This is a genomic window from Arthrobacter sedimenti (assembly GCF_042652025.1).
Classification (GTDB): domain Bacteria; phylum Actinomycetota; class Actinomycetes; order Actinomycetales; family Micrococcaceae; genus Arthrobacter; species Arthrobacter sedimenti.
Window position 1 is genome coordinate 1,057,785 of record NZ_JBHSDQ010000001.1, and the last position, 56,805, is coordinate 1,114,589.

General features: G+C 66.4%; 51 protein-coding genes (2 of these 51 running past the window's edge). 21 read left to right on the forward strand and 30 right to left on the reverse strand.

All coding sequences use genetic code 11. The features are described from left to right. Both ACFO0G_RS04985 and ACFO0G_RS04990 read right to left on the reverse strand, forming a co-directional pair. A protein-coding gene (locus tag ACFO0G_RS04985; RefSeq protein ID WP_376976622.1) for an NAD-dependent epimerase/dehydratase family protein crosses the window boundary here: on the reverse strand, nt 1-192 show its 5' end (the start). 768 nt of this gene lie to the left of the window's left edge; the window shows 192 of its 960 coding nt (coding positions 1-192); it begins with the start codon at nt 190-192; its stop codon lies beyond the left edge, outside the window. 9 nt (nt 193-201) lie between these two features. Further along, a complete protein-coding gene (locus ACFO0G_RS04990; RefSeq protein WP_286399038.1) occupies nt 202-1,653 on the reverse strand; it encodes a Gfo/Idh/MocA family protein in 1,452 nt (483 codons plus the stop codon). A gap of 349 nt (nt 1,654-2,002) precedes the next feature. Here ACFO0G_RS04990 and ACFO0G_RS04995 point away from each other — a divergent pair, with 349 nt between their 5' ends. Together ACFO0G_RS04995 and ACFO0G_RS05000 are read left to right on the forward strand one after the other, a co-directional pair. Then, nucleotides 2,003-3,037 (forward strand): LacI family DNA-binding transcriptional regulator, encoded by a 1,035-nt coding sequence (locus ACFO0G_RS04995; protein WP_286399041.1) that lies wholly within the window; start codon nt 2,003-2,005, stop codon nt 3,035-3,037. Between the two features lie 88 nt (nt 3,038-3,125). After that, entirely contained in the window at nt 3,126-4,463 is a 1,338-nt protein-coding gene (locus ACFO0G_RS05000) for an alpha-hydroxy acid oxidase (RefSeq protein WP_286399044.1), read from the forward strand. Nucleotides 4,464-4,466: 3 nt separating this feature from the next. On the opposite strand, the gene ACFO0G_RS05005 is transcribed toward ACFO0G_RS05000, so the two are convergent. Both ACFO0G_RS05005 and ACFO0G_RS05010 read right to left on the reverse strand, forming a co-directional pair. Next, nucleotides 4,467-5,078, reverse strand: a complete 612-nt coding sequence (locus ACFO0G_RS05005) for an ArsR/SmtB family transcription factor (RefSeq protein ID WP_286399045.1) — start codon at nt 5,076-5,078, stop codon at nt 4,467-4,469. A 67-nt stretch (nt 5,079-5,145) separates the two neighbouring features. Then, nucleotides 5,146-6,357 (reverse strand): acetoin utilization protein AcuC, encoded by a 1,212-nt coding sequence (locus ACFO0G_RS05010; protein ID WP_286399046.1) that lies wholly within the window; start codon nt 6,355-6,357, stop codon nt 5,146-5,148. A gap of 104 nt (nt 6,358-6,461) precedes the next feature. Here ACFO0G_RS05010 and ACFO0G_RS05015 point away from each other — a divergent pair, with 104 nt between their 5' ends. Together ACFO0G_RS05015 and ACFO0G_RS05020 are read left to right on the forward strand one after the other, a co-directional pair. Next, nucleotides 6,462-7,895 carry a TrkH family potassium uptake protein gene (locus ACFO0G_RS05015; protein ID WP_286399049.1) on the forward strand — a complete coding sequence of 478 codons (1,434 nt, stop codon included), beginning with the start codon at nt 6,462-6,464 and terminating at the stop codon, nt 7,893-7,895. Then, nucleotides 7,888-8,574, forward strand: coding sequence for a potassium channel family protein (locus ACFO0G_RS05020; RefSeq protein WP_056328631.1), 687 nt, complete (start codon nt 7,888-7,890; stop codon nt 8,572-8,574). Before ACFO0G_RS05015 ends, ACFO0G_RS05020 begins: the two co-directional genes overlap by 8 nt. On the opposite strand, the gene proC is transcribed toward ACFO0G_RS05020, so the two are convergent. The 5 genes from proC to ACFO0G_RS05045 form a co-directional block, all read right to left on the reverse strand. Beyond that, nucleotides 8,571-9,404, reverse strand: coding sequence for a pyrroline-5-carboxylate reductase (gene proC, locus ACFO0G_RS05025; RefSeq protein ID WP_286399052.1), 834 nt, complete (start codon nt 9,402-9,404; stop codon nt 8,571-8,573). The genes ACFO0G_RS05020 and proC overlap by 4 nt on opposite strands. A gap of 273 nt (nt 9,405-9,677) precedes the next feature. After that, nucleotides 9,678-10,667 carry a Ppx/GppA phosphatase family protein gene (locus ACFO0G_RS05030; RefSeq protein WP_286399053.1) on the reverse strand — a complete coding sequence of 330 codons (990 nt, stop codon included), beginning with the start codon at nt 10,665-10,667 and terminating at the stop codon, nt 9,678-9,680. A gap of 7 nt (nt 10,668-10,674) precedes the next feature. After that, nucleotides 10,675-11,094, reverse strand: a complete 420-nt coding sequence (locus ACFO0G_RS05035) for an SseB family protein (RefSeq protein ID WP_277796907.1) — start codon at nt 11,092-11,094, stop codon at nt 10,675-10,677. Nucleotides 11,095-11,146: 52 nt separating this feature from the next. Then, complete coding sequence (gene topA / locus ACFO0G_RS05040) at nt 11,147-13,873, reverse strand: type I DNA topoisomerase (protein WP_286399061.1); 2,727 nt, start codon at nt 13,871-13,873, stop codon at nt 11,147-11,149. 129 nt (nt 13,874-14,002) lie between these two features. Beyond that, nucleotides 14,003-15,658: a N5-glutamine methyltransferase family protein gene (locus ACFO0G_RS05045; RefSeq protein WP_286399063.1), complete on the reverse strand. Its 1,656-nt coding sequence runs from the start codon at nt 15,656-15,658 to the stop codon at nt 14,003-14,005. 43 nt (nt 15,659-15,701) lie between these two features. On the opposite strand from ACFO0G_RS05045, the gene ACFO0G_RS05050 reads away from it, so the two are divergent. Next, nucleotides 15,702-16,175 carry a hypothetical protein gene (locus ACFO0G_RS05050; RefSeq protein WP_286399065.1) on the forward strand — a complete coding sequence of 158 codons (474 nt, stop codon included), beginning with the start codon at nt 15,702-15,704 and terminating at the stop codon, nt 16,173-16,175. 50 nt (nt 16,176-16,225) lie between these two features. Next, nucleotides 16,226-16,786 (forward strand): hypothetical protein, encoded by a 561-nt coding sequence (locus ACFO0G_RS05055; RefSeq protein WP_286399068.1) that lies wholly within the window; start codon nt 16,226-16,228, stop codon nt 16,784-16,786. Between the two features lie 45 nt (nt 16,787-16,831). On the opposite strand, the gene trhO is transcribed toward ACFO0G_RS05055, so the two are convergent. After that, nucleotides 16,832-17,728, reverse strand: coding sequence for an oxygen-dependent tRNA uridine(34) hydroxylase TrhO (gene trhO / locus ACFO0G_RS05060; RefSeq protein WP_286404586.1), 897 nt, complete (start codon nt 17,726-17,728; stop codon nt 16,832-16,834). Nucleotides 17,729-17,862: 134 nt separating this feature from the next. Here trhO and ACFO0G_RS05065 point away from each other — a divergent pair, with 134 nt between their 5' ends. Beyond that, complete coding sequence (locus ACFO0G_RS05065; RefSeq protein WP_286399071.1) at nt 17,863-18,555, forward strand: GNAT family N-acetyltransferase; 693 nt, start codon at nt 17,863-17,865, stop codon at nt 18,553-18,555. Between the two features lie 71 nt (nt 18,556-18,626). Then, the gene (locus ACFO0G_RS05070) at nt 18,627-21,002 is read left to right on the forward strand and encodes a DEAD/DEAH box helicase (protein ID WP_286399073.1); all 2,376 of its coding nucleotides are present in this window, start codon (nt 18,627-18,629) and stop codon (nt 21,000-21,002) included. Nucleotides 21,003-21,022: 20 nt separating this feature from the next. Here the strand turns inward: ACFO0G_RS05070 and ACFO0G_RS05075 are convergent, their stop codons facing one another. From ACFO0G_RS05075 to ssd, 7 genes are all read right to left on the reverse strand, one after another. Then, entirely contained in the window at nt 21,023-21,580 is a 558-nt protein-coding gene (locus tag ACFO0G_RS05075; protein WP_350310795.1) for an Rv3654c family TadE-like protein, read from the reverse strand. After that, on the reverse strand, nt 21,577-21,936 hold the full coding sequence (locus tag ACFO0G_RS05080; RefSeq protein ID WP_376976623.1) for a TadE family type IV pilus minor pilin: 360 nt from the start codon (nt 21,934-21,936) through the stop codon (nt 21,577-21,579). The genes ACFO0G_RS05075 and ACFO0G_RS05080 overlap by 4 nt, the downstream gene beginning before the upstream one ends. Before the next feature lie 254 nt (nt 21,937-22,190). Next, nucleotides 22,191-22,745, reverse strand: coding sequence for a DUF4244 domain-containing protein (locus ACFO0G_RS05085; protein WP_376976624.1), 555 nt, complete (start codon nt 22,743-22,745; stop codon nt 22,191-22,193). Between the two features lie 229 nt (nt 22,746-22,974). Beyond that, nucleotides 22,975-23,577 (reverse strand): type II secretion system F family protein, encoded by a 603-nt coding sequence (locus ACFO0G_RS05090; RefSeq protein WP_286399075.1) that lies wholly within the window; start codon nt 23,575-23,577, stop codon nt 22,975-22,977. Continuing rightward, nucleotides 23,574-24,422: a type II secretion system F family protein gene (locus tag ACFO0G_RS05095; protein WP_376976625.1), complete on the reverse strand. Its 849-nt coding sequence runs from the start codon at nt 24,420-24,422 to the stop codon at nt 23,574-23,576. The genes ACFO0G_RS05090 and ACFO0G_RS05095 overlap by 4 nt, the downstream gene beginning before the upstream one ends. After that, a complete protein-coding gene (locus ACFO0G_RS05100; protein ID WP_376976626.1) occupies nt 24,371-25,675 on the reverse strand; it encodes a TadA family conjugal transfer-associated ATPase in 1,305 nt (434 codons plus the stop codon). Before ACFO0G_RS05100 ends, ACFO0G_RS05095 begins: the two co-directional genes overlap by 52 nt. Beyond that, on the reverse strand, nt 25,672-26,736 hold the full coding sequence (gene ssd, locus ACFO0G_RS05105; RefSeq protein ID WP_286399077.1) for a septum site-determining protein Ssd: 1,065 nt from the start codon (nt 26,734-26,736) through the stop codon (nt 25,672-25,674). Before ssd ends, ACFO0G_RS05100 begins: the two co-directional genes overlap by 4 nt. A gap of 346 nt (nt 26,737-27,082) precedes the next feature. Between ssd and ACFO0G_RS05110 the strand changes: the two genes are divergently transcribed. Both ACFO0G_RS05110 and ACFO0G_RS05115 read left to right on the forward strand, forming a co-directional pair. Further along, nucleotides 27,083-28,819, forward strand: coding sequence for a bifunctional 3'-5' exonuclease/DNA polymerase (locus ACFO0G_RS05110; RefSeq protein ID WP_376976627.1), 1,737 nt, complete (start codon nt 27,083-27,085; stop codon nt 28,817-28,819). A gap of 160 nt (nt 28,820-28,979) precedes the next feature. Continuing rightward, nucleotides 28,980-29,168 (forward strand): YegP family protein, encoded by a 189-nt coding sequence (locus tag ACFO0G_RS05115; RefSeq protein WP_286399079.1) that lies wholly within the window; start codon nt 28,980-28,982, stop codon nt 29,166-29,168. 3 nt (nt 29,169-29,171) lie between these two features. On the opposite strand, the gene ACFO0G_RS05120 is transcribed toward ACFO0G_RS05115, so the two are convergent. From ACFO0G_RS05120 to ACFO0G_RS05130, 3 genes are read right to left on the reverse strand one after another with little or no spacing between them, the layout of a single operon-like run. Beyond that, entirely contained in the window at nt 29,172-29,849 is a 678-nt protein-coding gene (locus tag ACFO0G_RS05120) for an NUDIX hydrolase (RefSeq protein ID WP_286399080.1), read from the reverse strand. Next, the gene (nth, locus tag ACFO0G_RS05125; RefSeq protein ID WP_286404596.1) at nt 29,846-30,640 is read right to left on the reverse strand and encodes an endonuclease III; all 795 of its coding nucleotides are present in this window, start codon (nt 30,638-30,640) and stop codon (nt 29,846-29,848) included. Before nth ends, ACFO0G_RS05120 begins: the two co-directional genes overlap by 4 nt. A gap of 44 nt (nt 30,641-30,684) precedes the next feature. After that, the gene (locus tag ACFO0G_RS05130; RefSeq protein WP_286399081.1) at nt 30,685-32,157 is read right to left on the reverse strand and encodes a hypothetical protein; all 1,473 of its coding nucleotides are present in this window, start codon (nt 32,155-32,157) and stop codon (nt 30,685-30,687) included. A gap of 408 nt (nt 32,158-32,565) precedes the next feature. Between ACFO0G_RS05130 and acs the strand changes: the two genes are divergently transcribed. The 5 genes from acs (at nt 32,566) to ACFO0G_RS05155 (ending at nt 38,913) form a co-directional block, all read left to right on the forward strand. Continuing rightward, nucleotides 32,566-34,587, forward strand: coding sequence for an acetate--CoA ligase (acs, locus tag ACFO0G_RS05135; RefSeq protein ID WP_286404599.1), 2,022 nt, complete (start codon nt 32,566-32,568; stop codon nt 34,585-34,587). A 209-nt stretch (nt 34,588-34,796) separates the two neighbouring features. Beyond that, nucleotides 34,797-36,107: an ABC transporter substrate-binding protein gene (locus ACFO0G_RS05140; RefSeq protein ID WP_286399082.1), complete on the forward strand. Its 1,311-nt coding sequence runs from the start codon at nt 34,797-34,799 to the stop codon at nt 36,105-36,107. An 82-nt stretch (nt 36,108-36,189) separates the two neighbouring features. Next, nucleotides 36,190-37,158, forward strand: a complete 969-nt coding sequence (locus tag ACFO0G_RS05145; protein ID WP_286399083.1) for a carbohydrate ABC transporter permease — start codon at nt 36,190-36,192, stop codon at nt 37,156-37,158. Continuing rightward, complete coding sequence (locus tag ACFO0G_RS05150) at nt 37,155-38,069, forward strand: carbohydrate ABC transporter permease (RefSeq protein ID WP_286399084.1); 915 nt, start codon at nt 37,155-37,157, stop codon at nt 38,067-38,069. The genes ACFO0G_RS05145 and ACFO0G_RS05150 overlap by 4 nt, the downstream gene beginning before the upstream one ends. A gap of 55 nt (nt 38,070-38,124) precedes the next feature. After that, nucleotides 38,125-38,913, forward strand: coding sequence for a DeoR/GlpR family DNA-binding transcription regulator (locus tag ACFO0G_RS05155; RefSeq protein WP_286399086.1), 789 nt, complete (start codon nt 38,125-38,127; stop codon nt 38,911-38,913). 27 nt (nt 38,914-38,940) lie between these two features. On the opposite strand, the gene ACFO0G_RS05160 is transcribed toward ACFO0G_RS05155, so the two are convergent. Next, complete coding sequence (locus ACFO0G_RS05160) at nt 38,941-39,969, reverse strand: LacI family DNA-binding transcriptional regulator (RefSeq protein ID WP_376976628.1); 1,029 nt, start codon at nt 39,967-39,969, stop codon at nt 38,941-38,943. A 5-nt stretch (nt 39,970-39,974) separates the two neighbouring features. Then, complete coding sequence (locus ACFO0G_RS05165) at nt 39,975-41,177, reverse strand: Gfo/Idh/MocA family protein (RefSeq protein WP_376976629.1); 1,203 nt, start codon at nt 41,175-41,177, stop codon at nt 39,975-39,977. 182 nt (nt 41,178-41,359) lie between these two features. Between ACFO0G_RS05165 and ACFO0G_RS05170 the strand changes: the two genes are divergently transcribed. The 5 genes from ACFO0G_RS05170 to aroQ all read left to right on the forward strand — a co-directional run bounded on the left by ACFO0G_RS05170 (nt 41,360) and on the right by aroQ (nt 47,617). Then, a complete protein-coding gene (locus ACFO0G_RS05170; protein ID WP_376976630.1) occupies nt 41,360-42,292 on the forward strand; it encodes a carbohydrate ABC transporter permease in 933 nt (310 codons plus the stop codon). A gap of 10 nt (nt 42,293-42,302) precedes the next feature. After that, nucleotides 42,303-43,226, forward strand: coding sequence for a carbohydrate ABC transporter permease (locus tag ACFO0G_RS05175; RefSeq protein WP_376976631.1), 924 nt, complete (start codon nt 42,303-42,305; stop codon nt 43,224-43,226). Between the two features lie 96 nt (nt 43,227-43,322). Then, nucleotides 43,323-44,663, forward strand: a complete 1,341-nt coding sequence (locus ACFO0G_RS05180; protein ID WP_376976632.1) for an ABC transporter substrate-binding protein — start codon at nt 43,323-43,325, stop codon at nt 44,661-44,663. A gap of 155 nt (nt 44,664-44,818) precedes the next feature. Beyond that, nucleotides 44,819-47,029, forward strand: a complete 2,211-nt coding sequence (locus ACFO0G_RS05185; RefSeq protein ID WP_376976633.1) for an alpha-galactosidase — start codon at nt 44,819-44,821, stop codon at nt 47,027-47,029. Nucleotides 47,030-47,152: 123 nt separating this feature from the next. Next, a complete protein-coding gene (gene aroQ, locus ACFO0G_RS05190; RefSeq protein WP_376976634.1) occupies nt 47,153-47,617 on the forward strand; it encodes a type II 3-dehydroquinate dehydratase in 465 nt (154 codons plus the stop codon). A gap of 10 nt (nt 47,618-47,627) precedes the next feature. Here aroQ and ACFO0G_RS05195 read toward each other — a convergent pair whose 3' ends face one another. Next, complete coding sequence (locus ACFO0G_RS05195) at nt 47,628-48,812, reverse strand: MarP family serine protease (RefSeq protein ID WP_286399102.1); 1,185 nt, start codon at nt 48,810-48,812, stop codon at nt 47,628-47,630. Nucleotides 48,813-49,007: 195 nt separating this feature from the next. Between ACFO0G_RS05195 and ACFO0G_RS05200 the strand changes: the two genes are divergently transcribed. After that, nucleotides 49,008-49,685, forward strand: coding sequence for a Crp/Fnr family transcriptional regulator (locus tag ACFO0G_RS05200; RefSeq protein WP_013602309.1), 678 nt, complete (start codon nt 49,008-49,010; stop codon nt 49,683-49,685). Between the two features lie 81 nt (nt 49,686-49,766). Here the strand turns inward: ACFO0G_RS05200 and arfA are convergent, their stop codons facing one another. The 7 genes from arfA to ACFO0G_RS05235 all read right to left on the reverse strand — a co-directional run. After that, nucleotides 49,767-51,305 carry an arabinosylfuranosidase ArfA gene (arfA, locus tag ACFO0G_RS05205; protein WP_376976635.1) on the reverse strand — a complete coding sequence of 513 codons (1,539 nt, stop codon included), beginning with the start codon at nt 51,303-51,305 and terminating at the stop codon, nt 49,767-49,769. 55 nt (nt 51,306-51,360) lie between these two features. Then, nucleotides 51,361-52,257 carry a carbohydrate ABC transporter permease gene (locus ACFO0G_RS05210; RefSeq protein ID WP_376976636.1) on the reverse strand — a complete coding sequence of 299 codons (897 nt, stop codon included), beginning with the start codon at nt 52,255-52,257 and terminating at the stop codon, nt 51,361-51,363. 2 nt (nt 52,258-52,259) lie between these two features. After that, nucleotides 52,260-53,201, reverse strand: a complete 942-nt coding sequence (locus tag ACFO0G_RS05215; RefSeq protein ID WP_376976637.1) for a carbohydrate ABC transporter permease — start codon at nt 53,199-53,201, stop codon at nt 52,260-52,262. Nucleotides 53,202-53,228: 27 nt separating this feature from the next. Beyond that, nucleotides 53,229-54,563, reverse strand: coding sequence for an extracellular solute-binding protein (locus tag ACFO0G_RS05220; RefSeq protein WP_376976638.1), 1,335 nt, complete (start codon nt 54,561-54,563; stop codon nt 53,229-53,231). Nucleotides 54,564-54,778: 215 nt separating this feature from the next. Beyond that, on the reverse strand, nt 54,779-55,780 hold the full coding sequence (locus tag ACFO0G_RS05225; RefSeq protein WP_376976639.1) for a LacI family DNA-binding transcriptional regulator: 1,002 nt from the start codon (nt 55,778-55,780) through the stop codon (nt 54,779-54,781). 58 nt (nt 55,781-55,838) lie between these two features. After that, entirely contained in the window at nt 55,839-56,750 is a 912-nt protein-coding gene (locus ACFO0G_RS05230) for an NUDIX hydrolase (RefSeq protein ID WP_376976640.1), read from the reverse strand. A 15-nt stretch (nt 56,751-56,765) separates the two neighbouring features. After that, nucleotides 56,766-56,805: the 3' portion of a RidA family protein gene (locus ACFO0G_RS05235; protein WP_286399121.1), read on the reverse strand. Its footprint extends 494 nt past the window's final position; only the last 40 of its 534 coding nucleotides appear in the window; its start codon lies beyond the right edge, outside the window — the gene reads right to left on this strand; the stop codon is at nt 56,766-56,768.

The window sequence follows — 56,805 nt, forward strand, 5'->3', positions numbered from 1 at the left end:
TGCCCCGATCAGCCGCAACGCCTCACCCGGCGCCAGAAGGTCCGCGGTTTCCTGGACGACGCCGGCGGGCAGCAGCTCAGCGGGCACGGCGTCCCGGTCTACCGAGACCACCTCATGGCCGGCCTGGGCAAGCCCCGCCACCACGCTGCGGCCCAGGCGGCCCGAACCGCCGGTGACAAATATCCTGCTCATGGTCTTTCCCTACTTGCCGCGGCGAAGGTCGACGCCGAGGTCCAGGTCCTCGACGCGCACGGGCAGGGACGTTTCGAGGGAGCGGTTGCCGGCAATGCCCACGGACACCGAACGCAGCCCGTCCAGGTAGCCGGAGGGACGGCCCAGCGGATCCTCGCCTGGTCCGTTGAAGAGGTCCGACAGCAGCAGCTCGTCGCCGCCGCCGTGGCCGCCCTCACCGTTGATGATGGGTACCTCGTAGGCGGCTTCCCAGTGGCGCTGCACCACCAGGCGCTCGCCGTTGCGGCGGACGGCGTCCTCTTCCTCCACGGGCGTGGCGCTGGGGTCAACCACGGTCTTCTGGTCCGTGCTGTGCAGGACGGCGGCGCGTTCCACCACTTCGAGTTCGGCCCGGCCCTCGGTGCCGTTGACCGCCACCCGGTAGCCTTCCCACGGGCTGTGCGCGTTCAGTGAGTAGCTCAGGCGCGGGCCGCCCTGGTACTCCACCACCAGGGCGAGGTTGTCCTCGATGGTGATGCCGCTGGTGAAGACGTCCTGGTCGCGGCGGTAGCCGTCGTAGTGCTCGTTGTCCAGGAAGAGGGCCTTGAGCCGCTCGTCTTCCCTCAGGTCAAGCGCAAAGGGATCCTTTTCCCCTGCGGGGGCATCGGCGTCGGGCGTTCCGCGCTCGGGGCGTGGACCCAACCCGCGCTCGGCAGCGTTCTTGTCGCCGTAGAACTTCAGGCCGCCGGAGGCGAAGATCCGCTCCGGAACGTCGTCAATCCACCAGTTGACCAGGTCGAAGTGGTGGGATGCCTTGTGGATGAGCAGGCCGCCTGAATTCTTCTTCTCCCGGTGCCAGCGGCGGAAGTAGTCGGCGCCGTGGACCGTATCCAGCACCCAGCTGAAGTCGACGGACGTGACCTTGCCGATCACGCCGCTTTGGATGATCTCCTTGAGCGCGCTGTTGCGCGGCGAGTAGCGGTAGTTGAAGGTGACCACCACGTTCCGGCCGGTCTCGTGGACGGCCTGGACGATCCGGCGGCAGCTTTCGGCGTCGATGGTCAGGGGCTTTTCGACCACCACGTCAGCTCCGGCGCGCAGTCCCTCCACGATGTAGTCGGCGTGGGTGTAGTCCGGGGTGGTGACGATGATGCGGTCGATGTCGTTGGCCTGGATGAAGGTGGTGAGGTCCGCAGGCTCAAACGACGTCACGGGTCCCGGGGCGCCCAGCTCCTGGATGAGCTTTTGGTAGAACTCCACGCGCCCCGGGTTCACGTCGGAGAACGCCACCAGTTCGGCGGTGTCCGCGTGCTTGCCGAAAATGGCGCGGATGTACATCTCGGATCGCCCGCCGGTGCCGATCAGGGCTATGCGGGCCTTCCGGCCGTCCCCGGCGAAGGTGGCTGCTGCGGTGTCCGTGCCGGCGGCGGTGCCGGGCCGGGAGGCAGCTGCAGCCGAAGTGGTCTCGGCAGTGTTGACCATGGTGGGTCCCTTTCGAAAAGCTCATTACCCGGCCGTGGGAGCGGCCGCTGACGTTCGGCGGTGGCGCCCGGGGGCACCAGATGAGAAAGCGTTTTCTCGCTTCGCTATAGCAGTTGTATCAATCCCCTTGTGGATACGTCAACCACTCCGGGGACTGGAAGAAAGCGTTTTCTAGCGCTTGGATCCGCCTTGCAGCCGGGGGTGCCGGGAAAACAGTGGGAAAAGAAAGAAATCGCTTTCCCGAAGCCGTATATGCTGTCCTTCAAAGCACCTGCCTTCCGGTCTGCGCGCTCCCGGTCACCGACCGTTCCGGAGGACGCGGGCGGGCGGCGTAAAAGAAGGGTTCCCTATGGCCAGGAAATCGGCAAGCGGCCGGATCGGCATTGCGGATGTCGCCGTCAAGGCGGGAGTTTCCCATGCCACCGTCTCCCGCGTCATGAACGGGAACTTCACCGTGGATCCGGACATTGCAGCCAGGGTCCGTGCCGCCGCCGCGGAACTGAAGTACCAGCCCAACCCGGTGGGGCGCAGCCTGGCGCTTGGCAAGACGGACACCATCGGCATCGTGGTGCCGGACCTGGCCAACCCCACCTTCCAGGAGATCCTCCGCGGCCTCAGCCGGGCTGCGGCCCAGGACGGCTACCGGGTCCTCATTGCCGATTCGTTCGAAGTCTCCAGCGAAGAGTCCATCCTGGCCGGCGAAGCCCGCCGGCGCTGTGACGGGCTGGTCCTCTGCGCTCCGCGCATGTCGGATGCGGAACTGGAAGAGATCGCGCCCTCCCTGCACCCGCTGGTACTGATCAACCGCACCACCGCCACCCCGGGCGTGCCCAGCCTGGTGGTGGACTACGGCCAGGGCGTGCAGGATATCGCCGGGCACTTGGTGGAACTGGGCCACACCCGCCTGGCCTTCCTCGCAGGGCCGCCACGCAGTGCCTCCAACGAGATGCGGCTCAGGGGCCTGGAGACCTTCAAGGCCGCCCACCCCGAGGTTGAGGTGACCATGCTTGAGGGCGGCTCGGACTTCGACACCGGCCATGAAGCGGTGGACGCCGTCCTGGCGAGCGGGGCCACCGGCATCCTGGCCTTCAACGACCTCGTGGCCATGGGCCTGATGAGTGGCCTGCACGAGCGGGGCCTTGACGTCCCCGGCGACATCTCCGTGACCGGCTTCGACGACATCCCCTTCGCCAGGTACACGACGCCGGCACTCACCACAGGTGCGGTTCCCATCAGCGAACTGGGCGAGCAGGCATGGCACCAGCTCCGGGCACTGATCCGCAAGGAAGGGAACGAGACATCCGGCAGCCGCTACCAGCCCCGCCTGGAAGTCAGGGCCAGCACGGGCCCCGCCAAGGCGCCGCGCAGCACAGTCCACGGCTGACCCCAGATGACACCCGGCGGCAGTCACGCCTGGCCCATGGGCCGCGACCTGCCGCCCCGCGAAGCTACCCAATCCCAGAGGAGGAGCAATGACGCACACCGTCCAGCCCAACAACCCCGAGGCTACCCCGGCGCCGGACGCCACGGACATCCCCGCAGCGCCGGCACCTGCCAAGGATCCGTCGTCGTCCGCCTTGCCCGCGGCACTCAAGCGCCGCGTCCCCAAGTACTCCGACCTGGCACCGCTGATGCAGTTCAAGAAGCCCGAGTTCAGCAGGGAAGCCCGGTTGAAGCGGGCCAGCACCATCTGGGAGCTCCGCGAGATGGCCAAGCGACGCACGCCCAAGGCACCCTTTGACTACACGGACGGCGCGGCCGAAGAGGAGATCACGCTCCGCCGCGCCCGCCAGGCGTTCCTGGACATCGAGTTCCGGCCGGGCATCCTCCGCAACGTCTCCACGATCGATTTGAGCACCGAGATCCTGGGCAAACCGTCCCGGCTCCCCGTCGGCATCGCCCCCACCGGGTTCACCCGCATGATGCAGTCCGAAGGTGAATATGCCGGCTCGCAGGCCGCCGAGGCTGCAGGCGTCCCCTACACCCTGTCCACCATGGGCACAGCCTCCCTTGAGGACGTCGCCGAGGCTGCTCCCAACGGTCGCAACTGGTTCCAGCTGTACCTGTGGACGGACCGCGACCGCTCGCTGGAACTCATCGATCGTGCCGCCAAGGCGGGCAACGACACCCTCATGGTCACCGTGGACACCGCCGTGGCCGGCGCCCGCCTCCGCGACGTCCGCAACGGCATGACCATCCCGCCGGCGCTGACCCTGAAGACGGTCCTCGACGCGTCCTACCGCCCGGCCTGGTGGTTCAACTTCCTCACCCACGAACCGCTGACGTTCGCCTCACTGTCCCGCTACACCGGCACCGTGGCGGACCTGATCAACTCCATGTTCGACCCCACGCTCACGTTCGGGGACCTGGACTGGCTGCGCGAAACCTGGAAGGGCAAGCTGGTGGTCAAGGGCATCCAGACCGTGGAGGACGCCCGCCGCGTGGTGGACCACGGCGCCGACGGGGTGGTCCTCTCCAACCACGGCGGCCGCCAGTTGGACCGCGCGCCCATCCCGTTCCATCTGCTGCCCGAGGTCAAGCAGGCGTTCACCACCGACAACAGCGATGCCGCCATCGTCCTGGACACCGGCATCATGAGCGGCGCAGACATTGTGGCCGCGCTGGCCATGGGCGCGGACTTCACCCTGATCGGCCGTGCGTACCTTTACGGCCTGATGGCGGGCGGCCGGGCCGGCGTGGACCGCACCCTCCAGATCCTCGAGAAGGACATGGCCCGCACCATGGCCCTCCTGGGCGTCAGCCGCGTTTCCGAGCTGACCCCGGACCACGTGCGGCTGTTGGGCAAGTAACCCCTACTTCTTGCGGCCAAACTTGGGCAGGTTGGGGAGGTTCGCCAGCAGGTCGGCGGCCTTGGTGGCGGCACGGCCGACGGTGCGTCCGATCTGCTGCGGAACGCTGTCGTCGCTCAGCGGCGCGGCGGTGCCGCCAGGAATCACGACGGCGGGGCTCAGCTCGGCGCCTTCCCGCACCAGGACAGGCGCCGGGACTTCCTCCCGGGCCGGCTGCGCAGGTTCCAGGGACCGTGGCGCAGACGGCAGCGAGGCTGCCGCAGCGGCGACGCCCTCCCGCAGGTGGGCAGGGATTGCCTGGCCGGCGGCTGCCTGGTCCCGGCCGGTTGGTGACGCGGCGGCTTTGGCGCCGGTGCCGACGTCGAACGTTTCCAGCCAGGTGGCGATGCCCTCCAGCGGGCCCCGGTTCAAGGCGTAGTACCGCTTCTGGCCCTGCGCGCGCATGCTGACCAGCTGCGCTTCTCGGAGGACTTTCAGGTGCTTGGAGATGGTGGGCTGGCTAGCCGCCAGTTCCTCCACCAGTTCCCCCACGGCTTTGTCTCCTGCCCGGAGGGCCACCAGGATGTCCCGCCGCGTGGATTCCGCTATGACGGCAAATACGTCGTCTGTCACCATGCCTCCCACCCTAACGACATATACGCCGAAAGGCATCAACTATTTCGGCTGACGCAGGTCGAGCCGGCTAGTCGAACCAGGGATCGAGGCCGTGCAGCGGGAACACCGCCTTGCGGGTGGCCATCACCGTGCGGTCCACGGCGTCATTCGGGTCGAAGCCCACTTCCCAGGAACGCCACCACAGCTCCACGTCGTCGCCCATGAGGGCGGGCGCTTCCCTGCCGAACTTCTCCGCCACGTACTGCCGCCAAACCTCGGGCACAGGTGTCCGCAACGGCACGGGCCGCCCCGCGGCGATGGCCACCAGGTGGCTCCAGGCCCGCGGCACCACGTCCAGCACGTTGTACCCTCCGCCGCCTGTGGCGATCCAGCGGCCGCCGCAGTACCGCTCGGCCAGATGCCCGACGGCGCTTGCCGCCTCCCGCTGTCCATCCACGCTCAGGTTGAGGTGTGTGAGGGGATCGCTGCGGTGGGAGTCGCAGCCGTGCTGGCTCACGATCACCTCAGGTTCGAAGGCACCCACCAGTTGCGGCACCACGGCGTAGAAGGCGCGCAGCCAGCCGGCGTCGGAAGTGCCTGCCGGCAGCGCGACGTTCACGGCTGTGCCCTCCGCCGCCGGGCCGCCGATCTCGTTGGCGAACCCGGTTCCGGGGAAGAGAGTCAGGCCTGTCTCGTGCAGCGAGATGGTGAGCACCCGGGGATCGTCCCAGAAGATGTTCTGCGTGCCGTCCCCGTGGTGGGCGTCAACATCGACGTAGGCCACTTTGGGCACGCCGCCGTCGAGCAGCCTCTGCACGGCGATGGCAGCATCGTTGTAAATGCAGAACCCGCTGGCCCGCTCCCGGGCCGCGTGGTGCATGCCGCCGCCGAAGTTCACGGCATGCACGGCAGAACCCTCCAGCAGGCGCTGGGCTGCGAGCAGTGAGCCGCCCGCCAGGCGCGCAGCGGCTTCATGCATGCCGGCAAAGGCTGGATCGTCCTCGGTTCCCAGCCCGCGGGACTCGTCCGGCTGCGAAGGGTCCGCACTGACGCGGCGGACAGCCGCCACGTAGTCGGGTGAATGGACGCATTCCAGTTCAGCGTCCGTTGCCACCTCGGGTGCCGCCACGTGAACGTGGTCAAGGTCGAAGATCCCCAGGCTCCGGGCAAGGCGGGCCGTCAGCTCCATCCGCTCCGGCGCCATGGGGTGTCCCGGGCCGAAGTTGTAGGCTGTCATGTCAGGACTCCACGCCACCACCGTTGGCGGCGCGGGTTGGCTGAGGCCGGGCAGGTATGTCATCAATCACAGGCTACCCGAGCCAGGCCTGCCGTCCGCCCGGCCATGGAGGGGGCTTGCGTGGTTTACTACTGAAGGAAGCCGTTTCAACCGAGGAAAAGCCATATATGACGCAGAGCCAGTCGAGGCCCCGGACCCCGGCCACCTGGCACCCCCCGGCGCAGGAGCGGGAGGGCCTGTGGATCTTCACGCGGCTGCGGGACTTCATCGACGATATTGCCAACACCTCTCCCGCACGGCTGGCCCTGACCGCGTTCGCCGTGGTCTGCACGGTGTTCACGTTCCTGCTGTCACTGCCGGTCTCTTCGGCTGACGGAACTCCGACCCCCGTCCACCAGGCGCTGTTCACTGCGGTCTCTGCCGTGTGCGTCACGGGACTGACGGTGGTGTCGACGGCGGTCCACTGGTCCTTTTTCGGCCAACTGGTGATCCTGGTGGGCATCTTCATCGGCGGCCTGGGCACGTTGACCCTGGCCTCGCTGCTGGCACTGATGGTGAGCAAACGGCTGGGCGTCCGGGGCAAGATCATCGCCGCGGAATCCATGAACAGCGCAGGCCGGCTGGGCGAGGTGGGTACCCTGCTGCGGATCGTCATCACCACCTCCGTGGTCATCGAGGCGGTTCTGGCACTGACGCTGATCCCCCGGTTCCTCACGCTGGGTGAGCCGTTCTGGCAGTCCGTTTGGCACGGCATCTTCTATGCCATCTCGTCGTTCAACAACGCCGGTTTCACGCCGCACTCGGACGGCATCGTCCCCTATGAGACGGACCTGTGGATCCTCATCCCCCTCATGGTGGGGGTCTTCCTGGGCAGCCTGGGGTTCCCCGTGGTGATGGTCCTGCAGCAGAACGGCCTGAACTGGAAGAAGTGGAACCTCCACACCAAGCTCACCATCCAGGTGTCGCTGATCCTCCTGGTGGTGGGGGCATTCCTGTGGGCGCTGATGGAGTGGGACAACGTCCGGACCATTGGTTCCATGAGCGTGGGCGACAAGGTCACCCACGCGCTCTTTGCCTCCGTGATGACCCGGTCGGGCGGCTTCAACCTGGTGGACCAGAACCATATGGATTCCACCACCATGCTGCTGACCGACGCCCTGATGTTTGCCGGCGGCGGTTCCGCGTCGACGGCGGGCGGCATCAAGGTGACCACCATCGCCGTCATGTTCCTGGCCATCATTGCCGAGGCCCGGGGCGATGCCGACGTCAAGGTGTACGGCCGGACAATTCCCCAGGGCAGCATGCGGGTGGCCATCTCCGTGATCGTCGCCGGCGCCACCCTGGTGTCAGTGTCGGCGTTCCTGCTGCTGCACATCAGCGGCCAGTCCCTGGACCGCGTATTGTTCGAAACCATCTCGGCGTTCGCCACGGTGGGGCTCAGCACCAACCTGAGCGCCGAGGTGCCCCCTGCCGGGGTCTACGTCCTCACGGTGCTGATGTTTGCAGGCCGTGTGGGTACCGTAACCCTCGCCGCGGCGCTGGCCCTGCGCCAGCGCAGCCAGTTGTACCACTACCCCGAAGAGAGGCCGATCATTGGCTAGTTCCACAGACGCCGCCCGGCGCCCCGCCCACAACGCGCCGGTCCTGGTGATCGGGTTGGGCCGCTTTGGATCGTCCACCGCAGAGCAGCTGGTAAAGCAGGGCCGGGAAGTACTGGCCATCGAGCGGGACCGGAACCTGGTGCAGAAATGGGCGCCCCTCCTGACCCACGTGGTGGAGGCCGACGCCACCAACATCGATGCGCTCCGCCAGCTCGGCGCCCAGGAGTTCAGTTCCGCCGTCGTGGGCGTGGGCACCTCCATCGAGTCCTCCGTGCTGATCACCGTCAACCTGGTGGACCTGGGCATCGAGCACCTCTGGGTCAAGGCCATCACGCCCTCGCACGGCAAGATCCTCACCCGGATCGGCGCCAACCATGTCATCTACCCCGAGGCCGATGCGGGGGTGCGTGCGGCGCACCTGGTGTCCGGGCGCATGCTGGACTTCATCGAGTTCGACGACGACTTCGCCATCGTCAAGATGTACCCGCCGCGCGAAACGGTGGGCTTCACCCTGGACGAGTCAAAGGTCCGCTCCAAGTACGGCGTGACCATCGTGGGCGTGAAGTCCCCGGGTGAGGACTTCACCTACGCGCGGCCGGAGACCAAGGTGTCCTCCCGGGACATGCTGATCGTCTCCGGCCACGTGGACCTGCTGGAGAGGTTCGCCGCCCGGCCCTAGCCGAGCTGCTTGGTGATCTCCGCCGCGCGGTCGGCTGCCGCCTTCGCGCCGGCCGCGATGATGGCAGGGATCCCCTGTTGGTCGAACGTGGCGATGGCGCGCTCGGTGGTGCCGTTGGGGCTGGTGACCGCCTTGCGCAGCGCTGCGGGGTTTGCGCCGGGTTCGGCGAGCATGAGGCCTGCCCCGGCCACCGTTTCGCGGGCCAGCAGCAGGGACAGTTCGCGGTCCAGGCCCAGCTCCTCGCCTGCGTTCGCCATGGCCTCTGCAAGGTAGAAGGCGTAGGCCGGCCCTGATCCGCTGATGGCCGACAGCGCATCGACCTGCTCCTCGGGGACCTCAACGACGGTTCCGGCACCCCGCAGGATGTCCTTGACCAACTGAAGCTGTTCCGGGGTGCAGTGCGTGCCCGGCGAGACGGAGACGACGCCGCGGCCCAGCTTTGCCGGGGTGTTGGGCATGGTCCGGATTACCGGCTGCCCGGCGGGCAATGCGGCCTCCAGCTGGGCGATGGACACGGCCGCGGCCACGCTGACCACCACGGTGTCCGGCGACAGGGCAGGGCTGATCTCCCGGGCAAGGTCCGTGATGCCCACAGGCTTGACGCCAAGGATGACGACGGCGGATCCCTTGGCGGCCTGCCTATTGTTGTCCGGCTCTTCCTCGCCCGCGATGGCGGTGATCCCTTGGTAGCGTCCGGCCAGTTCCGAGGCACGCTCGGCGCGGCGGACGGTGGCCACCACGTCCCCGGGATCGGTTCCTGCCTTCAGCAGGCCGCCAAGAATGGCTTCGTTCATGGATCCACAGCCAAGGAATGCGATTCGGTTGCTCATGCCTCCCATCATTGCAGCACGCACGCATTCACAGGCAACTCCCATCTTCACCGCAGGCAGCACACAACTTGCGGCCCTAACGTAGTTATTACCTCATTGAGGGTGCGAGTGATGCGGCAGGCATGGGGATGCCTGCCAGGGCACCGGCGGCGCGGCAACAGGTTTTCCCCCATTTTCCTGTTGCCCGCCCCGGTGCTTCCGCTTTTAACCGGCAGGTTCTTACCGCCAGGCTTCAGGCATCGAAGCGCGCGGGCAAGCAGTAAAGCGGTGAGGCTAGACGGTTGCGTCCACCGATTGCGCGGCGGCCACGTGGGGTGCCGGCTGGAGCGGGCCGGAAAACACCAGCTGGTCCAGGCGCCGCAGGATGAGTCCTTCACGCAGGGCCCACGGGCAGATGCGCAGCTTCTTGAACTTGAACATCTCCAAGGCGGCCTCCGCCACCAAGGCGCCGGCGAGCAGCTGGTGGGCCCGTGCCTCGGAGACGCCGGGAAGGTGGAGCCGGTCTTCCGAGCTCATGGCCGAGATCCGCTGGGTCCAGATGCCCAGGTCCGAGGCATGCAGTTCACGTTTGACGTAGGGGCCTTCAGCACTGGGGGCGGCGCCGGCGATCCGGGCGAGGGACCGGAAGGTCTTGGACGTACCGGCCACCACGTTTGCCCGGCCCAGGCCGTCGAATTCCCGCACGGCAGGCTTGAGCGTGGCCCTGATGTAGCGGCGGAGTTCTTTGACGCTCTTGGCCGACGGCGGGTCGTCGGCGAGCCAGTCCCTGGTGAGCCTGCTTGCGCCCAGCGGCACGGAGGTGGCCACCTCCGGCAGTTCGTCCTGGCCGAAGGCCATTTCGAAGGAGCCGCCGCCGATGTCCAGGTTCAGGATGGGACCGGCGCCCCACCCATGCCAGCGCCGGACGGCGAAGAACGTCATGGACGCTTCCTCGCTGCCCGTGAGCTCCTGGAGGGTCACGGTGGTTTCGTGCTTGACCCGGGCCAGCACAGCGGGGCCGTTGGTGGCTTCGCGGATGGCTGACGTACAAAAGGCCAGCAGGTCCTCGGCCTTGTGCCGGGCAGCGAATTCCCACGCTTCCAGCACGAACTCGGTCAGCTCGTGCTGGCCCTCGTCGCTGATGCTGCCGTCCGGTTCCAGGTACTGGACCAGGGACAGCGGCCGCTTGTGCGACGCGAACGGGACCGGCTGCGCGCCGGGGTGGGCATCCACCAGGAGCAGGTGGACAGTATTGGAACCAATATCGAGGACGCCTAGACGCATGGGGACATTATTGCTCGTCAGCGCGCTTGAAGTCGCGCCGGATGTTGGCAACGCCCTCCGGGTTGATCTCAAAGCCGTAAGCGGCTCCTGGGTTGATCACCATGCCCAGCTCATCGCCGAGGTTGGCGATGATGGCTGCCCCCTGCGTGCCCAGCACGTTGGGAGCGGCTTCCAGGTACTGCTGGTCCACCCTGCTGGGGTGCGAGAAAACGGCAAGGACGGGGTCGCCGTCGGCGTTGGCCAGGACCAGCGGCTCCACCTGGGAGTCCATGCCTTCCACGGTGTCCGAGCTGATGATGTAGACCTCGCTGTTGAGGAACGACAGGATGACGTCCACGGGGTTCGCGTCAGGCTGTCCGCCGGTGGCGAGCTTCTCCTCAAGGTCGTTGAGCGGGTTGGTGTCGTCGATTCCCTGCTGTTCAGTCATACGACTAGCCGATCACGATCCGCTGGCCGGCGCAAACGCGCCGGCCAGGATGCTACTTCTTTGCCGTTGCCTTCTTCTTGGCCGGCGCCTTGCGGGTGGCGGTCCGCTTGACCGGGCCCTTGGCGCGCTTCTCCGCCAGCAGCTCCACTGCCTGCTCCCGCGTGAGCTCCTCGAGGGAGGTGGCGCGGGGAACCGTGATGTTGGTGATGCCGTCGGTGATGTAGGGTCCGAACCGGCCCTCCTTCACCACAATGTTCTTTTCCGACACCGGGTCCGGCCCGAACTCGGCCAGCGGCGGCACCGCGGCACGGGCGCCGCGCTGCTTGGGCTGGGAGTAGATCTCCAGTGCCTGCTCCAGGGTGATGGTGAAGATTTCCTCCTCGGAGCCGATGGAGCGGGAGTCCGTTCCCTTCTTCAGGTACGGGCCGAACCTGCCGTTCTGGACCGTGATGAGGTTGCCTTCGGCGTCCTCCCCCAGCGCGCGGGGAAGGCTCATGAGCTGCAGTGCCTCGTCCAGGGTCACGGACTCGACGGTCATGGACTTGAACAACGAGCCTGTGCGCGGCTTGGCCTTGACCGGCTTCTTGGGCGGCTTGGGCTTGCCGTTCTTGTAGTACTCCAGCGGCTGCTTGGCCAGTTCCTCGTCCGTCATCTCGGGGATGATCTCGGTGACGTAGGCGCCGTAACGGCCGTTCTTGGCCACCACCGTATGGCCCGTGTGCGGATCGGCGCCGAGCACGCGCTCCTCCGGCGCCGCCGTCTCCATCAGTTCGATGGCTTTGGCAGCGGTCAGCTCGTCGGGCGCCAGGTCCTCGGGCACGTTGGCGCGGGCCGATTCCACGATCTCGCCGGTCTTCGGGTCCACGACGGCGGCCGAGCTTTCCAGGTACGGGCCGAACTTGCCCACCCGGAGCGTGATTTCGTCCGTGATGGGGATCGAGTTGATTTCCCTGGCGTCGATTTCGCCCAGGTTGTTGACGATACTCAGCAGGCCGGGATCGGAGTCCTCGCCGAAGTAGAAGTGCCGCAGCCAGGAGGCACCGGCTTCCTGGCCGTTGGCGATCTTGTCCAGGTCGCCTTCCATGTCTGCGGTGAACTCGTAGTCCACGTAATCGGAGAAGTGCTGCTCCAGCAGGCGGATGACCGAGAAGGCGATCCAGCTGGGTACAAGTGCTGAGCCCTGCTTCCGGACGTAGCCGCGGTCCTGGATGGTGGAGATGGTGGAGGCGTACGTGGACGGGCGGCCGATGCCCTTCTTCTCCAGTTCCGCGGTGAGGGACGCTTCCGTGTAGCGCGGCGGCGGGGAGGTCTCGTGCCCCACGGCCTGGATGTCAGCTGCGGTGAGGGAGTCGTCCTTGGCCACGTTGGGCAGCCGGCGGGCTTCGTCGGAGTCGTCGTCGCCGCGGGTCTCGTCCTTGCCTTCCTCGTAGGCGGCCAGGAAGCCGGGGAACGTGATCACGGTGCCGGAGGCGGAGAACTCGGCGTCCCGGCCGTCGGTGGACACGGCACCGAGGCGGATGGTCGCCGTCGAACCCTTGGCATCGCCCATCTGGGACGCGACGGTGCGCTTCCAGATGAGTTCGTAGAGGCGGAACTCGTCCCCGGACAGCTGTTTCGCCACCTGGGCCGGCGTGCGGAAGGAGTCACCTGCGGGGCGGATGGCCTCGTGCGCTTCCTGCGCGTTGGCGGCCTTGTTCGAGTACACGCGCGGGGACTGCGGCACGTATTCCGGACCGTACAGTTCGGACGCCTGCCGGCGGGCTGCGGTGACGGCCTCGTCGCTCAGTGCGGAGGAGTCGGTACGCATATAGGTGATGTAGCCGTTTTCATACAGCCGCTGGGCGATCTGCATGGTGCTCTTCGAGGAGAAACGCAGCTTGCGGCCGGCCTCCTGCTGCAGCGTGGAGGTGGTGAACGGCGCGGCGGGACGGCGGGTGTACGGCTTGGTGTCCACTGAGCGGACGCGGAAGTCCGCGTTCTGCAGGCCGGCCGCCAGGGACGTTGCCAGTTCCTCGTTGAGGTGGGCCACGTTCCGCGAGGTGAGCTCGCCGTTGTCGTTGAAGTCGCGGCCCGTGGCCACCTTGGCGCCGTCCACGGCGGCCAGCTTGGCCTTGAACGAGCCGGACTCGGCGCCGAACTGGCCGGTCAGGTCCCAGTAGGAGGCAGCCTTGAAGGCCATGCGTTCACGTTCGCGGTCCACCACCATGCGGGTGACCACGGACTGCACGCGGCCGGCGGACAGGCCGCGGGCCACCTTGCGCCAGAGGACGGGTGAGATTTCGTAGCCGTAGAGGCGGTCCAGGACGCGGCGGGTTTCCTGGGCGTCCACCAGGTCCTGGTCCACGTCGCGCAGGTTGCCCATGGCGCGCTGGATGGCTTCCTTGGTGATTTCGCCGAACGTCATCCGGTACACCGGAACCTTGGGCTTGAGCACTTCCAGCAGGTGCCACGCGATGGCTTCGCCCTCGCGGTCCCCATCTGTTGCGAGATAGAGTTCGTCGGCGTCCTTGAGGGCGGCCTTAAGCTCGGTGACCTTTTTCTTCTTGTCCGGGGACACCACGTAGTAGGGCTTGAAGTCGTGGTCGATGTCGACGGCGAACTTGCCCACCGAGGTCTTCTTCAGCTCTGCAGGCAGTTCGGACGGCTGCGGCAGGTCCCGGATGTGACCGATGGAGGCCTCCACGATGAAGCCCTCGCCGAGGTACTTGGCGATGGTCTTGCTCTTGGCCGGAGACTCCACGATCACGAGTTTCTTGCCGGTTTTGGCCTTGCTTGGCACGGTGCTCCTACAGAAAAAGATTGCTGGGGCAGATGAGCCCATGTTCGCCTAGTTCACCATATTTTGGGGAATCGTGCGCATTCATGTGGAAAAGACGGGGCTCCATTGCGGGCTTACGGGGGCATCCCGTCAGGCAGTCATCCCGGCCGGGAGCAGGAAGCCGTCGCGGACCAGATTGGCCACGTCGGCGAGCAGCGCGCCCTGGAAGGACCCGCCGTCGAACGCTTCCTCCCCGGCGAAATCCCCGCCCAGGAGGGCCTCCAAGGCGCCGGCAATCTGCCCGGCGGTAAGGTCGCCGTCGCATGCCGACACGAACCCGGCCAGCTCGGTGCTCATCAGGTTGGTACGGCGCAGTCCGGCACCCTGCCGGAGCAGGATCACGCCGGGGTGCTCGGCGCCGGGACGCTGGTGGCGTTCCTCGGTTACGTCGTCCGCCACGAGCAGGTGCGTGTTGCCAAGATCATGCGCCGCAAGCCAGTCGCAGCGTTCGATGGCGGCACCCAGGTGGGGGCCGATGGGCTGCTCAATGGGGTAGGTGATTTCCTCGAAGCGGCTGACGGCGGCCGGCGCACCGTCGGCGGGACGCCGCAGCCACACCATACCGAAGCCGATCCCGGTTACATTCCTGGAGGCAAAATCCGCGAGGTAGGCCGCGTACGCCTCCCGGTAGTGCTGCCGGTCGCGGGATTCCGAGGCGTCCTGCAGCCAGGTCTCGGCGTATTGTTCCGGGCTGACCTGCTCGCGCTGGATGAACCAGGCGTCCGTGCCCGGCTGCACCCACGACCTGGGCCGTTCGTCCCAGCCGGCGCCCGCCGGGACTTCCCAGTTTCCCAGCATCTGGGCCCAGCCGCCGGGCGCCAGGATACCCGGCAGCTCTGCCACCAGGGACGCGACGATCCCATCCCCCGCCAGGCCGCCGTCGCGGTAGGTGAACTGGTCCGCCGCATCCTCGCCGGCGCTGCGCGGGGTGATGACGAACGGCGGGTTGGAGACCACCAGTCCGAACTCCTCCCCGGCAACGGGCTCGAGGAGGGAGCCCAGTCGCAGGCTCACCCTGTCCTCAAGGCGGTCCGGATCCACCGAGAGGGCTTCCGCGTTAAGCAGGATGTTGAACCGCGCGTAGGCCAGGGCCCGCTCGGAGATGTCGGTGGCGGTGACGTGCTGGCAGTGGTGCAGCAGGTGGAAGGCCTGGATGCCGCAGCCGGTGCCCAGGTCCAGGGCGCGCTCGGTGTGGCGGCGGATGGTGGTCTGAACCAGGGTGGTGGATGCCTGCCCGATGCCCAGGACGTGGTCGTGCCGCAACACGCCCGCCTGCTGGTGCGCGGCGAGGTCGCTGGCCACCCACAGCTCCGCGCCGCCGCTGCCGTCATCATTCTTGTCCCAGCCATATGGCCGCAGGTCCGCCTTGGCGGTGAGCAGCGCCGAGCCGGGGACGGGCTGCACCAGCCCCAATTCCAGGAGCCCTTCGACGCCGGTTCCCGGCAGCGCGCCGTCGAGCGTTTCCCGCTCCTGCGGCTCGGCGAGCAGCCACAAGCGGACGACGGCGGCAAGCGGCGCCACGCGGCTGTCCTCCTTTACAGCCTGCTCGGCAGCAAGCAGCGCGGGAATGATCTGGTCCCGGTTCAACGCGGCCGAGCCTGTAGGACCCAGGAGCCGGGCGACGCCGTCGAGCGTGTAGTCCAGGCGGCGCAGGTCCGCAGCAAGCGCGGCCAGCAGTCCGGGGAGGTCGCTGCGGGGGGCGTCGGGGATGTTGCCGGCGGTGAACTCGTAAGGGGATCTAGGCACCGCCCAAGTTTAGTCCGGCATGGCTGCGGGGTACGGTGGAGCCATGCCTTCCCGCCTTTCCCTCATGCTGCGCGCCCGCACGGACGTTACAGTACGCCGTTCGCTGCCATGCGCCGCGGTCGCCGCGGTGCTCGGCTTTGCCCTGGCGGGATGTTCGCCGGTGAACCCGGTGGAAAACGCTGACGTTCCGAAGTGGCAGGCCACTGCCCTGCCCTCGTCCCCGGCTGGTGTTGTGCTGCAGGACTCGGGGAAGATCCTCAACCGGGACCGCATTGTGCAGGAAGCCGCCAGGGTGCCCGCGGGCAGCTACACCCTCACCGCCGTGTGCGACGGCACGGGCAAGGCATTCTTCGCAGTGTCGCTGGACGGCAAGGCCGTGGCCGAAGCCGGGGCAGCCTGCAACGGCCTGCAGGAATCCACCAGAATCACCTTGCCCGCCTCCGGACGCGTCGAAATCAGCACCTCCAGCGTGGACGCCCCGCTGCTCTACGCCTACCGGCTGGTGCCCGCGAAATAGCCCCTCCTCCGGCTCTGGCCCGCCGCCCGCTGCGGGCATAAAGTCGGACTATGCCCAGCGTGCGGGGAAACTCCGCGCCCCTTACCCGAGGGACAGCACGGGCGCCCCTGGCACCGAAGCCGGCGGCCGCCGTCGCCCTTGGACTTGTGCTTGCGGCAGGTGCGCTGGTGGCCTGTGAATATACGTACGACGACCGGGCCGGCAGCGCGCAGGGCACCGCAACCGTCGCCCCGGCGCCGGCTTTCACCCGTGACCCGCTGCAGCAGGATCCCGTCAGCGACGCCGAGCTTGGCGACTGGGTGTCGCGGGCACTGCCGGACAGCACCGGTCCCGTGGTCCAGTCCGGTGCCGGGCTCCTGGGCGCCGGGGAGGTGCGGAACGTTTCGTCGCCGGTGCTGGAGACCGGAACCTACATCCTGGCCATCGCCTGCCGAAGCCAGCGCCGGGTGACCTTCACCGTGCGCACCGAGACCCTCACCCTGGTGGACCTGGGCCTGCGGTGCGGCATCAACCGCGAAAACGTCATCTATCTGTCCACGGACAGCGTCTTAGCGGTCAGGGTGGAGGCCAGGACCCCTGCCAACTACGCCTTCCGCGTGCGCCGGCTTTGATCTTCTTCCAGGCGGGGCTGCCTGACGGGGCTGCTACTCGCGCTGCTACGCAGCCGCGCAGCCGTCCGGGCAACGGAGGGTTTCCGGGCTGGCGGCGCACTCGGCGCAGTACAGCGTCAGGGTCCGGCAGCTGGGGTTGGAGCAGTTCTCGAACTTGTTCGAGGGCGCGGAGCAGCGGGCGCACTCACCGATGGTCTTGGCGTCCTCGCTGAACTCCAGGTGCATGCGCTTGTCGAAGACGTAGAGCGAGCCTTCCCAGAGCCCCTGGTCCTTGAATGCTTCGCCGTACCGGACGATGCCGCCGTCCAGCTGGTACACCTCTTTAAAACCGCGGTTCACCATCAGGCTGGAGAGCACCTCGCAGCGGATGCCTCCGGTGCAGTAGGTAACCACGGGCTTGTCTTTCAGGGCGTCGTACTTGCCGGACTCCAGCTCCTTGATGAAGTCGTGGGTGGTTGCCACGTCCGGGACCACGGCGTCCTTGAACCGGCCAATCTGGGCTTCGAACGCGTTCCGGCCGTCGAAGAACACCACATCCTCGCCGTCCTTTTTCCTGGCCTCGACGAGTTCGTGCAGCTGCTCGGGCTTGAGGTGCTTCCCGCCGCCCACCACACCGTTGGCGTCCACCTTGAGTTCCCCGGGGGCGCCGAAGGAGACGATCTCGTCCCGCACCTTCACGCTGAGCCGGGGGAAGTCCTCCGCACCGCCGTCGGACCATTTGACGTCGATGCCGCGGAAGCCGGGGTATTCCCGGGTGGTTTTGACGTACTGCTTAACGGCGCGGATTTCCCCGCCCACGGTGGCATTGATCCCGTCCTTGGAGATGAGGATGCGGCCGGTCAGGCCCAGCTTCTCGCACAGGGCGCGCTGCCAGAGCCGCACCGCATCGGGATCGGCGATGGGGGTAAAGCCGTAAAAGAGCACAATCTTGTTCAAAGCCACGTATTTAAGGGTACCGGCTGGGCTGCCTGCGCCTGCCAGCCTCCGTACAGCCCGGACCCTGGTGCTCATCACAATTGGATAAGCACTTCCGCACCCCCTGTTGCTGGCGATCGGGCTGGAATAGTGTTCATCCCATGAGTCCGGAAACCCTGGTTGAAGACATCACTGGCCTGCTCGAGGTGTGGGTTGCCGGCTGGGCGGGATGTCGCGGCTACCGGACCTCCACGGAGGGCCGTTTCCCTTCCGCGCTCCGCGCCGACACCAGCGGGGAGTGGGAAGTCTTCGCGTCCGAACCCACCGCGGACGAGTTCGCCGCACTGGCGGCCAAGACGGCCGAATCCCCGGCCCGCGTGCTCACCATCCTCACCAACGACCCCTCCCGGTATATGGATCTGGCTGCCCGGCACAGGCTGAACGTCACCTCTGACACGCAAACGATGATGATCGTGGACATGGAGACCCAGGACGCCGAGGACCCCTGGCTTTCAGACGATGACCTGAGCCTGTCCACCTTCGAGCAGGACGGCGTCCACTATGCGGAGGTCCGCTCCGGAGACGCCATCGCGGCCAGCGGCCGGGTGTTCGTGGTGGGTGATACCGCAGTGTTCGACAAGATCATCACCGAATCCTCGTTCCAGCGCAGGGGCCTGGGCAGCTTCATCATGCGCGCCCTGGCGGCCCAGGCCTTCGGCCACGACGTGCGGACCGGTCTCCTGCTGGCTTCGGCGGACGGGCAGAAGCTCTATTCACACCTCGGCTGGACCACGGTGGCACGGGTCCTGATGCTCTCGGCGTCCCATGAGGGCGCGGACCTCTCGTTGAGCTGAAGCTGCCTGCCGGCCTTTTCCCGTCGGCGAACCTTGGCTGTGCATAAGGCGCCGGATGAAAGAATGGTGGGGTGAACCCCCATGACTCCCTGATTCCTCTGCTGGGCCGCGGCCCGGACCCGGAACAGCTCCGTCATGTCCGCACCATCCCGGCGCGGGAGGCGGTCCACGCACCATGGCCCGCATGGCTGCATCCGGACATCGCTGAGGCATACGGCTCCTTGGGCATCCGGGAGCCATACCTGCATCAGGTGGATGCGGCCAACGCAGCCCACTCGGGCGGACACGTTGTGGTGGCCACCGGAACCGCGTCCGGAAAGTCGCTGGCATACCAGCTGCCGGCGCTGGATGCGATCCACCGGTCCGAGCTGCGGGTGCTCGCGGACCCGGGGAAAATCCACGACGACGGCGCCGTCACCCTCTACCTCTCCCCCACCAAAGCGTTGGCGGCCGACCAGTTGAACGCCATCCGTGCCCTGAAACTGCCCACCGTCCGGGCCGAAACCTATGACGGCGATACTGATCCGGCCGCGCGCCGGTGGATCCGGGACCATGCCAACTTCATTCTGGCCAACCCGGACATGCTGCACTTTGGCATCCTTCCCAACCACGCCTGGTGGGCAGGGTTCTTCCGGCGGCTGCGCTATGTGATCGTGGACGAGGCCCACAGCTACCGCGGCGTGTTCGGATCGCATGTGGCCAACCTAATGCGGCGGCTCCGCAGGATTTGCGCCTATTACGGGGCAGGAACCTCATTCCCGGAGCCCGTCTTCATTGCGGCCTCCGCCACCGCTTCCGAGCCCGATCTCTCCTTCGCGCGTCTCATCGGCGCCCCCGTGAAGGCGGTGTCCCGCGACTGTTCGCCCCATGGGGCCACCACTGTGGCGCTGTGGGAACCGGCGCTCACAGACATCCGCGGCGAGAACGGAGCCACGGAGCGGCGAACCGCGGTTGCCGAGACCTCGGACCTGCTGGCCAACCTGGTATCAGCCCGGATCCGCACCATTGCCTTCATCAAGTCCCGGCGCGGGGCCGAGACCATCTCCGCCATCACCAAACGGCTCCTTGACGAGGTGGACCCCAGCCTGCCCCAGCGGGTGGCGGCCTACCGTTCCGGGTACCTGCCGGAGGAACGCCGTGCGGTCGAGAAAGCCCTGCGTTCGGGCCAGCTGCTGGGCGTTTCCAGCACCTCCGCGCTGGAGCTGGGTATCGACATCTCGGGCCTTGACGCGGTCCTGGTTGCAGGCTGGCCCGGGACGCGCGCATCCATGTTCCAGCAGATAGGCAGGGCCGGCCGGGCGGGCCAGGAAGCCATCGCGGCGTTTGTGGCCAGCGACGACCCACTGGACACGTTCCTGGTGAACCACCCGGAAGCGATCTTCGACGTGTCGGTCGAAGCAACCGTCTTTGACCCGTCCAATCCCTACGTTCTCGGGCCGCACCTGTGCGCGGCGGCTGCGGAACTTCCGCTGGGACCTGGCGAGCTTGACCTCTTTGGCGGAACGGCCGAAATGCTCCTGGACCGTTTGGTGGCACAGGGCTACCTCCGGCGGAGGCCCGCGGGCTGGTTCTGGACCCACTCGCAAAGCGCTGCGGGCATGGTCAGTCTCCGGGGTGACGGCGGTGGGCCGGTCAGCATCGTCGACGCCGAGACCGGTTCCCTCCTGGGAACCATGGACTCGCCCCAGACCCACTACCAGGCGCACACCGGCGCGGTTTACGTCCACCAGGGCGACACCTACGTGGTGGAGGATCTGAACGAAGACGACCACTGTGTCATGGTGCGCCGGGCAAATCCCGACTACTACACGACAGCACGGGACGTGACCCAGATCGAGGTCCTGGACTCCGTGCGGACCATGCAGTGGGGCGATGTGACTGTCCACTTCGGCGACGTGAAGGTCACCACCCAAGTTGTCTCCTTCCAGCGCAAAGCCTTGATTTCCAACGAGGTCCTGGGTGAAGAGCCGCTGGAACTGGGCGCACGTGAGCTCTTCACCAAGGCGGTCTGGTTCGTGGTGGACAACCGTTCTTTGACGGGGGCGGGACTGATTGAAGCGCAGTTTCCCGGTGCCCTGCACGCCGCGGAGCACGCGGCAATCGGACTCCTGCCCCTCGTTGCGTCCAGCGACCGCTGGGACATCGGCGGGGTTTCCACGGCGCTGCACGCCGACACCGGCGTGCCCACCATCTTCGTGTATGACGGGCACCCCGGCGGCGCAGGGTTCGCCGAGCGTGGTTTCGACAAGGCCATGGTGTGGCTCGCGGCCACGCGGGACGCCATCAAGGCCTGCGAGTGCGACTCCGGCTGCCCGTCCTGCGTCCAGTCCCCCAAGTGCGGAAACAAGAACAACCCGCTGGACAAGGCTGCAGCGGTGACCCTTCTGGATGTCCTGCTCAAGGACGCCACGGAAGCCGTGCCGGTGGAACAGGAAGCCAGGAGCTGACTCCTGCAAGGCCGCCTTTCCTATGGTGGAGGCCCTGCCCGGGCACGACCGGTGGCTGCACCCAGCAGCGAGCGCTCGCCAAGCTCGGTCCGCACCTCAATGGTTTGCCCGGCCCCCTCAGTGCAGCTGATGACCGTCGCCGCGTGGCGTGCTGCCACGTCGGCGGCAACCGTGCAGGGCTCACCGCTGCTGATGCCGCGAAGTGCGTCCGCCGCAGCAAGCGCGGACAGGTCCGCAGCTGCAGCCGCCCGGCTTGCGAGGACAGCTGACTGGGCCAGCAGCAGCATGACCGCCATCGCCGTGATGACCACAAGCGCCAGCCCTGCAGCCAGAACCGTCCCGGAGCCGCGCTCACGGCCATCGTCGACTCCTGACCGCCGCCACCCGGGAGCGGGCCCGGACTGCCCGCTCTGGGCCCAACGGCAACGCCAGGCTGGAGCCCTGCGGAACCGCCTGGTTGGAGCGCGGCAGCACCCGGTTGGGGACCGTCTGCAGTGCCTTGTTGGAGCGCGACCGGGGAGTGAGGCGGAGCTGCCCTCTTTGCCCACCGGACGTAGTAGCTTGGCTTTCCCCATCATTTGAGCCCTGTGCCCTCGGTCAGGCCACCGCCAGCACCGCCGGCAGTTCCGGTTCCTGCGGTTTCACTGCGTGTTGAGGCACGGGCGGTGAGGGTCCACGGGATGGAGGATCCCAGGGGCCCGGGCACCTTGTCCGTCACGGTGATGCTGAGCCACTCTCCGTCGGCAGATATGGAGGCGGCCGCCGACCCACCGGCAAGCGTCCGGACTGTCCGTTCCACCGCCGCCGGGTCATCGCCCCGAGCCAAGGCCCTGGCGCCGGCCCGGGCTCCCTCTTCGATGCGCAACTGCGTCATGCCGGCGGCGGCACCGGCAAGCAGCATGGCCAGCAGCGCCAGCACGGCGGGAAGTGCCACGGCAAACTCCGCCGTCACCGCACCCCGTGCTTTGGCCGCTCTGTCCAATGTTCCCCTGTCCGACATTCCCCTGCCCCGTTGTTTGCTTCCTTGCCCGCTGACTGCCCTATTGACGGTGATACCACTGCGGGCCACCTGGAACCCGGACACCAAGCTTCCGGCGACCCGGCTGCAGGCCACGCTGCGGCCGGCAGCCGGAAAGGACCCCCGGCCGTGACGCATACTCTGCACGAGGCTGACGGCAAGTACTGGCGTCACGGCAGCGCCAAGGCGGTGCGGATGAGGTTGAGCAGGAACCCCCGAACCTCATCGCTCCGGAGGATAAACACCAGCAGCCCGGCGAACCCAACCGCGGCCAGGGTAGCGATGGCATATTCCGCCGTGGCCATTCCGGCCTCAGAACACATCAGTCTTGCGTTGCGTGCGGCCTTGGATGGGACATCTCTAGGACCGGAGGTGGGCGGGTGAAAAGTTGCACCGGACTCGACTGGGCGGGTCCCCACCGAACAAGTAAACGAATAAGTAGCAGCCACGCCATGCCCCACTGAATCGAGGCAGAGCTCCACGACGTTGCCTGGCAGCGGAACGGATGTGGTCCGCGCTGAAGCGGTGGTGCCTGATGCCTTCATGGAAAGTGCGTCGGCGAGCGATACAGGCGCGAAAGCGCGCGGGGCGCCGCTGATGTTGCGAAGGCGACCGTCTCCCCGCCCGGGCTGCAGCAGGCCGGGCCGCAGGCCGCAAGCAGCGAGCGCGGAAGTTCCGGCGGAGTAGTTGGCGGAGTAGTTACGGCGGCGGTGGTTGGTGGACATGTGGTTTCCTTTCGGTTGTTCGCCGGGGGCTTTGCCGGCTGCCTTTGACTCTTCCCGGCGTAGCTGTTGCCGGTAAGGGAAGGGGTGCGCTAAGTGGAAAAGCCGGGGCACTCCCCCAATGTGGAGGAAGGGTGGCCTCGGACTGCACAGATGCCGGCCAGAAAGCAGGGCCGGCCGCCTGGAGCCGGAGGGCGCCGGAGTGACAAGGCGCCGGAGGGCGCCGGAGTGACTAGGAGCCGGACGGCACTAGCGCCAGCAGCACAGGAACCACACCCAGGCAAATGAAGGCAGGGAGCGAGCACAGGCCCAGCGGAACCACCAGCTTCACCCCAAGCGAGGCAGCCCGCTTTTCAGCGGCCCGGAACCGTTCCCGCCGGAGCCTTGCGGCCTGGGCATACAGGATCGCGGACGACGGGGCACCGGTGAGGGCTGCGAAGCCCAAGGCATCACGAAGCTCAAGGATCCCGCTGCTGCGGGCGGCAGAGCTGCGCCAGGCGGTTTCCCAATCGGCGCCGATGGCCAGCGCCGAGACCACGGGCCGCAGCGAGTCCCTGTACTGCGGTGCCGCGGAGGCGGCCACCAGCTCGAGCGATCTTCCAAGCCCGGCCCCCGCATCGAGCATGGCAGCAACGAGCTCAAGCATCATGGCCGTGTCGTTCAGGCCCCTGCTGCGACTTCCTCCCGTACCCGTGGTGTGCTTTGCCCCCGGCCCAGGAGACGGCGACAGGCGTCGCAGCCGTTGGCGAGACCGGTCATGGCTGGAGCAGGCGAGCCATGCGCCGGCCGCGAGCAGCAGGAAAAGCACGGGGCCCGGACCCAAAACCGCGGTCATGGTGTTCCTGACCCGGCGGCGGCCGATACCAGCCGCGCGGACCAGGCCCTTCCCGCAACCGTGAGGACTGCTCCGCCAAAAAGTGCGGCCAGGCCGAGAGGTGTTCCCAGCAGGGTGGACAGCGGATCCACGCCCAGGAGGGTGCCCAGTCCTAGACCCATCAATGGAAGCCAGGTCAGGAGGCGGACCGTTGCCTTGGGCCCGGCAAGGGCTGTTTGCCGCGCCGCGTCTGCGTCATCCTCCGCTTCGAGCTGGGCTGCAAAGCGCGTCAGCACGTCGGCGAGCGGGCACCCGCTGGCTTCTGCGATGTCGAAGCACGCAGCGAGCTGGGACCAGGTCCGGGCCTCCCTGTCCCTGGCCTTGAAAACTGTGGGCAGTGCCCGCCGGATGGCTTCGGCGACGGGAGCTCCCGTCGCCGAAGCCGCCCGCGCAGACCCCAGTACGGCGGCCGATCCCTCCGACAACGCCGAGCCAAAGTGGAGTGGCTCCCCAAGCGGCTGCCCGTTCCCATTGGGGACGCCGTAGACCGTCCAGAGTTCGTCCCACAGCCGCCCGGGCGTCCGTCCACCTTTCAGCAGCGCCGCCAGTTGCTGAACCACCAGTGTCAGGCCGGGTCCCTTGGCCGTTGCGGCGTTTCCACCGGCCCGCCTGCCCCACCGCAATCTCCGAACCTTCGCAAATGAGGGCAAATCCGGACTGCTCCTGGTTGCTGCCCGCAACCTGGAAGCAGCACCCAGGGGAGGTTTGAGGAGCAACAGCACAGCAGCGCACAACACCACGGTGAAGAGAAGAATCACAGGATGTCCCCGCGGTCCATCCCCAATCGGACCGCCAGGGCAGGCCATGCGGGGCCCGGCGACCCCGCTTGTCCAACGGCCGGCACCACCGTCAACCCCTCCGGGCCGTCGTCGATAAGCCCAATGCACAAGACTTCCCTGCCCCGCTGCGTCCTGCCCACGTGGATGACCGCATCCAGCGCGCTGGCCGCCTGGAGCCGCACAGCCTCCGGACCGAGCCCTGCGAGCGCACCGAGGGCGTTGAGCCTGGCCGGTACGGCTGCAGCGGTGTTTGCGTGGATGGTGCCTCCGCCGCCGCTGTGCCCGGTGTTCATCGCGGTGAGGAGTTCACGTACTTCAGCACCTCTGCACTCCCCCACCACCAGCCTGTCCGGGCGCATCCGGAGCGCCTGCCGGACGAGTTCCCCCAAGTCCACCGCGCCGCCTCCTTCGAGGTTCCCATGGCGTGACTCCAGGGCGACGACGTGCGGGTGGACGGGGTTCAGTTCGGACGCATCCTCGATCAGGACCAGGCGCTCTTCCGGGGAACACAGGCCCAGCAGGGTGGACAGCAATGTCGTCTTGCCGGAGCCCGTGGCACCACTGACCAGGAAGCTCAACCTTTTGGTGACCATCCTCTCGAGCACCGCCTGCACTCCTGGCCCGAACATGCCGCCGGAGCCCAGCTCCGCCATGCTGAACACCCGTTCCCTCCGGATCCGGACACTCAGCAGCGTCCCGGACGTGGATACCGGCGGCAACACGGCATGGACACGGTAACCGCCGGCAAGCCTGACATCGACGCAGGGGGAACCGTCATCGAGGCGGCGCCCGCCTGCAGCCACGAGCCTGCAGGCCAGCGCCCGCAGCTGTGCCTCCCCGTCGAACAGGACGGGGACGCGTTCGATGCCCCGTCCCCGGTCCACCCAGACGGAATCGGGAGCGTTGACGAAGATATCGGTGACACCGGGGTCCCGCGTCAGCTCCTGCAGCGGCCCCAGCCCATTGAGCTCGGCGCTGATCCGCTCCACTGCGGCAAGTGATCCGGCGGTACCCAACAATTTTCCCGTGGCCTGGACGGCTGCGGCCACGCGGGAGGGCGTCACGGCTCCAGCCTCTGCCATCATCGACTCGCGGACGGATTCCAGCAGTCCGGAATCGACGGGCCTGCCCGTGCCGGCGGTGTCCCTGCTGCGCCCCGGGCGACCGGCCTGGTTCGCTGCCAGGATGCGTGCGCTGCGCCGCTCACCGAGGCCTCCCGCCCCTGCCGCCCCGCGCGTCTCCGGCGCCGAAGTTAAGGGAGTACCTGATGGCCGCCTCACTCCACGTCCCCCGCCGGCAGGTCCTCTCCGAGCCAATCGAGCACGGCTCCGCCAAAGTGGCGGATATTCCGCCGCTTCCCCAGGTCCAGGAGGCGGCCCGATTCCATGGCCCCGGCGACGGCACGCAGGTCTGGGATGCGGCCCTGAACCGGCAGCCCCACGGCGTCGGCGATCAGGGAAGTGTCGAGCGCCGCGCCGGGCCGCCCCCGAACCAGCAGTCCCGCCTCCACCGGCGGAAGTTCCTGCAGCAGGCGCACGGCCGCAACCGCTGCCTGTAGCTGCGCCGGCACCACCAACAAGATCCGGTCGCAGTCCCACGCCACCGTGCGGAGCGGCTCCGCGCCGCGTCCCACATCAACAACAACCAGTTCGTAACCCCGCCGCGCGGCATCGAGCACGCCGGCTGCGGCCGCCGCAGCCACCGGGAGGAGTTGTTCCCGCGTGGCGGGCCAGGACAGGAAGGAAAAGCCACCGGCAACCGGCAGGGAGTCGGTGAGCTGCAGGGGATCAATGCTTCCCCTGGCCTCGGCGAGGTCCGGCCACCGCAGGCCGGGATTCTCCTCCGCGGCGAGGGCCAGTTCCAGGCCTCCTCCCCACGGGTCTCCGTCCACCAGCAGGACCCTGGCACCCAGCCCTGCTGCCGCTTGCGCTATCCAGATGGCAGCGGTAGTGGCCCCGGCACCGCCGCAGCCACCGATGACGCCAAGGACCAGCCCACCCGGACCCGGCGAGCGCGACCGGCTGAGATGATCCGCCAGCCAGGCGGCGGCATCGGGCAGCACGGCAACACGTTCCGCACCCAAGGCAGCCGCGAGATGCCAAAGGCTGTCGCCCTCGCCGTCAAGGCCCACCATGACCGCAGGCGTGCTCCGGCGGGGCGGCAGTTCCCTGATGTCACTTCCCACCAGGACTGCTGCTGCCGAGTCCCAGTAGCGCCCGCCCTCCACCGCGTCCGCGACGACGCGCAACTTGCCGCCGGCGGCTGCCACAATGCGTTCCACTTCGGCGCGGAGGACACCGGAGGAGGTAACCAGCAGTACCTCGCCCCGTCCCGCGGACACTGATGGATCCGGCACCGAAGCAGCGGGCGCTGAACTGTATGGAACTGAAGCGTCTGCACCGGCACCAGGTAGACTGCCGTCGTCCGGCAGCCACGCGGCACCTGACTCCCCGGTCCCGGTGGCCAAAGGGTCCCCGGGAGGCAAGGTATCCGCCCGTGGCGCTGAGGCCGGCCTCGTTGGCGGCCAAGAGGAACCTCCGGCCTGTTCCTGCCCGGATGGCGATGCGTTCAGCTGGTGCCTGCTCATGGGGCCACTCTGCCCCTGCCGCACAGCCCAGTTAAGGGAGCACGTCCCGTATGTGGACAACCAGGCTATGGGCGCTCCACGGACAGGGCACAATGGGAGCATGTACCTGCTGCTCGCCGCCCACCCCCGCGGCGCGGCCCTCCAGGAACTGACCCAGGCCGGCCATGCCCAGCCGGCCAACCCCGAACCGCAAGTGGTGGCACTCAGCGACCTTTCCGCCGTCGTCCGCGAACTCGAAGCCAGGCGCCCCGGTGGCGTGCCGCCCCGTTGGATCTGGCAACGGACCCAGGACTGGTACCCGCAACTGCTCGCCTCCGGCGTGGAGGTGGAGCGCTGCTATGACATCACTCTCTGCGGCAACATCCTGGCCTTTTCCCAGTTCAGCGCCCACACGGAGTATGCCAGGAACACGGACCGAACCCCGGTGGAGGATCCCGTGCTTCCCCCGAAGACGCTGCTGCCCCCCCGTCCCCCGGCAGACCAAGGTGCGCTCTTCGATGATCCCGCGTCCGGACCGCCGCGGGGCGTTGCCCTTGAGGATCTCCGGGCCGAATACGCTGCCCAGCAGGCCGCGCTGGCGGAGGTGGGAACGGAGGACAACCGCCGGAAGCGCCTTCAGCTGCTGCTCGCGGCGGAGTCTGCTGCCGCCATGGTGGCTGCCGAGATGCAGCACGCGGGCGTTCCCTGGCGGGAGGACCTGCACGAGGAAATCCTCGTCAGCCATCTCGGCCCGCGGCCGCCGGCCGGCCAGCGGCCGCAGAAACTTGAAGCGCTGGCGGCGGAACTGCGTTCCCTGCTCCGGGCGCCCGGACTCAACCCGGATTCTCCGCAGGAACTGATGCGGGCACTCCACCGCAACGGGATCGAAGTAAAAACCACCCGAAAGTGGGAGCTCAGGGAGTACGGCCATCCGGCCATCGAGCCTTTGCTGGAGTACAAGAAGCTTTCCCGCCTGCATACGGCCAACGGCTGGTCCTGGCTGGACGCCTGGGTGGACGGCGGCCGTTTCCGTCCCGAGTATGTGGTGGGCGGCGTGGTGTCGGGGCGCTGGGCCTCCCGGGGCGGTGGCGCGCTGCAGATCCCCCGCCAGGTCCGCGGCGCGGTGCATGCCGATCCAGGCCACAAGCTGATCGTTGCGGACGCATCGCAGCTGGAACCGCGCGTCCTGGTGGCACTTGCCCAGGATTCCACCATGGCGGAGGCGGCTCGGGACCAGGACCTTTATGCCGGCATCGCCGCCAAGGGGTTCGGCGGCGACCGGGGCAAAGCAAAAGTAGCCTTGCTGGGCGCCATGTACGGGGCCACCTCCGGTGAAGCAGGCCGGCTGATGCCGCAGCTGGCGCGAACCTATCCGCGCGCCGTGGATTTCGTGGAGAAGGCAGCAAGGGCGGGCGAGGCCGGCGGGACGGTGACCACGCGGCTGGGCCGCAGCAGCCCGCCGCCTTCGGAACGGTGGTTCCTGAGCCAGCGCTCAGCAACGGCGGAGGAGCAGCGCCGGGCGGAGTCCATCGCCCGGAGCCGCGGGCGCTTCACCCGGAACTTCGTGGTCCAGGGGTCGGCAGCGGATTGGGCGGCGTGCTGGCTGGCGGAATTACGACGACGGCTGCGTACCTTGCGGACGGCAGGCACCGGCGGCGGTGGCGGGGCTGTCCAGGCTGAGCTGGTCTTCTTCCTCCATGATGAGGTGATGGTGCATGCCCCGGCGGACGGCGTCGACGCCTGCATCAGGGCGATCGAGGAATCGGCCCGGGCTGCGAAGGGCCTGTTGTTCGGTCCTGTCCCGGTCGAGTTTCCGGTCAGCCTCGCCGTGGTTGACTCCTATGACCTCGCGAAATAGCCCCCCGAAAAAGGCCGCCAGCGCTTACGTGCGAGACGCAAAGTAATCTACCCGGCGGTAGCTATGCGGGCCCGGTGACGGACGTTACAGTCGTAGCGGCGACTGAAGCAGATCGGTCCGCACGCTGATGCAATGACGCATACCAGGGAGGTCCCCGTCCATGGCGGGAAGATTTGAAATCCATCGTGCAGGCGACGAGTCGTACCGGTTGCGGCTCACCGACGCCGAAGGGAATGTGGTGGCGGTGTCGCCAACCTTCAGGTCCCTGAGCATGCTCCGCGACGGCATCAATGCCATGCGCGAGAACGCCGCCACCGGAATCGTGGTGGACTTGCGCCAGCAGGCCTGAAAATCAGACCCCCATGGGATGCAGCCTGTTCCGGTCCCAGGGAACCGACCAGCCGAGCTGGTCGAAGAGGCCGCTCAAAACGATCCCGGTAAAGCCCCACACCACCACGCCGTTCACGGTGAAGGCAGGACTGTCAAAGGTGCGGCCCGCCCGGTGCACGGTGGCCATGACCCGGTTGTCCGGATCCAGGAGGTCACGGACCGGGACGCGGAAAACCTGCGCGGATTCGCCGTAGTCCACCACGCGGACCGGAGACGGGGCATGCCACCATCCGAGCACAGGCGTCACCAGGAAGTTGCTGTGGGCCAGGCCCAGGTCCTGGAGCGTGCCCAGGACCTCAACCCCGCCCGAGTCCAGTCCGGTCTCCTCCTCGGCTTCGCGGAGCGCCGCTGCCACCGGCGTTTCTCCCCTGTCGATGCCGCCGCCGGGAAACGCAACCTGCCCCGGATGCGATCCCAGTGTGTGGGCGCGTTCCAGGAGCAACACGTCGAGGTCGGCCGGCGCCAGCGGCTTGCCGGATTCGGCCGGGACATCGTCAAGGACGCCGAAAAGCATCAGGACAGCGGCCCTGCGGGCACGTGCGGCGTCCACCGTGAGTGCGGCCCAGCGGGGATCAGGCGGACCGGCCGTTCCGGTTTCCGCCCTTCTGATCAGCTCGGCAAGGTCTTCGCGTGCACTCACGGGGTCCTCAGCTGGGAGGCCATCCGGATTTCCGCGGCCCGGTGCTGCTCCGCCAGATACTGCTCCAGCAGCGCCTCGCTGCCAGGCGCAAGTTCGTATTTCAGGAGCTTGGCCGCTTTGTCGGGATCAGTCTCGCCCAGCCCGTAACTGGGGCACCAGTTGGCGACGGGGCAGGCCCCGCAGGCGGGCTTACGGGCATGGCACACGCGGCGGCCATGGAAGATGACCCGGTGGGACAGCATGGTCCAGTCCTTGCGCTCGAACAGTTCGGCCACGTCCTGTTCGATCTGCACAGGGTCCTCGGACTGGGTCCACCCAAACCGCTTGGCCAGGCGGGCGAAGTGCGTGTCGACGGAGATCCCCGGAATGCCAAACGCGTTGGCGAGCACCACGTTGGCCGTCTTCCGCCCCACCCCCGGCAGCGTGACCAGGTCCTCCATCCGGCCCGGGACCTCGCCATCAAAGTCGTCCACCAGGCGGGTGCACAGGGCAAGGACATTCCGTGCCTTTGCGCGGAAGAATCCGGTGGGTTTGAGGATGGTTTCAAGGTCTGTTGGGTCTGCCTCGGCCAGCGAACGCGCGTTGGGGTAGCGCGTGAACAGAACCTTAGTGACCTGGTTGACCGTAACGTCGGTGGTTTGGGCGGACAGGACGGTGGCCACGAGCAGTTCGAACGGGTTTTTGAAATCCAGTTCCGCATGGGCGTAGGGGTATTTCTCGGCCAGGGCCCGGTGGATCCGGCGCGCGCGCCGTTTCAGCGCCAGTACGGATTCGGACGAGACCGCCGGCATTCCGGCGGCCTGGCCGGCTTTGGTGCGCACCCCGGCCACCGGCGTCAGCCGCGCTCGATGTTGCTGAGGTCGCGCAGGACGCCCAGCCGCCCGTCCGTGTGCTGGACCAGGAACTCGTGGCCGCGGTCCTCAAGCGCCAGGACCCAGCCCCCGGGTTCGATCACGAAGGCAGGGGCGCCGGTGCGGGGGTCGAAGGCCGTGCGGTGCTGGGCGACGGCAAACCAGAAGGCCTCGTGGATGGGCTGCCCGTCCGTTTCGTCGTGGCGGCTGGCCGGGTCCACCGTAGCCCCGATGGGCTGGTCGGAACGGACCTGCTGGTGGACGGCGGTGGCGGCGGGCGGTTCCCAGGCTGCCTGTGGAGCATGTGCGCCGGGGACATCCCCGTACTGGGTCTCCTCGGCGGCCGGCATGGAGGCAGGACGGACGACGTCGGCTGCCTGGGTGGGCGGGCCGGCATCCACTTCAGGGGTCCGGTCGGAAACTTCGGGGGCGGTTGATACGGGCGTTGACGCGCCCGATGCAGCGGAGCCCGCATCGGCCTTGCCAGCTGCGGCACCGGCGGCGGGTGCGCCGCCGGAAGCTGGGGTGCCGGTGCCCGCGGCAGCGGAAGATGCGACGCCGGCTGCTCCCCCCGCAGCGGCCACGGGGACTGCCGCAGTGGCGGGCATGTGGGCAGACCGGCCAGGCTCAGGGCTGGAGGGAACGGGGTGCCCGGAGGAAGCTGGCTGCCCGGCGGACCCTGGCTGGGCAGGGGAAACCTGCTGGGCCGGGGACCCCGGCTGGACAGCGGAGGAGCCTGCACCTGCACCGCCAAAGATGCCGGCGCCCTTGAGGCCGCCCTTCGACTGGTTGGGGCCGGCTTCCGGCTTGGGTGCTTTGGGGGCCCGCGGCTTACGGACCGGGACCGCGGCTTCGCGTGCCACCAGGTGTGCCGGTACCTCTGGCCGGTCCTTGAAGTCGCCGGAGAGGTAGGGCAGGAAGCGGCCCAGCACCGTAGCGGCAAAGAGGACCAGCGAACCGATCAGGCCCACCAGCAGGCTGGTCACGTAGCCGCCGGCGACCGACAGGAAGAAGAAGGCAACCGCGAAGGAGGCCACCACGGACGCGAACTGGTCGATCGAGAGCGACCCCACCCGGATTTTGGTGGCAGGGGCCAGGCGGCGGGCAGCGAAGAGGGCACTGGTAATCAACGGCAGGATGATGCCCAATCCCAGGAAGAACAGGTTGTTCAGGTTCCACAGGTTGTACCGTGTGCCGAAGAGGGGCAGCAGGGACGCAACAAACAGGATGAGCGTGCCTGCGAAGACGGCCAGGTCGCGCACGGTGAACGGGCCGAGCACCGCCTGGTTGGCGTTCGGATCGAGCTTCCCGGCGCCGGCCTTTTGTCCTGCAGGCTGTCCCCCGGCGGCGCCGCCGGCAGCAGCTGGCTGCCCCGGTCCCCCGGCCGTGGTTCCGGAGCCTCCTGGCCCCGCCCCGGTGTCCGGGCCCGTTCGCTGGCCGAAGCTCTGCTGGTTCATTCTGCTCTCCTTAGCGTGGCGGCACCGGGCCCTTCGGGGACCTTAAAACTGTGCCGTCTTGACATGCGGTCCCGCTCCGGCGCAGCGCCAGCAGCGCCTTGCCGGAGTGGTCCGAAGTGAAGTCACAATTCCATCTCAGCCTAGTCAACAGCCAAGCTGATCACTAGCTGGCGGAGCCCCGCGGCGGCGCCTGCAGGGTTATGAACACGCCATTCACCGCTTAAAGAAGACCGCTCGCGGGCGCTTCTGTGACGGGGGGCACAGAGGATGCGCGGCAAGCATTAGGCTAGGTTTCGGAACAGCTCTTTGCGGTATGCCCATCCCGGCTGGAGCCCAAAGCTGTGCAAGCGGCGGGCTCTGCGGTGGCGGCATCCCGCGCGGCAAAGATCGATGAATGATGAGGTTCACATGTCCCAGGACACTCCCAGCTCCACGGCCACCGTTCCGTCCGCTTCCGCCCAGCCGGCAGGCCAGCAGGGCCACCAGGGCGACGCCTTCGCGAACCTGCTGCATGAAACACGCGCCTTCCCGCCCCGCCCGGAGTTCGCGGCCAACGCCGTTGTCACCGCAGCAGAGTACGACGACGCCGATGCCGACCGGCCTGCCTTCTGGGCCAAAAAGGCGCGGGAGCTGCTGACCTGGAGCAAGGACTTCACCCAGGCCCTGGATTGGTCCGATCCGCCGTTCGCCAAGTGGTTTGTTGGCGGTGAGCTCAACGCCGCCTACAACGCCCTGGACCGGCACGTTGAGGCCGGCAACGGGGACCGGGTTGCCATCTATTTCGAGGGCGAACCCGGGGACACCCGCACCTACACGTACGCGCAGCTGACCGAGGAAGTGAAGAAGGCTGCCAATGCCTTCGAATCCCTGGGCGTGGCCAAGGGTGACCGGGTGGCGGTGTACCTGCCCATGATCCCGGAGGCCGTCATCACGCTGTTGGCGTGCGCCCGTATCGGCGCCGTGCACTCGGTGGTGTTCGGCGGCTTCTCCGCCGAAGCCCTGCGTTCGCGGATCGACGACGCCGAGGCCAAGCTGGTGGTCACCGCGGACGGCACCTACCGCCGCGGCAAGCCGAGCCCCCTCAAGGCCGCGGTCGACGACGCCCTGGCCCACGATGGCCATACCGTACAGAACGTGGTGGTGGTCAAGCGCAACGGCCAGGACGTGGACTGGAAGGAAGGCCGGGACCACTGGTGGGCTGACACCGTGGAGACGGCGTCCGCCGAGCACACCGCCGTGGGCCACGATTCCGAGCACCCGCTGTACATCCTCTACACCTCCGGCACCACCGGAAAGCCCAAGGGCATCCTGCACACCACCGGCGGCTACATCACCCAGACCGCCTACACCCACAAGGCAGTCTTCGACCTGCACCCGGAGACGGACGTGTACTGGTGCACGGCCGACGTCGGCTGGGTCACCGGCCACTCGTACGTCGCCTACGCGCCGCTCATCAACGGCGCCACCCAGGTGATGTACGAAGGCACCCCGGATTCCCCGCACCAGGGCCGCTGGTGGGAGATCGTGGAAAAGTACAAGGTCTCCATCCTCTACACCGCCCCCACCGCCATCCGCACCTTCATGAAATGGGGTTCGGAGATCCCGGCGAAGTACGACCTCTCCTCGCTCCGCGTGCTGGGTTCGGTGGGTGAACCGATCAACCCCGAAGCGTGGATGTGGTACCGCAAGGTCATCGGCGGCGACAAGGCCCCCATTGTGGACACCTGGTGGCAGACCGAAACCGGCGCCCAGATGATCGCCCCGCTGCCCGGGGTGACCGCCACCAAACCCGGCTCGGCACAGGTGCCGCTGCCCGGCATCGCCGTGGACGTTGTCGACGAAATGGGCGAATCGGTCCCCAACGGGCACGGCGGCTTCCTGGTGATCCGCGAACCGTGGCCCTCCATGCTCCGCGGTATCTGGGGCGACCCTGAGCGGTTCAAGGACACCTACTGGTCCCGGTTCGAGAACATGTATTTCGCCGGTGACGGCGCCAAGAAGGATGAAGACGGCGACATCTGGCTGCTCGGCCGGGTGGATGACGTCATGAACGTCTCCGGGCACCGGCTCTCCACCACCGAGATCGAATCCGCCCTGGTGAGCCACCCTGCCGTGGCGGAGGCCGCCGTCGTGGGTGCCACGGACGAAACCACGGGCCAGGCCGTCGTCGCGTTCGTCATCCTCCGCGGCGACGCCGCGAACAACGGCGACGCCACCGTCCAGGAACTGCGCAACCACGTGGGCAAGGAGATCGGACCCATCGCCAAGCCCAAGAACATCCTGGTGGTGCCCGAACTGCCCAAGACCCGGTCCGGCAAGATCATGCGCCGCCTCCTCAAGGACGTCGCCGAAGGCCGCGACCCGGGCGATGCCACTACCCTCTCCGACCCGTCCATCATGCAGGAGATCGCCCAGTCGCTCAGAAAGTAACACAGGCTTAGCACCTGTCCCGGCGCCCTGAAATGGCCCCGCTTTCCCTGTCTTTGCAAGGAAAACGGGGCCATTCCCATGTTGTGACGATTCAAACCGCATCAACACCCAAAATGTTATTTACCGTTCTTCCATGTTCTGTTTTGCGAGGTTATAGTCGGACCTAATGTGAGGTGCCTCACATGCGGCTAGTACTCAAGGGAGAGACCATGGCTTCACAGTTTGATGCGTCGGCAACTGCCTTCCCCAGCAGGCGGACCATCCTCAAGACCGTCGGCGTTGGCGCAGTGGGCCTGGCCGGCATCCCGTTCCTCGCGGCCTGCACCGGCGGAAGCGCGCCGTCCGGCACAGGTTCCGACTCTTCCGGCCTCACCTTCGGCTCGGGTTCCTCCGACGACGTCCCCAAGCGGGCGTACCAGGCGGTCACCGATGCCTTCACGGCCAAGACCGGCAAAAAAGTCACCACCAACGTGGTGCCCCACAATGACTTCCAGAACAAGATCAATTCCTACCTGCAGGGCTCTCCCGACGATACCTTCACCTGGTTCGCCGGCTACCGGATGCAGTACTACGCGGGCAAGGGCCTCCTCGCGCCCATTGACGATGTCTGGCAGACCATTGGCGGCAACTACTCCGATGCGCTGAAGAAAGCATCCACGGGGCCGGACGGCAAGATGTACTTCGTACCCAACTACAACTACCCCTGGGGCTTCTTCTACCGGAAGAGCCTTTGGGCGGAGAAGGGGTACCAGGTGCCGGCAACCTTTGATGCCCTCAAGGCCCTGGCAACAAAGATGCAGGCCGACGGCATCATTCCCATTGGCTTTGCCGACAAAGACGGCTGGCCCGCCATGGGCACCTTCGACTACATCAACATGCGGCTCAACGGCTACCAGTTCCACGTGGACCTCTGCGCACACAAGGAATCCTGGGACCAGCAGAAGGTCACTTCCGTCTTCGACACCTGGAAGGCGCTCCTGCCCTTCCAGGATCCCGCCGCCCTGGGCCAAACCTGGCAGGACGCGGCCAAGGCACTGGAAGCCAAGAAGACCGGCATGTACCTGCTGGGCTCCTTCGTCACGCAGCAGTTCACGGACCCGGCGGTGCTGGCAGACATCGATTTCTTCCCCTTCCCGGAGATCGCCATGGAAGGCAGGGACGCCGTCGAAGCCCCCATCGACGGCCTGCTGCTGTCCAAGAAGGGCGGGGACAACAAGGCAGCCCGCGACTTCATGTCGTTCATGGGCACGCCGGAGGCCCAGGACGCCTACGCCAAGGTTGATAACTCGAACATCGCCACCGCCAAGGGCACGGACACCTCGAAGTTCACACCACTGAACAAGACCTGTGCGGACACGATCGCCAATGCCAAACACATCAGCCAGTTCTTCGACCGGGACGCGTTGCCGGCCATGGCCAACAACGTGATGATTCCGGCGCTGCAGAGCTTCATCAAGGACGGCAGCGTGGACGTCAAGAACCTTGAGGCCCAGGCCAAGAACCTCTACGCAGCGCAGTAGCCCCGCCAAAGGAAGGACGACGGCGGCGCGGGGCTCCCGCCGTCGTCCATCCTCATGCATCCAACAGCAAGGAAAGACAGCCATGAGCAGCACCGCACGAGAACTGATTCCGCCCGAGGCACGGGAGCCGGCCGTCCCTGTCCGCCGGACCAAAGGCGGGCGGGTCCGCCGCCTGTCCGGACGGGACAAACTGGTCCTGTCCCTGATGGTGGGCATCCCCACGCTGATCGAATTGGCGATGGTCTGGCTGCCCATGCTGATGTCGGTAGGGCTCAGCTTCACCCGGTGGAACGGCCTGGACCTGGCGGACATCCGGCCGGCAGGCACGGCGAACTACCAGTTCATCGCGCAGGACTACCCGCCGTTCTGGCCGGCGGTCCAGCACAACATGCTCTGGCTGCTGTTCCTGGCCCTCATCGCCACCCCGCTGGGTTTGCTGCTCGCGGTGCTGCTGGACCAAAACATCCGCGGAAGCAGGATCTACCAGAGCATCTTCTTCGCACCCGTCATGCTGTCGCTCGCCCTGATCGGCATCATCTGGCAGCTCTTCTACCAGCGGGACAACGGCCTCCTCAACTTCCTCCTGGGCACCGCTGGCACGCCGCAGGCCGTTGACTGGTTCGGCGACTCGTCGGTCAATATCTGGGCGGCCATGATTGCGGCCACCTGGCGCCATGCCGGCTACGTCATGCTGCTTTACCTGGCAGGCTTGAAGGGCGTCGACCCCAGCCTGAAGGAGGCCGCGGCCATCGACGGCGCGTCCGCCGTGCAGACGTTCTTCCGGGTGGTCTTTCCCGCCATGCGGCCCATCAACATCGTCATTGTGGTCATCACCATCATCGAGTCCCTCCGCGCCTTCGACGTTGTCTACGTGATCAACCGCGGCACCAACGGCCTGGAAATGCTCAGCGCCCTGGTGATCCAGAACCTCGTGGGCGAAGGCCAGGTGATCGGCGTTGGCTCCGCCCTCGCTGTGGTGCTGCTGGTCATTTCACTCGTCCCCATCGTCTTCTACCTCAGCCGCACCTTTGGCAAGGAGAACCAAGCATGAGCATCGCCGAAGCCCGCGCCCCCAGGGCCTCCGCAGAAACCACCGACCGGTCCGGAAGCCGCCCCAAGCGGCATTACGGGACCCACATCTTCCTGCTGGTGATGGCCGCCGTGTGGCTGGTTCCCTTGGGCTGGTCCGTCTTCACCGCGCTCCGGCCGGTGGCGTCCACCAACGAGCACGGCTACTTCAGCGTTGCCGGCGACTTCAACTTCGACAACTTCGTCCAGGCCTGGACGCAGGGAGGTTTTGCCACCTACTTCTGGAATTCGGTCATCATCACCGTGCCTGCGGTCCTGCTGACCCTGTTCCTCGCCTCCCTCATGGCCTTCGCCGTGAGCCGCGTCAACTGGAAGTTCAACATCACCCTGCTGATCATGTTCACCGCGGGAAACCTGCTGCCCCCGCAGGTCCTCGCGGCGCCCCTCTTCGAGATGGCCAAGCACTTCCAGGTGCCCTACTCCTTCAGCGATTCCGGCAACATGCTGAACACCTACATCATCGTCATTGCGGTGGACACGGCGTTCCAGATGGGGTTCTGCACCTTCGTTCTCTCGAATTATATGAAGGCCCTCTCCGCCGACCTGACCGAGGCCGCCCTGGTGGATGGTGCAGGCATCTGGCGGCAGTACCGGGAGATCATCCTGCCGCTGTGCCGCCCGGCGTTCGCAGCCCTGGGCACCCTGGAAGTCATCTTCATCTACAACGACTACTTCTGGCCCCTCCTGTTCATCCAGAGCGGCAACCGGCTCCCCATCACCACCGCCATCAACAACCTGCAGGGCCAGTTCCTGAACAACTACAACCTCCTGGCGGCAGGCGCGGTGATCACCGTGATTCCCACGCTGGTCATCTACCTGCTCCTCCAGCGGCAGTTTGTTGCGGGGCTGACTCTCGGTTCCAGCAAGGGGTAGGCAAAGATGGAACATGAAGCGGACACCGCTCCCTTAGCCGCCCGAAAGGAACTCCATGCTCCCCGCAGCACGCCACCAGGCCATCGTGGACGCCGTCCAGCGGGAAAGGGTGGTCCGCGTATCCGACCTCGCCCAGCAACTGGGCGTCTCGCTCATGACCGTCCGGCGGGACATCGAACTGCTGGAGGAAAGCGGCAAGCTGGAGCGGATCCACGGCGGAGCCAAGCTTCCGGGCGACGCCAGCACGCACGAGCCCGGCTTCGAACTGAAGTCCACCCAATTAACTGCCGAGAAGCGTGCCATTGCGGTTGCAGCGGCGGCGCTGGTCCATGAAGGCATGGCTGTTGGGCTGAGCGCGGGGACCACCACGTGGGCACTCGCCAAGGAACTGGTGGACGGGCCGCCCATCACCGTGGTGACCAACTCCGTTCGCATCGCCGACCTGTTCCACCATGCCGCCACGACCGGCCCGGCCCGCTACAGCTCCACCGTGATCCTGATCGGCGGCCAGCGCACGCCGTCGGACGCCCTGGTGGGACCCATCGCCACCAGCGCGCTGAAGCAGCTTCACCTGGACCTGCTGTTCCTCGGCGTCCATGGCATGGATTCGGTGGCCGGCTTCACCACGCCCAACCTCCTGGAGGCCGAAACGGACCGGGCCTTCGTGGCCGCAGCCCGGAAGACCGTGGTCCTGGCGGACCACACCAAGTGGGGTGTGCTGGGCATCAGCTCGATTGCCTCACTGGACGATGTGGACGAGGTCATCAGCGACCCCGGCCTGGGTTCCGAAGCCCAGCGGGTCCTGCAGGACCGGGTGGGCAGGCTTCGGCTCGCCGCAGCCTAGGGGACAGCCAGCCTACGGACAGCCAGCCTAGGGACAGCCGCAGGACTGCCTGATGTGCAGCTTTGTGGGGAAGATCCGGTGCCGCGGTTTTTCGCCGCGGCTGGCTCCCACCAGTGCGGCCACGGCGGCTTCCGCCATGGCGGCCACGGGCTGTTCGACGGTTGTCAGCGGCGGCCACGAGTATTCGGAGTCCGCGGAGCCGTCAAAGGACGCCACGGCGATGTCGCCGGGAACGGACAGCCCCGCTTCGTGGATGGCGCGCAGGAGACCTATGCCCTGCATGTCCGACGTCGCAAAGATTGCCGTTGGCCGGTTCACCGACGCCAGCAGCCGCTGCCCGGCAACATAGCCTCCGGGCCTGGTGAAGGCGCTGTACGAGATGGGCCCCTCAGGCAGGCCCGCCTCCTGCAGGGCCTGCCGCCAGCCCACTTCGCGGCCGTCAGTGGAGCCGGAGACGTTGGTACCCATCGCCAGGCCAATATTGGCGTGGCCATGGCCAATGAGGTGTTCCACCGCAATCCGGGCACCGGCCGCCAGGTCCACGCCGATGCTGTTGAAGCCCGGCGCATCGCGTTCCTGGTTGAGCAGCACCGACGGAATGTCTGCCGTTTCCAGGGCTTCCAGGTCCGGTTCGAAAAGGACGCTGGCCAGCAACACCCCGTCCACCTGGCGTGCAGCCAAGTTACGGACGTTCCGCCGTTCCTTGGCGAGGTTCCCGTCTGAGTTGCTCAGCACCAGGGCGTAGCCAAGGGCCGCGGCCGCATCCTCCACTGCATGGGAGAACAGCGAGAAAAACGGGTTGGAGATGTCCGGGACGATGAGGCCCAGCGTCTCGCTTGAACCCAGTTTGAGCGCCCGGGCGGCGGCGTTGGGCCGGTAGCCCAGGACGCGGATGGCGTCCTGGACCTTGGCTTCGGTGGCCGGGGCCACCTTCTTGGGACCGCCGTTGACCACATAGCTCACGACGGCGGTGCTGACGCCCGCAAAGCGGGCGACATCCTTGCGCGTCACCGGCCCGCGCGGGGCCGGCACAGCCGAAGTGGTCATGGAGTACATGCTAGCTACCAGTTGGCCGGGGCGTCGCCGAAGTCACGGATGGGCAGCCGCGCGCCGTTCTGCCGGGCCGATTCGTGGGCCACGATCCCGGGGAGGGTGAAGCGGGCAGCAGCCCAGGCGTTGACCGGCGGCAGCGTGCGGTTGTTCACGGCTGTGACGAAATCGTCCACCAGGAAGTGGTGGCTGCCTTCGTGTCCGTTGGGGGCACCAAGGAACTCCGCAGGCAGCCGCTCAGCATCATGGACCGGGGAGAGACCCGAGACAAAGGCGTCGCGGAGCTCCGGGGCAACGTTGGCCAGCGACGGGTCGTCCAGGGGAATGCTGGGGCGGGTCTCCATCTGCTCCGAGATGTCGTGGACGTTTTGCTTGTCCTGCCAAACGGTAACCTTGGCGAGCTGCTCGAAGCTGGCCTCGGTGCCGAAGAAGCGGAACCGGGATTCACGGATGTGCGAGGGGTAGCCAACGCGGCGCATTTCGTTGGTGCGCATGGCGCCGCCGTCGTTCAGCTCGAAGAGCGCCGTGGCATTTGAAAAGTCGTTGCCGAACATACTGACGTCCTTGTCGAACACTCCGTCGTTCCGCTGGTCCCTGACTCCGATACAGCTCACGCTGACGGCGTGCGATGGGATGGCGCCGAGCACTCCCCCGATTGCATGCGTGGGGTAGAGCATGGGCGGGTAGCTGGCAGTCTCCTTCCACCGCTCGCCGCCGCTGTACTGGTACGCGTCGTAGAAGCCCAGGTCCATGTCATGGACGTAGTCGCCCTCAGAGTAGAAGATGCGCCCGAACTTGCCGGCGGCGTGCTGTTCCCGGGCGTAGACCGTGGCCGGGTTGTAGTAGCTGGTCTCCCCCATCATGTAAACCAGGCCTGTGTCCCGGACGGCGTCGATGATGCGCGCGATTTCCTCCTCGGACACCGCCATGGGAACGGCCGAGTAGACATGCTTGCCGGCGCGGAGGGACCGCTCCACCAAGGGGCCGTGGGTCCAGCGCTGGGTAAAGATCGCCACGGCGTCGACGTCCGAGGCGAGCAGGGCGTCGAAGTCCGCTTCCTGCCCCGCAAGGTGGTACCGGTCCACGGCCTCGGCCGCCCGTTCGGCGCGCTCGTCCACCACGTAGACGGCCTTCACGCCCGGGTGCAGATTGAAAAGGTGTGCGAACTGTGAGCCGAACTGGCCTGCGCCCACGATGCCGATAGAGAACGTCATTGTTGTGCCTTCCGTGAGGGGGATACCCGAGTTTTGCACTGCAATCTACTCGAGTCAACATCCAATAAATGGAAATAACTTCAACGCGTGAAACAAAAAGTAAGGTCTTGCCATCATTCTATCTACTCGTGTAGATTCCTTCCCAGCTTGTTACCTCCATCACACTCAGGAAAGGGTCGACGATGACCACCCTTACCAGGAACGCCAGTCCGGTTCAGCACTCCGTGCCCCGGGCGGTGAAGCGCCGGGGGCGCAGCGACCTGAAGACCGCACTGTTCTTCATCGCGCCGGCCATGATCGGATTTATCGTTTTCTACCTGGTGCCCACACTCCGGGGCATCTACCTCAGCTTCACCGAGTACAGCATCCTCGGCGACCCCACCTGGATTGGCACCGCCAATTACCAGGCCATCGCCAAGGACCCCCTGTTCTGGAACGCCCTGGCGGTCACCTCGCAGTACGTGCTGATTAACATCGTCCTGCAGACCGCACTGGCACTGGGACTGGCCCTCCTCATGCACCGGGTGGCCAAGTCAACCCTCATCCGCGGCGCCCTCCTCCTGCCGTACCTAATGGCCAACGTGATAGCCGCCCTCCTGTGGTTCTGGCTGCTGGACTACCAGATCGGCATCGTCAACTACTTCATCGAGGCCGTGGGCCTGCCCAAGGTGGCGTTCTTCGGCAGCGAGGAATGGGCCATCCCCACCCAGGCCCTCATCAACACCTGGCGGCACATGGGCTACACCGCACTGCTGCTCTTCGCCGGACTGCAGGCCATCCCCAGCCACGTCTACGAGGTGGCCAACCTGGACGGCGCCTCGCCCTGGCAGACCTTCCGCAAGATCACCATGCCTCTGCTCCGCCCGGTACTGGTGCTGGTCCTGATCGTCACCGTCATCGGCTCCTTCCAGGTGTTCGACACCGTGGCCGTCACCACCCAGGGCGGGCCGGTCAACGCCAGCCGCGTGCTGCAGTTCTACATCTACCAAAAGGCCTTCACCGAATCAGACTTCGGCTACGGTTCCGCCCTGGCCGTCATCCTCTTCGTCATCCTCGCCCTGGTGGCATTCATCCAGATGAAGTTCCTCAAGGGCAACGAATCGGACCTGGACTAAGGACGCTCCCATGACCACCGCAAAAGTTTCCGCCCCTGCCCGGCCCGCCACCCGCCGTCGTCCGTTCAGCTGGCGCCGCACGGCCGCCTGGACCCTTGTCGCCCTCGCAGTTGCCGTTTCAGTGCTCCCGTTCTACTGGATCCTCCGGACGGCGCTGTCCACCAACGGGTCACTGGCCGGCAACGCCACCAACCTGCTTCCCGCAGACTTCAACCTGGGCGCATTCCAGCGCGTCTTTGGCCTGCAGTCCCCGGAAGATGCCGTGGCACAGGGCGGCTCCGGAGCCCAAATCGACTTTTGGAGCTACCTGCGCAACTCCGTGCTCTTTGCCTCCATCACCACCATCGGGGCCGTGTTCTTCAGCGCCATGGCGGCCTACGCCTTCGCCCGGCTGCGCTGGCGTGGACGGAACGTGGTGTTCAGCCTGTTCCTGGCCACCATGATGGTGCCCCCGATCTTCACCGCGCTGCCCAACTTCCTCCTCATCAAGAACCTGGGCCTGCTCAACACCATGGTGGGCCTGGTTCTCCCGTACATCTTCATGACCCCGTTCGCCATCTTCTTCCTCCGGCAGTTCTTCCTCAACATGTCCCGTGAGGTGGAGGAAGCGGCAATGCTCGACGGCGCCAAGCACCTGCGGATCTTCTTCCAGATCATCCTGCCCAACGCCGCAGCTCCCATCGCCACCCTTGCCCTGCTCACCTTCATCGGCCAGTGGAACGAGTACTTCTGGCCGCTGCTGGTGGGCCAGGACGAATCCGTCCGCGTCCTCACCGTGGGCCTGGGCGTCTTCAAGTCCCAATCCCCGCAGGGCGCCCCCGACTGGTCCGGACTGATGGCAGCCACCCTGGTTTCGGCCCTGCCCGTCCTGATCCTGTTCGCCGCCTTCGGCAAGAAAATCGTCAACTCCATCGGCTTCTCCGGCATCAAATAACCCTCCCTCCAACCACCCCCTCCACAATTCCCCGGCCGCTCCCCGGCGCCCGGCCACGGCGGCCTGCCCGGAAGCACCTTGAAAGGACCCCCTCCCATGAAAAAGAAAGCACTCACCTCCCTGGCTGCAGCGGCAGCCGCAGTCCTGGCCCTCTCCGCCTGCGGTGGCGGTAGCTCCGCCGACGCCGGCAAGGGTGAAATCAACTACTGGCTCTGGGACGCCAACCAGCTCCCCGCGTACAAGCAGTGTGCGGACGACTTCCACAAGGCCAACCCGGACATCACCGTCAAGGTCACCCAGCGCGGCTGGGACGACTACTGGGGCACCCTCACCAACGGCTTCGTGGCCGGCACCGCGCCGGACGTGTTCACCGACCACCTGGGCAAGTACCCGGAATTCATCAAGAACAAGCAGCTGCTCGCGCTCGATGACGCAGTCAAGAAGGACAACGTCGACACCGGCGTCTACAACTCCGGCCTCGCCGACCTTTGGGTGGGACAGGACGGCAAGCGCTACGGGTTGCCGAAGGACTGGGACACCATCGCCCTGTTCTACAACACCAAGCTCGCAGCCGACGCCGGCGTCACCCCCGAACAGATGGCCAACCTCACCTGGAACCCCCAGGACGGCGGCACGTACGAAAAGACCATCGCCCACCTGACTGTGGACAAGAACGGCAAGCGCGGCGATGAGCCCGGGTTCGACAAGAACAACGTGGCGGTCTACGGCTTGGGCCTCAACGGGTCCGGCTCCGGACAGGGCCAGACCGAATGGAGCTACCTCACCGGCACCACCGACTGGACCCACACCGACAAGAACCCGTGGGGCAAGCACTACAACTACGACGACCCCAGGTTCCAGGAAAGCATCGACTGGTTCGCCGGCCTGGTGGACAAGGGGTACATGCCCAAGCTGGAAACTACGGTGGGCGCCAGCATGGCGGACACCTTTGCCGCCGGCAAGTCCGTCATCAACGCCAACGGTTCCTGGATGATCGGCCAGTACACCGGCTACAAGGACGTCAAGGTGGGCATCGCCCCCACCCCCACCGGCGTCAACGGCAAGCGCGCCAGCATGTACAACGGCCTGGCGGACTCCATCTACGCCGGCACCAAGAAGAAGGACGCCGCCATCAAGTGGGTCGAGTACCTCGGCTCCGCCGCCTGCCAGGACGTGGTGGCAGCCAAGGCCGTGGTGTTCCCGGCCATCAAGACCTCCGCCGACAAAGCCGTGGAGGCCTTCAAGGCCAAGGGCGTGGACGTGACCCCGTTCAGCCAGCAGGTCAAGGACGGCACCACCTTCCTCTACCCGATTGCTGACAATGCAGCCAAGGTTGACGGCATCATGAAGCCCGCCATGGACGCGGTCGTCTCGGGCAAGGCCAAGGCCAGCTCGCTGACCCAGGCCAACGACCAGGTCAACGCCCTGTTCAAGTAACCCCTCCCACGTGGCTGCGTATGTGGTCGCAGCCACCCGGCCGGATGCCGCCGTCCTCCTCCTCGCGACGGCGGCGGCACCCGGCCACCCCTTCCCCTCAATTTCGTCTTGTGCGTAACTTAAGGCGCACGCCCTGAACACCGAAAGAGACCGCCATGGACCCCCTGCATCTCCGTTCCGCCGGCACCAGCCTGCTGATCAGCTTCGACAGCGGGGAGGCCGAGGTCATCCATTGGGGCGCCGACCTGGGCACGGAACTGCCGGACCTGGCGGTCCTGGCCGGACCCGTGGGGCATTCCTCCATCGATGCACGGGTCCCCGCAAGCCTGCTCCCCCAGGCTTCGTCGTCCTGGCGGGGCCGTCCCGCCCTGCGCGGCCACCGGATCAGCGACGGCGCCGCAGGCCTTGACTTCTCCTCCCGCCTCCGCGTCACGTCCGTGAATGCCGAAGGAGCAGCGCACGCCGCGGGCAATGCCGCCACCATCGTGCAGGCCGACGACAACACCGGCATCAGCGTTTCGACCACGATCAAACTGCACCCCGGCGGCCTGCTGGAACTGCGGCACACCGTCACCAACAACGGCACCACCCCCTTCCAGGTGGACGAACTGGCAACCGTCCTGCCCGTGGCGCCTGACGCCGTCGAACTCCTCGACCTGACCGGACGCTGGTGCCGGGAACGCCACCCTCAGCGGCGGCCCATCCAGCAGGGCACCTGGGTCCGGACCGGACGCCACGGCCGGACCGGGCACGATTCCTCCCTGCTGTTCGCGGCCGGCACCCGAAGCTTTGGAAACCGGCACGGCAAGGTCTGGGCGACGCACCTTGCCTGGAGCGGCAACCACGAACAGTTCGCGGACACCATCGGCGACGGCAGGACCATGATCGGCGGATCGGAACTCCTGGGTCCTGCCGAGGTCATCCTGGAAGCGGGCGGCAGCTACACCACCCCTGCCCTGTTCGCCGCCTACTCGGACCGGGGCCTGGACGGCATCACGGAGGCGTTCTACAGCTGGTTCCGCTCCCGCCCGCACCACGTGCTGCCTGCCGCCACCACCGGTCAGCCCGCAGGAAAGCCCCGCCCGGTGGTGCTCAACACCTGGGAAGCCGTGTACTTCGACCACAACCTGGACGCACTGACAGAGTTGGCTGACTCCGCCGCGGACCTTGGCGTGGAGCGCTTCGTGCTCGACGACGGCTGGTTCCGCGGGCGCCGTGACGACCATGCCGGGCTGGGCGACTGGTATGTGGATGAGACCGTCTGGCCGGAAGGCCTCACCCCACTGATCGACGCCGTCACCTCCCGCGGGATGGAATTCGGCCTGTGGGTGGAACCGGAGATGGTCAACCTGGATTCGGACATCGCCCGGGCCCATCCAGACTGGATTTCGGGCCCCTCGGCCGTGGCGCACAAGGACGGGGGCCGGCTGCCGCTCGAGTGGCGCAACCAGCACGTGATCGACCTCGTGAACCCGGAGGCGTGGCAGTACGTCTTTGACCGGATCTCAGCCCTCCTGTCCGGCAACAACATCAGCTACCTGAAGTGGGACCAGAACCGGGACCTCGTTGAACAGGGCCACGGCGGCCGCGCTTCGGTCCACGAACAGACCCTCGCCGCCTACCGGCTGTTCGACGAGCTCCGCAAGGCACACCCCGGCGTCGAAATTGAGAGCTGTTCCTCCGGCGGCGCCCGGGTGGACCTGGGCATCCTGGAGCGGACGGACCGGATCTGGGCCTCCGACTGCAACGACGCGCTGGAGCGGCAGACCATCCAGCGCTGGACTGAGGCCGTGGTTCCGCCGGAACTCGTGGGCAGCCACATCGGCCCCACCACCTCGCACACCACCGCCCGCACCCACGACCTTTCCTTCCGGGGCATCACCGCCCTGTTCGGCCACTTCGGGATGGAATGGGACGTGCGCAGCGTGCAGGGCAAGGAGCGCGGGGAACTGCGGCGCATCGTGGGCCTTTACAAGGAACACCGGGACCTGATCCACAGCGGCCGCCCCGTCCACGCGGACGTTGCGGACGACGCCTTCCTGCTCCACGGCGTGGTAGCAGAGGGGCCCGTTGCGGAAAGCACGACGGCGGCACTGTTCGCCCTGGTCAGCACGCGCACCTCAGCGGCCGAGCAGCCGGGACGGATCGGCATCCCGGGGCTCGAGGATGCGCGCAGCTACCGCGTGGAGGTGGTCTTCCCCGCTGAAGACGACGCCGACTACCGCCACACGGTCACGCAGGTCCAGCCGCCGGCGTGGCTGTCGAAGGGGGCGGTGGCCACCGGCAGGATCCTTGCGGAAGTGGGCCTGCCAATGCCCAACCTGAACCCGGAGCACGCCCTGCTACTGACGGTCACAGCCCTCTAAACCACCATCGGATGCTGAGTACTTGTCGTTTTCGAGCTCGAGAACGACAAGTACTCAGCAACGGACGAAATGGGCCGGCGTAAGAATGCGCGGCGGGCAGGGCCACCCGATAGATTTGCAGGCATGACTGAAGCCTCCTCCACTGTCGAAGCCGGCCGCGGCACCATCCTGGTCATCAATGGCCCCAACCTGAACCTCCTCGGCGCCCGCGAGCCGGAAAAGTACGGCACCTCCACCCTTGCCGACGTGGAACAGCTGGCAGCCTCAGCTGCCAGGGAACATGGTTTTGCGGTGGAATGCCTCCAGTCCAACCATGAGGGTGTCCTGCTGGACGCCATCCACGCAGCGAGGGGGACCGCCGCCGGCATCGTCCTGAACGCCGGCGCCTTCACGCACACCTCCGTGGCACTCCGTGACGCCCTTGCAGCCGTCCAGCTTCCCGCCGTCGAGGTTCACATCACCAACGTGCACCAGCGCGAGGAATTCCGGCACCACTCCTACCTGTCGCCGGTCTGCGCCGCGGTGATCGTGGGCGCAGGGGTGTTCGGTTACAAGCTGGCCATCGATTACCTGGCCGAGGTCCTGTAACCGGCAGGTTCTACTTCTGGATGCACTGTCCCGAGGAAACAGGCGAGGACAGCCCCGGGGCCTGCTCCGCGACAGGCTCAAGGTCATTCATGGTGATGGCGAAGCCCACTTCGGCATCAGAGGTTGCCTTGGCGAAGACCACCCCGGCCACCTGGCCCTCGGTCGTGAGCAGCGGGCCGCCGGAGTTTCCGGGCTGTACGTCCCCGGCCAGGCGGTAAATGTCCTCCGGCGAGGGATTGTTGCCGTAGATGTCCGGCACCAGGACGGTGGCGATGTCCTGGACGGTGGCTGGCTTGGACTGGAAGGGCCCACCGTGCGGATACCCTGCGAACGCGGCCTGGCTGCCGCCGGGCAGGTCGCGGCTAAGCGGCAGCGGCCGGGAGGGGAGATTGTCCACGGCCAGGACTGCCAGGTCCCGCTTGGTGTCGAAGTAGACCACCCGCCCGGGCATGGCACCGCCGTCGGGCATTTCCACCACGGGCTGCGAGACGCCGGCCACCACGTGCGCGTTGGTCACCACGCGGTCATCGGAGACCACGAAACCGCTGCCGGTCTGGTTCTGGCCGCATTCGTAGGCCGTGCCCGCGATCCTCAGGACGGACTGGGCAGCCTTGTTCAGCGCGGGCGTATTGGTGCTCGTGTTGGGCACCTGGACCGCCTGGCCCTGGTCCAGCCCTTCAATCAACGTGGGAATGCCATTGCCGATCACCGTGGAGCGCAACTGCGCCATGGTGGCCTTGACCGGCGTGGGAGTGAGCCCGTCGATGAACCGGATTACCTTGGATTCGGCCAGCTGCTGGGACACAACGGGCACGCCGAGGGAGCTGACGCTGAACGCCAGCATGGACATCACCAGCGCGGCGACCACCAGGTTCAGCGCCCCGCCCACCAGCCGGTCCACGGCGCGCAATGGCCGGATCCGCACCACTCCGCGCAGTTGCCGGCCCACCATGGTCCCCAGGCCGTGCCCCAGCGCCATAAGTACGACGGCGGCAGCGATGATGGCGGTGAGCCTCCATCCGGAGTCCTCAACGAAACCGCTGACGAGGGGGACGGCAAAGAAGGCTGCGATGGCACCGGCGGCGAAGCCCGCCAGGCCACCGACAGTGACCAGGAACCCGTTGCGGAGGCCGTAGATCAGGTATGACAGCAGCGCCAGGATCAGGACAATGTCCAGGACAGTCAGGCCGACCACAAAGGCTCCTTATTAACAGTTGAACCTCCATTCTAGTGGGGGTGGCTGACAATCTTCTGTGGCCCGCGGCGCCCTTCAGCGGACGGGCGGTCCGCTGCCCGCAGGTGTTTCGGCTGCCAAGTTCGTCACAGAACCTTGAAAATTCTGAAACAATGGCAAAAGCGCCACAGCCGATACTTTTACGTAGGAGATTTCATGGACATCGAGGTACTGCGCCGAGCACCCCTTTTCGCCACGCTCGACGACGACGCATTCCGTCTGCTGACGGACGAGCTCACCGAGGTGGACCTTTCCCGCGGCGCATCGGTGTTCCGCGAAGGTGACCAGGGTGACCAGCTGTACTTCATCGTGTCCGGCAAGGTGAAGCTGGGCCGCACCTCCCCCGACGGCCGCGAGTCCCTCCTGGCCATCCTTGGGCCGGGTGAGCTCTTCGGCGAGATGGCCCTCTTCGATCCCAGCCCCCGCACCGCCACCGCCACCGCGGTCTCCGAGACCCGCCTGGCCGGGCTGAAGAACGAAAGCCTTAACACCTTGCTGCGCACCCGCCCCGAGGTCTCGGCCCAGCTGCTGCAGGCTCTGGCCCGCCGCCTGCGCCGCACCAACGATTCCCTATCCGACCTCGTCTTCTCCGACGTTCCCGGCCGCGTGGCCAAGGCACTGCTGGATCTTGCCGACCGCTTCGGCCGGCCGGCAACGGACGGTGTCCTGGTGGCGCACGAGCTCACCCAGGAGGAACTGGCCCAGCTGGTGGGCGCCTCCCGCGAAACGGTCAACAAGGCCCTGGCCGAGTTCGTCCAGCGAGGCTGGCTTCGCCTCGAGGCCCGCGCCGTGGTCATCCTGGACATGCAGCGCCTCCGCCAGCGGTCCCGCTAAGCGACACGCCTGCACCCCAACAAGAAAGCCGCCCCGAGGGGCGGCTTTCTTGTTGCCTGGGGTTTGTTGCTTCAGAGCGGATCAGCTCTTTGCCACATCCAGTTCGACGACGGCCCACGACAGGGCGGGCAGGCTCAGCCGCAGCTCGGAGCCGTTTGCCTTAGCTCCCTCCAGCGGCTTGAGGCCAACCCGGTCGGGGTTCTCCTGGCTGTTGATGGTGAAGCGGTCGCCGCCGTCCGGGATTTCCAGGACTTCGGCGCGGAGCACCCGCCGTGCGTCGAAGCCGCGCAGGTTGACCTCCACGTCCGCAGCTTCTTCAAGGCCCCGGTTGGCGAAGAAGAGCGCGACGCGGCCCGTCTCCTCGTTCCAGGTGGCACTGACATCCACCAGGTCGGTGCCACCGAAGCGCTCGTTTTCGTACTTGTCCGAGTCGACGGACAACCTCAGGATCTGGCCCTTCGCGAGTTCTGCCATCCGGGAGAAGGGGTGGAAAATGGTCTGGCGCCAGGCCGGCCCGTTCTCCTCGCTGAAGATGGGGCCGATGACGTTGACCAGCTGGGCCTGGTTGGCGATCTTGACGCGGTCGCCGTGGCGGAGCAGCGAGTTCAGCAGGGTGCCCACCACCACGGCGTCCGTCACGTTGTATTTGTCCTCGATGAGTCGCGGGTGCTCGCGCCATCCCGCCTTGGCCACGTTTCGCAACTGGTCCTCCGTGTCCCGGCCGCGCTGGTACCAGACGTTCCACTCGTCGAAGGACAGGTTGATGTGCTTCTTGTGCTTTCCCTTCGCCCGGACCGCATCGGCAGTTGCGATGACTGATTCAATGAAGTAATCGGTATCCACTGCGCTTGCCAGGAAGCTGCCCGCGTCGCCTTCATACTCGTGGTAGTAGGCGTGCAGTGACACGTAGTCCACCTCGTTGTAGGTCTGCGTGAGGACAGTCTGCTCCCAGTCGCCGAATGTGGGCATCCGCGAATTGGAACTTCCGCAGGCCACCAATTCGATGTCAGGGTCCACGTAACGCATGGCCTTGGCCGCCTCCTGCGCCAAGCGGCCGTATTCCTCTGCGGTCTTGTGGCCGATTTGCCATGGCCCGTCCATCTCGTTGCCCAGGCACCAGAGCTTGATGTTGAACGGGTCCTTGTGGCCGTTCTTGGCCCGCAGGTCAGAGAGACGGGTGCCACCGGGGTGGTTCGCATATTCCACGATGGCCCGGGCGGCATCCACTCCCCTGGTGCCGAGGTTGATGGCTTCCATGATTTCGGTTCCGGCCTGGCGCGACCAGTCCACAAACTCGTGGAGGCCAAAGGCGTTGGTTTCCACCGTGTGCCATGCGCCATCAAGCCGGCGCGGGCGGTCTTCGCGGGGGCCGATCCCGTCTTCCCAGTCATAGCCGGAAACGAAGTTGCCGCCCGGATAGCGGATCACGGTGGCGCCCAAATCCTTGACCAGCTTGAGCACGTCCTGCCGGAAGCCGTTCTCGTCGGCCTCCGGGTGGCCCGGTTCAAAGATGCCGGTGTAGACGCAGCGGCCCATGTGCTCCACGAAGGAGCCGAACAGCCGGCGGGGCACTTCGCCGATGGTGAAGTCGCGGTCGAGGGTGATTCTGGCGCGGGACATAAGAACTATCTCCTTGGTTGTGCAGCAGGTACGGGGTGGAAAGTGAGGGTGGGCATCAGGTGCCGGCGAGGCCCGTCGTCGCAACGCCCTTGATGATCTGGCGCTGGAAGAACAGGAACACCACGATCAGGGGCAGGGCGGCGAGCAACGCGGACGCCATGTTCTGCGCGTACTGGATGCCGTAGGCGCTCTTGATGGTCTGCAGTCCCACCGGAAGGGTGAGGAGGGACGCGTCGTTGGTGGCGATGAACGGCCACAGGAAGTTGTTCCAGGCACCAATGAACACGAAGATGGCGACGGCGGCCAGGATGGGCCGGGACAGCGGCAGGACCACCTGGAGGAAGATCCGCATGCGGCTGGCGCCGTCCATCACTGCGGCTTCTTCGAGTTCGCTGGGAATCTGGTCAAAGAACTTCTTGAGCACGAACACCATGGCGGGGTGGATGACCTGCGGCAGGATGATGGCCCACGACGTATCGATCATGTGCAGGGCGAGCATCTGGTAAAAGAGCGGAATGATCAGGACCGGCGGAGGGACGATGATGGAGGCGATGATCACGGTCATCAGCACCTTCTTTCCCTTGAAGTCGATCCGGGACAAGGCGTACGCCACCAGCGACGAGATCACCAGCGTGACGGCCGTGATGGCCGCCGAGGTGTACAGCGAGTTCCAGGTCCAGAGCGGGATGTTGCCGTCCTGGAACACCTTCACGAACGCGTCGGCGGTAAAGCCCGACGGCGGGACCCAGCTGATCTTCGGCGAGGCAGCATCCGTCTCGCTCTTGAACGCCGTAACGGTAGCCCAGGCGAAGGGGACCAGCCACAGGACTGCGATAACCGCGGCGACAACGACGGCAGCGATCTTGCCGGCCGACATCTTCTTTCGGGGTTGGCGGACTGCTGGGCTGGTGCTGGTGCCCAACGTGGCACGGTTGAGGGTCTGGGTTGCCATGGTTATGCGCTCCTGCGGCGGGTGATGACGAACTGCATGACCGAGACGAACACGATCAGTCCGAAGAAGATGTAGGAGATGGCTGCGGAATAGCCCAGCCGGTAGCCGGTGAACCCGGTTTCGAAGATGTACTGCACCACGGGCCTGGTGGCACCGCCGGGCCCGCCGGCTGTCATCTGGTACACCTGATCGAAGATCTTGAGCGAGGCAAGGACCTGAAGGAGCACGATCATCACGGTGGTGGGGCCCAGTTGCGGCAGGGTGATGGAGAAGAGCTGGCGCCAGGCCCCCGCGCCGTCCAATGACGCCGCCTCGTAATGCTGGGCGGGTATGTTCTGCATCGCGGCGAGGTACAACAGGAAGTTGAAACCCACCGTCCACCACAGCGTGGCAATGACGATCGCCCACATGGCCACGTTGGGGTCGTTGAGCCAGGCGACCTTCGGGATGCCGATCTTGGAGAGGGCATCGTTGATCAGGCCAAGCTGGGGGTTGTACATCCACGTGAAGAACAGTGAGACCACGGTGGAAGCCAGCAGGTACGGGGCGAAGTACGACAGGCGCCACAGCCACTGCGCCGGCAATCCGACGTTCAGCAGTGCCGCCATAACCAAGGCGACCAGCACGAGCGGGACGGTGCTGATGACCGTGAAGTAGAGGGTATTTCCGAGTGAGCGCCACATGTCGGCATCAGCGAAGGCTTCGGCGTAGTTCGCGAAGCCGATCACGCTGTCATTGGCCCCGGTAAGGGACTTGCCGGTGAGGCTCATGTAGATGCCGTAGACAACTGGCCACACCAGGAAAACGAGGAAGAATACCAGGAACGGCGTTGCGAACCCCCAACCGCTGAGGTTGTTCCTGGTGACGCTGCTGCGGCTCCCCCGGACTGCTGGTGAAGAAACCCGGCTCCCCGGGCTCCGCCGGGCTGTTAATGAAGAACTCATGAAGGACTCCTTTGTCGCTCAGTGGGGTTAGACCGGGTTGGGCCGGGAAAGAAGGGTGTTGGTGCGCTTCTCGAAGGCGGCCCATCCATCAGCTGCCTTATCGCGTCCAAGGAGGACGTTCTGTACGTTTTCCGCGAAGTAGGTCTGCCAGTCGGAGCCCGAGCCGCTAAACCAGGACTGGGGATCGTAAGCAATGACGTCCGCTGCATTGGCGTAATGCGCCTGCGGCTTGAGGTCCTTGTAGGCCTGTGACTGGACCACGGGCTGATAAGCAGGAATGTGTCCCGCTTCTGCCCACGAGAGTGATCCCTTGAGGATGTCGCTGACGAACTTATAAACGTCGCGCCGCTTCTCTTCGTCCAGGTTCAGCTGCCGTGGCAGGACGAAGGAATGCGAGTCGGCGTATGCAGCCGCTGTGCCATAGAGGGTGGGGATGGTTGCGGCGTCCACCGGAAGGCCTGCCTTCTTCATCGTCGGCAGCTCCCAGACACCGCTGAACAGCATGCCTGAGCCGCCGCGGGCGAACTCCGCGATGCCGGTACTGATATCGCCGCTCTTGGCCGCGATGGTGTCATCGAAAAGCGATGCCATGAATTCCAATGACTCTATGGCCGCGTCCCGGTCAACCTTCATCGGCTGGCCGGGTGTCAGTTCCATGTCCGCGCCGTGCTGTTTGTAGAGCGTGTAGAAAAGCCGCCACATCTGGGACCCACTGCCCAGGTAGCCAAAGGACAACCCGTGGGCTTGGGTAACCTTCTGCATCTCCTTGGCCATGGCCATGAACTCCTGCGGGGACTTCACTTCCTGCAGCTGTCCATTGCCGGCCAGGACACCGGCTTTGCCTGCCACGTCCGTGTTGTAGAACATGATGAACGGATGCGAATCCAGGGCGATGGAGAACACCTTGCCGTTCTGCTGGCTTTTGTCCCAGATCCTGGGCGCAAAGTTGTCGGCCGTGACACCGTTCGCCGACAGCAGGTCCAGGTCCCATGGATCGATCAGTCCACCGGGCGCATAACCTGGGACCCTGCTGGCGTGCATGATGGCCAGTTGTGGTGGCCGGCCGCCGGCCGATGCCATGGCGAGCTTGGTGTAGTAGGGCGGGCCCCATGCGAGGACGGTCGGGTGCACCTTGAACCCGGGGTTGCCCTCGTTGGCCTTGCTGATCAGGGCTTGCATCTTTATGCCGTCGCCGCCGGACAGCAGATGCCAGAACTGGATGCCCCTGGGAGCTGCGGCGGAGGCGTTTCCACCGCATCCTGCCAAGGCGCCCGCAGCGAGGACACTGCCCAGTGCTGCTGTTCCTGACAGTAGCTGCCGCCTGGACAACTGCCTGCCTGCGAAAAAATCAAACTGCTTCACCCGTCACTCCTTTGGATGGGTCCGCTGAAAGTCATTTCGTGCCTCAAACCCTTGCCGGCCGGATCCCCCCATTGCAGCCCCGCAAGCCCAGGTGTGACGCAGGCAACACGTTACATCGTTGTAATGACCGCCGCAATGGAAATTTGTTAGCGTTCGCAAAGTGACGCGGCGGTCTCGATTAGGCACTGCGCAGGGACCCGATGGCGGGACCAGGCCTAGGGGCCGGTGCTCTCCCGTTCCACGATCTCGTAGTCAACGGCGACCACCCTCTGGGGCCCCTCACGATTGCCCATGCGTTCGGTAAGGAGGCGCAGGGCCTCGCTGGCCACCTGGCGTTTGTCGAAGGAAACGGTCGTCAGTGCCGGCACGGCATACTTCGCGTGGGCAATGTCATCGAACCCGGCTACGGCAACGTCGTCGGGAACCTTGATGCCACGCTTCCACAGCACACTAAGGGCGCCAAGGGCCATGGAATCCGTGAAACAGAAAAGTGCCTCCGGAACGGGGTTTGAATCCAGGTAAGCGGACAGTGCCCTGGCGGCCGCATCGGGGCTCCACTTTTCGCACGGGATAATCAACGAGTCATACCAGGCGATACCCAGTTCCTCAAGCCCGGCCTGGTAGCCACGGGTGCGCAGGACGGCTGCTGCAGAGCCCCGGCGCCCGGCGGCTCCCAGAACCGCTATACGCCGCCTTCCCGTCCTGCCAAGCGCCAGTGTCATGTCACGGGCCGCGGCCACGCTGTCCACCCAGACGCGGTCGGCCAGCTTCTGCGACACTTCCCCGAGCAGGACCACCGGAGGGAGCGAAACGCCCACTTTGACGGCGCTCTCGTCCAGCACAACCGGGTTGAGGATGAGCCCGTCGATCAGGTTCGACCGGGCCCGCGACATCAGCTCATATTCGCGGGCGGGGTCAGAACCGGTCTCTTCGAGCTGCACGCTCCACCCCTGCTCGTGGGCTACCTCCACGACGCTGTGCGTAATTTCGGCAGAATAGGCGGTGGCCAGGTCCGGCAGCGCCAACGCGATGACGCCCGACCTGCCATTGCGCAGTCCGCGGGCAGAAAGATTGGGAACGTAATCCAGTTCCGCCATGGCCTGCTCCACCTTGAAGCGGGTGGGACCACTGACGGGGACTATGCCGTTCATGACATTCGAGACGGTCTTTGGCGAAACCCCTGCGAGACGCGCTACGTCCTTGACCGTTGCGCGCAAAGGCGCCCCCTTGCTCCCGGAGTGGCTTTGGTGAAGATTTTACCCGGCGCCCCGGGCGTCAGCGTTCGCGCTGGGGGTCGCCCGCCACGGTCTTTGCTGCCTCGACTTCCAGCATGAGCTTGCCGTCCTCTTCCACGAGGCTGGGCTGGTAGACGTGGGGTTTGCGCTTGTAGCTCAGGTAGGCGATGCACCCGTTCGCCGACGCCATTTTTTCGAGCATGATCTCGGAGCCAGGGACCAGCAGTTCGCCCAGGCTGCGGCCCGCGGTGTTTTCCTGCCCCACCTCGTCGCCCAGCACACTGGAATCCCGCTCCTGGACCACCTGCGCGGCGTTCACCCAGCGGCCCCATACGCCCTTGCCTTCAAGCAGCGACGGCTCCTGGCCAAGCGGCAGGGTGGCGGCAAAGTAGCGGGTGTCGAACCTGCGGTGCGCAAAGTCCGGGCTGCGCCAGTTGACCAGGGATTTGAGCAGGTCGGTGCGCAGGGAGAGGCCCCGCTTGACCAACACCTGGGCAAGCGTCTTCTCCTGGTCTGCCACGGCCATCCGGGCCCGCATCCACTCCGACGTCGAGGTGGCCTCGACGGTGTTCGACATATCCGGACCGGCCAACAGCACACCTGTTTCTTCGAACAGTTCGCGGATGGCGCCCACCACGTGGCGGCGCGCCAGCCCGACGTCGTCCGTTCCCATCTGCTCAGCCCAATGCTGCGGCGACGGGCCCAGCCAACCCATGGGTTCGTCGTCGGCCGGGTCCAGGGACCCGCCGGGGAAGGCGAGGACCCCCAGCGGGGAGGAGCCGGGCCGGTAACCCAGCCACGTCTCCAGGCCGGTGGGTGAATCCCGAAGGAGGACAACGGATGAGGCGAAGCGCGCGGCCCGGGGGGTGCGCTCGCCGTGTTCGAGCCAGCTTTGCGCTGCCCCTTCAAGATCCTGGGGCAGTGCAAAAAGGCGTCGTGCGAGGTGAGGCAAGGGAAGTGTCCGGTCTTAGCTGAATTCGGCGATCAGCTCGACCTCTACGGGAGAG

What these genes read in the sequence shown, in the direction of transcription:
- ACFO0G_RS05130 (WP_286399081.1), bottom strand. Translation starts at nt 32,157, where the DNA reads ATGAACCAGCAGAGCTTCGGCCAGCGAACGGGCCCGGACACCGGGGCG.
- arfA (WP_376976635.1), bottom strand. Translation starts at nt 51,305, where the DNA reads ATGTCCCGCGCCAGAATCACCCTCGACCGCGACTTCACCATCGGCGAA.
- ACFO0G_RS05030 (WP_286399053.1), bottom strand. Translation starts at nt 10,667, where the DNA reads ATGCGTCTAGGCGTCCTCGATATTGGTTCCAATACTGTCCACCTGCTC.
- ACFO0G_RS05075 (WP_350310795.1), bottom strand. Translation starts at nt 21,580, where the DNA reads ATGATGGGGAAAGCCAAGCTACTACGTCCGGTGGGCAAAGAGGGCAGC.
- ACFO0G_RS05035 (WP_277796907.1), bottom strand. Translation starts at nt 11,094, where the DNA reads ATGACTGAACAGCAGGGAATCGACGACACCAACCCGCTCAACGACCTT.
- ACFO0G_RS04990 (WP_286399038.1), bottom strand. Translation starts at nt 1,653, where the DNA reads ATGGTCAACACTGCCGAGACCACTTCGGCTGCAGCTGCCTCCCGGCCC.
- ACFO0G_RS05145 (WP_286399083.1), top strand. Translation starts at nt 36,190, where the DNA reads ATGAGCAGCACCGCACGAGAACTGATTCCGCCCGAGGCACGGGAGCCG.
- ACFO0G_RS05140 (WP_286399082.1), top strand. Translation starts at nt 34,797, where the DNA reads ATGGCTTCACAGTTTGATGCGTCGGCAACTGCCTTCCCCAGCAGGCGG.
- ACFO0G_RS05185 (WP_376976633.1), top strand. Translation starts at nt 44,819, where the DNA reads ATGGACCCCCTGCATCTCCGTTCCGCCGGCACCAGCCTGCTGATCAGC.
- ACFO0G_RS05170 (WP_376976630.1), top strand. Translation starts at nt 41,360, where the DNA reads ATGACCACCCTTACCAGGAACGCCAGTCCGGTTCAGCACTCCGTGCCC.
- ACFO0G_RS05180 (WP_376976632.1), top strand. Translation starts at nt 43,323, where the DNA reads ATGAAAAAGAAAGCACTCACCTCCCTGGCTGCAGCGGCAGCCGCAGTC.
- ACFO0G_RS05210 (WP_376976636.1), bottom strand. Translation starts at nt 52,257, where the DNA reads ATGGCAACCCAGACCCTCAACCGTGCCACGTTGGGCACCAGCACCAGC.
- ACFO0G_RS05090 (WP_286399075.1), bottom strand. Translation starts at nt 23,577, where the DNA reads ATGACCGCGGTTTTGGGTCCGGGCCCCGTGCTTTTCCTGCTGCTCGCG.
- ACFO0G_RS05065 (WP_286399071.1), top strand. Translation starts at nt 17,863, where the DNA reads ATGAGTCCGGAAACCCTGGTTGAAGACATCACTGGCCTGCTCGAGGTG.
- ACFO0G_RS05015 (WP_286399049.1), top strand. Translation starts at nt 6,462, where the DNA reads ATGACGCAGAGCCAGTCGAGGCCCCGGACCCCGGCCACCTGGCACCCC.
- ACFO0G_RS05010 (WP_286399046.1), bottom strand. Translation starts at nt 6,357, where the DNA reads ATGACATACCTGCCCGGCCTCAGCCAACCCGCGCCGCCAACGGTGGTG.
- ACFO0G_RS05200 (WP_013602309.1), top strand. Translation starts at nt 49,008, where the DNA reads ATGGACATCGAGGTACTGCGCCGAGCACCCCTTTTCGCCACGCTCGAC.
- ACFO0G_RS05085 (WP_376976624.1), bottom strand. Translation starts at nt 22,745, where the DNA reads ATGTCCACCAACCACCGCCGCCGTAACTACTCCGCCAACTACTCCGCC.
- ACFO0G_RS05005 (WP_286399045.1), bottom strand. Translation starts at nt 5,078, where the DNA reads ATGGTGACAGACGACGTATTTGCCGTCATAGCGGAATCCACGCGGCGG.
- ACFO0G_RS05175 (WP_376976631.1), top strand. Translation starts at nt 42,303, where the DNA reads ATGACCACCGCAAAAGTTTCCGCCCCTGCCCGGCCCGCCACCCGCCGT.
- ACFO0G_RS05095 (WP_376976625.1), bottom strand. Translation starts at nt 24,422, where the DNA reads ATGGCCTGCCCTGGCGGTCCGATTGGGGATGGACCGCGGGGACATCCT.
- proC (WP_286399052.1), bottom strand. Translation starts at nt 9,404, where the DNA reads ATGAGCAACCGAATCGCATTCCTTGGCTGTGGATCCATGAACGAAGCC.
- ACFO0G_RS05110 (WP_376976627.1), top strand. Translation starts at nt 27,083, where the DNA reads ATGTACCTGCTGCTCGCCGCCCACCCCCGCGGCGCGGCCCTCCAGGAA.
- aroQ (WP_376976634.1), top strand. Translation starts at nt 47,153, where the DNA reads ATGACTGAAGCCTCCTCCACTGTCGAAGCCGGCCGCGGCACCATCCTG.
- nth (WP_286404596.1), bottom strand. Translation starts at nt 30,640, where the DNA reads ATGCCGGCGGTCTCGTCCGAATCCGTACTGGCGCTGAAACGGCGCGCG.
- ACFO0G_RS05160 (WP_376976628.1), bottom strand. Translation starts at nt 39,969, where the DNA reads ATGTACTCCATGACCACTTCGGCTGTGCCGGCCCCGCGCGGGCCGGTG.
- ACFO0G_RS05055 (WP_286399068.1), top strand. Translation starts at nt 16,226, where the DNA reads ATGCCCAGCGTGCGGGGAAACTCCGCGCCCCTTACCCGAGGGACAGCA.
- ACFO0G_RS05000 (WP_286399044.1), top strand. Translation starts at nt 3,126, where the DNA reads ATGACGCACACCGTCCAGCCCAACAACCCCGAGGCTACCCCGGCGCCG.
- ACFO0G_RS05050 (WP_286399065.1), top strand. Translation starts at nt 15,702, where the DNA reads ATGCCTTCCCGCCTTTCCCTCATGCTGCGCGCCCGCACGGACGTTACA.
- ACFO0G_RS05115 (WP_286399079.1), top strand. Translation starts at nt 28,980, where the DNA reads ATGGCGGGAAGATTTGAAATCCATCGTGCAGGCGACGAGTCGTACCGG.
- ACFO0G_RS05150 (WP_286399084.1), top strand. Translation starts at nt 37,155, where the DNA reads ATGAGCATCGCCGAAGCCCGCGCCCCCAGGGCCTCCGCAGAAACCACC.
- ACFO0G_RS04995 (WP_286399041.1), top strand. Translation starts at nt 2,003, where the DNA reads ATGGCCAGGAAATCGGCAAGCGGCCGGATCGGCATTGCGGATGTCGCC.
- ACFO0G_RS05215 (WP_376976637.1), bottom strand. Translation starts at nt 53,201, where the DNA reads ATGAGTTCTTCATTAACAGCCCGGCGGAGCCCGGGGAGCCGGGTTTCT.
- acs (WP_286404599.1), top strand. Translation starts at nt 32,566, where the DNA reads ATGTCCCAGGACACTCCCAGCTCCACGGCCACCGTTCCGTCCGCTTCC.
- ACFO0G_RS05155 (WP_286399086.1), top strand. Translation starts at nt 38,125, where the DNA reads ATGCTCCCCGCAGCACGCCACCAGGCCATCGTGGACGCCGTCCAGCGG.
- ACFO0G_RS05165 (WP_376976629.1), bottom strand. Translation starts at nt 41,177, where the DNA reads ATGACGTTCTCTATCGGCATCGTGGGCGCAGGCCAGTTCGGCTCACAG.